Annotated in this window: 42 protein-coding genes and 1 pseudogene; 14 read left to right on the top strand and 29 right to left on the bottom strand. The window is 70.0% G+C overall.

Features of this window, described 5'->3' with window-relative positions; translation table 11 throughout:
* The first annotated feature begins 208 nt into the window (after nucleotides 1-208).
* Together ACFULQ_RS32415 and ACFULQ_RS32410 are read left to right on the top strand one after the other, a co-directional pair.
* The gene (locus ACFULQ_RS32415) at nucleotides 209-667 is read left to right on the top strand and encodes a hypothetical protein (protein ID WP_383550828.1); all 459 of its coding nucleotides are present in this window, start codon (nucleotides 209-211) and stop codon (nucleotides 665-667) included.
* A gap of 25 nt (nucleotides 668-692) precedes the next feature.
* Entirely contained in the window at nucleotides 693-878 is a 186-nt protein-coding gene (locus ACFULQ_RS32410) for a hypothetical protein (RefSeq protein ID WP_383550826.1), read from the top strand.
* A gap of 54 nt (nucleotides 879-932) precedes the next feature.
* Here ACFULQ_RS32410 and ACFULQ_RS32405 read toward each other — a convergent pair whose 3' ends face one another.
* Together ACFULQ_RS32405 and ACFULQ_RS32400 are read right to left on the bottom strand one after the other, a co-directional pair.
* The gene (locus ACFULQ_RS32405) at nucleotides 933-1,628 is read right to left on the bottom strand and encodes a transposase family protein (RefSeq protein ID WP_383550824.1); all 696 of its coding nucleotides are present in this window, start codon (nucleotides 1,626-1,628) and stop codon (nucleotides 933-935) included.
* 350 nt (nucleotides 1,629-1,978) lie between these two features.
* Nucleotides 1,979-2,749 carry a transposase gene (locus tag ACFULQ_RS32400; RefSeq protein ID WP_383550822.1) on the bottom strand — a complete coding sequence of 257 codons (771 nt, stop codon included), beginning with the start codon at nucleotides 2,747-2,749 and terminating at the stop codon, nucleotides 1,979-1,981.
* 72 nt (nucleotides 2,750-2,821) lie between these two features.
* On the opposite strand from ACFULQ_RS32400, the gene ACFULQ_RS32395 reads away from it, so the two are divergent.
* Complete coding sequence (locus ACFULQ_RS32395) at nucleotides 2,822-3,205, top strand: hypothetical protein (RefSeq protein WP_383550820.1); 384 nt, start codon at nucleotides 2,822-2,824, stop codon at nucleotides 3,203-3,205.
* 112 nt (nucleotides 3,206-3,317) lie between these two features.
* Here the strand turns inward: ACFULQ_RS32395 and ACFULQ_RS32390 are convergent, their stop codons facing one another.
* The 15 genes and pseudogenes from ACFULQ_RS32390 to ACFULQ_RS32320 form a co-directional block, all read right to left on the bottom strand.
* Nucleotides 3,318-4,088, bottom strand: a complete 771-nt coding sequence (locus ACFULQ_RS32390; protein ID WP_383550818.1) for a transposase family protein — start codon at nucleotides 4,086-4,088, stop codon at nucleotides 3,318-3,320.
* Entirely contained in the window at nucleotides 4,028-4,423 is a 396-nt protein-coding gene (locus ACFULQ_RS32385) for a hypothetical protein (RefSeq protein ID WP_383550816.1), read from the bottom strand. Before ACFULQ_RS32385 ends, ACFULQ_RS32390 begins: the two co-directional genes overlap by 61 nt.
* Before the next feature lie 364 nt (nucleotides 4,424-4,787).
* Entirely contained in the window at nucleotides 4,788-5,486 is a 699-nt protein-coding gene (locus tag ACFULQ_RS32380) for an SMI1/KNR4 family protein (RefSeq protein ID WP_383550814.1), read from the bottom strand.
* A gap of 32 nt (nucleotides 5,487-5,518) precedes the next feature.
* A complete protein-coding gene (locus ACFULQ_RS32375) occupies nucleotides 5,519-6,451 on the bottom strand; it encodes a TIGR04222 domain-containing membrane protein (RefSeq protein ID WP_383550812.1) in 933 nt (310 codons plus the stop codon).
* A 173-nt stretch (nucleotides 6,452-6,624) separates the two neighbouring features.
* A complete protein-coding gene (locus ACFULQ_RS32370) occupies nucleotides 6,625-7,554 on the bottom strand; it encodes a hypothetical protein (RefSeq protein WP_383550810.1) in 930 nt (309 codons plus the stop codon).
* 236 nt (nucleotides 7,555-7,790) lie between these two features.
* Nucleotides 7,791-8,132, bottom strand: a complete 342-nt coding sequence (locus ACFULQ_RS32365) for a hypothetical protein (RefSeq protein ID WP_383550808.1) — start codon at nucleotides 8,130-8,132, stop codon at nucleotides 7,791-7,793.
* Between the two features lie 291 nt (nucleotides 8,133-8,423).
* A pseudogene (locus tag ACFULQ_RS32360) lies at nucleotides 8,424-8,888 on the bottom strand (transposase); the annotation flags it as partial.
* Between the two features lie 176 nt (nucleotides 8,889-9,064).
* Nucleotides 9,065-9,562 (bottom strand): hypothetical protein, encoded by a 498-nt coding sequence (locus ACFULQ_RS32355; protein WP_383550806.1) that lies wholly within the window; start codon nucleotides 9,560-9,562, stop codon nucleotides 9,065-9,067.
* A complete protein-coding gene (locus tag ACFULQ_RS32350; RefSeq protein ID WP_383550804.1) occupies nucleotides 9,559-10,074 on the bottom strand; it encodes a TIGR00725 family protein in 516 nt (171 codons plus the stop codon). The genes ACFULQ_RS32355 and ACFULQ_RS32350 overlap by 4 nt, the downstream gene beginning before the upstream one ends.
* 1,036 nt (nucleotides 10,075-11,110) lie before the next feature.
* The gene (locus ACFULQ_RS32345; RefSeq protein ID WP_383550802.1) at nucleotides 11,111-12,814 is read right to left on the bottom strand and encodes a SpoIIE family protein phosphatase; all 1,704 of its coding nucleotides are present in this window, start codon (nucleotides 12,812-12,814) and stop codon (nucleotides 11,111-11,113) included.
* Between the two features lie 5 nt (nucleotides 12,815-12,819).
* Nucleotides 12,820-13,362 (bottom strand): hypothetical protein, encoded by a 543-nt coding sequence (locus tag ACFULQ_RS32340; RefSeq protein ID WP_383550800.1) that lies wholly within the window; start codon nucleotides 13,360-13,362, stop codon nucleotides 12,820-12,822.
* Between the two features lie 102 nt (nucleotides 13,363-13,464).
* On the bottom strand, nucleotides 13,465-14,265 hold the full coding sequence (locus ACFULQ_RS32335) for an SGNH/GDSL hydrolase family protein (protein ID WP_383550798.1): 801 nt from the start codon (nucleotides 14,263-14,265) through the stop codon (nucleotides 13,465-13,467).
* Between the two features lie 425 nt (nucleotides 14,266-14,690).
* On the bottom strand, nucleotides 14,691-15,317 hold the full coding sequence (locus ACFULQ_RS32330) for a TetR/AcrR family transcriptional regulator (RefSeq protein WP_383550796.1): 627 nt from the start codon (nucleotides 15,315-15,317) through the stop codon (nucleotides 14,691-14,693).
* A gap of 55 nt (nucleotides 15,318-15,372) precedes the next feature.
* Nucleotides 15,373-17,808, bottom strand: a complete 2,436-nt coding sequence (locus ACFULQ_RS32325; RefSeq protein ID WP_383550794.1) for a beta-glucosidase — start codon at nucleotides 17,806-17,808, stop codon at nucleotides 15,373-15,375.
* Between the two features lie 91 nt (nucleotides 17,809-17,899).
* The gene (locus tag ACFULQ_RS32320; RefSeq protein ID WP_383550792.1) at nucleotides 17,900-19,315 is read right to left on the bottom strand and encodes an MFS transporter; all 1,416 of its coding nucleotides are present in this window, start codon (nucleotides 19,313-19,315) and stop codon (nucleotides 17,900-17,902) included.
* A gap of 617 nt (nucleotides 19,316-19,932) precedes the next feature.
* Here ACFULQ_RS32320 and ACFULQ_RS32315 point away from each other — a divergent pair.
* A complete protein-coding gene (locus tag ACFULQ_RS32315; protein WP_383550790.1) occupies nucleotides 19,933-22,752 on the top strand; it encodes a glycoside hydrolase family 78 protein in 2,820 nt (939 codons plus the stop codon).
* A 373-nt stretch (nucleotides 22,753-23,125) separates the two neighbouring features.
* Here ACFULQ_RS32315 and ACFULQ_RS32310 read toward each other — a convergent pair whose 3' ends face one another.
* The 3 genes from ACFULQ_RS32310 to ACFULQ_RS32300 all read right to left on the bottom strand — a co-directional run bounded on the left by ACFULQ_RS32310 (nucleotide 23,126) and on the right by ACFULQ_RS32300 (nucleotide 25,269).
* Nucleotides 23,126-23,305, bottom strand: coding sequence for a hypothetical protein (locus ACFULQ_RS32310; protein ID WP_383550788.1), 180 nt, complete (start codon nucleotides 23,303-23,305; stop codon nucleotides 23,126-23,128).
* A gap of 180 nt (nucleotides 23,306-23,485) precedes the next feature.
* Nucleotides 23,486-24,547 carry a sensor histidine kinase gene (locus ACFULQ_RS32305; protein ID WP_383550786.1) on the bottom strand — a complete coding sequence of 354 codons (1,062 nt, stop codon included), beginning with the start codon at nucleotides 24,545-24,547 and terminating at the stop codon, nucleotides 23,486-23,488.
* A complete protein-coding gene (locus tag ACFULQ_RS32300) occupies nucleotides 24,541-25,269 on the bottom strand; it encodes a response regulator transcription factor (protein WP_383550784.1) in 729 nt (242 codons plus the stop codon). The genes ACFULQ_RS32305 and ACFULQ_RS32300 overlap by 7 nt, the downstream gene beginning before the upstream one ends.
* Before the next feature lie 197 nt (nucleotides 25,270-25,466).
* Here ACFULQ_RS32300 and ACFULQ_RS32295 point away from each other — a divergent pair, with 197 nt between their 5' ends.
* The gene (locus tag ACFULQ_RS32295) at nucleotides 25,467-27,722 is read left to right on the top strand and encodes an MMPL family transporter (RefSeq protein ID WP_383550782.1); all 2,256 of its coding nucleotides are present in this window, start codon (nucleotides 25,467-25,469) and stop codon (nucleotides 27,720-27,722) included.
* A gap of 75 nt (nucleotides 27,723-27,797) precedes the next feature.
* Here the strand turns inward: ACFULQ_RS32295 and ACFULQ_RS32290 are convergent, their stop codons facing one another.
* The 6 genes from ACFULQ_RS32290 to rhaI form a co-directional block, all read right to left on the bottom strand.
* Nucleotides 27,798-28,433 carry a lactate utilization protein C gene (locus ACFULQ_RS32290; RefSeq protein WP_383550780.1) on the bottom strand — a complete coding sequence of 212 codons (636 nt, stop codon included), beginning with the start codon at nucleotides 28,431-28,433 and terminating at the stop codon, nucleotides 27,798-27,800.
* Nucleotides 28,430-29,854, bottom strand: a complete 1,425-nt coding sequence (locus ACFULQ_RS32285; protein WP_383550778.1) for a LutB/LldF family L-lactate oxidation iron-sulfur protein — start codon at nucleotides 29,852-29,854, stop codon at nucleotides 28,430-28,432. The genes ACFULQ_RS32290 and ACFULQ_RS32285 overlap by 4 nt, the downstream gene beginning before the upstream one ends.
* Nucleotides 29,851-30,606 (bottom strand): (Fe-S)-binding protein, encoded by a 756-nt coding sequence (locus ACFULQ_RS32280; RefSeq protein ID WP_383550776.1) that lies wholly within the window; start codon nucleotides 30,604-30,606, stop codon nucleotides 29,851-29,853. The genes ACFULQ_RS32285 and ACFULQ_RS32280 overlap by 4 nt, the downstream gene beginning before the upstream one ends.
* Nucleotides 30,606-32,096 (bottom strand): rhamnulokinase family protein, encoded by a 1,491-nt coding sequence (locus ACFULQ_RS32275; protein ID WP_383550834.1) that lies wholly within the window; start codon nucleotides 32,094-32,096, stop codon nucleotides 30,606-30,608. Before ACFULQ_RS32275 ends, ACFULQ_RS32280 begins: the two co-directional genes overlap by 1 nt.
* A gap of 201 nt (nucleotides 32,097-32,297) precedes the next feature.
* Nucleotides 32,298-34,337: a bifunctional aldolase/short-chain dehydrogenase gene (locus ACFULQ_RS32270; RefSeq protein ID WP_383550774.1), complete on the bottom strand. Its 2,040-nt coding sequence runs from the start codon at nucleotides 34,335-34,337 to the stop codon at nucleotides 32,298-32,300.
* Between the two features lie 53 nt (nucleotides 34,338-34,390).
* The gene (gene rhaI, locus ACFULQ_RS32265) at nucleotides 34,391-35,557 is read right to left on the bottom strand and encodes an L-rhamnose isomerase (RefSeq protein ID WP_383550772.1); all 1,167 of its coding nucleotides are present in this window, start codon (nucleotides 35,555-35,557) and stop codon (nucleotides 34,391-34,393) included.
* Nucleotides 35,558-35,923: 366 nt separating this feature from the next.
* Here rhaI and ACFULQ_RS32260 point away from each other — a divergent pair, with 366 nt between their 5' ends.
* The gene (locus ACFULQ_RS32260) at nucleotides 35,924-36,877 is read left to right on the top strand and encodes an alpha/beta hydrolase (RefSeq protein WP_383550770.1); all 954 of its coding nucleotides are present in this window, start codon (nucleotides 35,924-35,926) and stop codon (nucleotides 36,875-36,877) included.
* Nucleotides 36,878-37,740: 863 nt separating this feature from the next.
* On the opposite strand, the gene ACFULQ_RS32255 is transcribed toward ACFULQ_RS32260, so the two are convergent.
* Nucleotides 37,741-38,574, bottom strand: coding sequence for an alpha/beta fold hydrolase (locus ACFULQ_RS32255; RefSeq protein WP_383550768.1), 834 nt, complete (start codon nucleotides 38,572-38,574; stop codon nucleotides 37,741-37,743).
* A 440-nt stretch (nucleotides 38,575-39,014) separates the two neighbouring features.
* Between ACFULQ_RS32255 and ACFULQ_RS32250 the strand changes: the two genes are divergently transcribed.
* From ACFULQ_RS32250 to ACFULQ_RS32240, 3 genes are read left to right on the top strand one after another with little or no spacing between them, the layout of a single operon-like run.
* Nucleotides 39,015-40,361, top strand: coding sequence for a flavin-containing monooxygenase (locus ACFULQ_RS32250; protein WP_383550766.1), 1,347 nt, complete (start codon nucleotides 39,015-39,017; stop codon nucleotides 40,359-40,361).
* Entirely contained in the window at nucleotides 40,358-41,233 is an 876-nt protein-coding gene (locus ACFULQ_RS32245) for an SDR family NAD(P)-dependent oxidoreductase (protein WP_383550764.1), read from the top strand. The genes ACFULQ_RS32250 and ACFULQ_RS32245 overlap by 4 nt, the downstream gene beginning before the upstream one ends.
* Entirely contained in the window at nucleotides 41,209-42,645 is a 1,437-nt protein-coding gene (locus ACFULQ_RS32240) for an aldehyde dehydrogenase family protein (RefSeq protein WP_383550762.1), read from the top strand. Before ACFULQ_RS32245 ends, ACFULQ_RS32240 begins: the two co-directional genes overlap by 25 nt.
* A 139-nt stretch (nucleotides 42,646-42,784) precedes the next feature.
* Here ACFULQ_RS32240 and ACFULQ_RS32235 read toward each other — a convergent pair whose 3' ends face one another.
* Together ACFULQ_RS32235 and ACFULQ_RS32230 are read right to left on the bottom strand one after the other, a co-directional pair.
* On the bottom strand, nucleotides 42,785-44,680 hold the full coding sequence (locus ACFULQ_RS32235; protein ID WP_383550832.1) for an alpha-L-fucosidase: 1,896 nt from the start codon (nucleotides 44,678-44,680) through the stop codon (nucleotides 42,785-42,787).
* 301 nt (nucleotides 44,681-44,981) lie between these two features.
* The gene (locus ACFULQ_RS32230) at nucleotides 44,982-47,861 is read right to left on the bottom strand and encodes an RICIN domain-containing protein (protein WP_383550760.1); all 2,880 of its coding nucleotides are present in this window, start codon (nucleotides 47,859-47,861) and stop codon (nucleotides 44,982-44,984) included.
* A gap of 724 nt (nucleotides 47,862-48,585) precedes the next feature.
* On the opposite strand from ACFULQ_RS32230, the gene ACFULQ_RS32225 reads away from it, so the two are divergent.
* From ACFULQ_RS32225 to ACFULQ_RS32205, 5 genes are all read left to right on the top strand, one after another.
* A complete protein-coding gene (locus ACFULQ_RS32225) occupies nucleotides 48,586-48,855 on the top strand; it encodes a hypothetical protein (protein WP_383550758.1) in 270 nt (89 codons plus the stop codon).
* A complete protein-coding gene (locus ACFULQ_RS32220; protein ID WP_383550756.1) occupies nucleotides 48,744-49,259 on the top strand; it encodes a hypothetical protein in 516 nt (171 codons plus the stop codon). Before ACFULQ_RS32225 ends, ACFULQ_RS32220 begins: the two co-directional genes overlap by 112 nt.
* On the top strand, nucleotides 49,166-49,420 hold the full coding sequence (locus ACFULQ_RS32215) for a hypothetical protein (protein WP_383550830.1): 255 nt from the start codon (nucleotides 49,166-49,168) through the stop codon (nucleotides 49,418-49,420). The genes ACFULQ_RS32220 and ACFULQ_RS32215 overlap by 94 nt, the downstream gene beginning before the upstream one ends.
* Nucleotides 49,417-49,608 (top strand): hypothetical protein, encoded by a 192-nt coding sequence (locus ACFULQ_RS32210; protein WP_383550754.1) that lies wholly within the window; start codon nucleotides 49,417-49,419, stop codon nucleotides 49,606-49,608. The genes ACFULQ_RS32215 and ACFULQ_RS32210 overlap by 4 nt, the downstream gene beginning before the upstream one ends.
* A 172-nt stretch (nucleotides 49,609-49,780) precedes the next feature.
* Complete coding sequence (locus tag ACFULQ_RS32205) at nucleotides 49,781-50,152, top strand: RICIN domain-containing protein (RefSeq protein WP_383550752.1); 372 nt, start codon at nucleotides 49,781-49,783, stop codon at nucleotides 50,150-50,152.
* The last annotated feature ends 118 nt before the right edge of the window (nucleotides 50,153-50,270 follow it).

Below are 50,270 nucleotides of genomic sequence, written 5' to 3'. Positions count from 1 at the left end.
GGCTAACGCTACTAGCTGTTCCGCTGGTCCCCAAGGCCGGTCATCGACAACGTCGACCTCCCTGTCCATTGGACGCCCTGACCGACGATCTCACCGCGCGCCCAAGAGAGCCATAGCCCTCCCCAAATAACCGCACAGCCCTGGAAATTGCAACCACCCTGGTCCATCCCGATGGAGCTCGTGGGATGCTAACCCCCATGGAGCGCCCATGAGTTACTCGATGTTCATCTTCCGCGCCCACGCGGCGCACGCCCACGACATACAGCAGGACACCTTTATGGCGCTCGCCGCGATGTACGTCGAGGCCAACCCGGTCTACCGGGAGGTCGCGTGGCTGCGGGACTGGCAGGCTTTCTGGATCGAGGCAGCGGGAAACCAAGGGAACGGCTGCAGCGATCTCGATCCTCAGACGTATCTGACCGATGACGATCGCATTGGGCTGTTCCGGCAGTTCCTCAGCGACTACAGGTCCTGGGTGAGCGCCACCGCCGCACCCCTGAAGTTGATCGCCGGGTACGACGCGGACAAGCTCGTCGATTTCACCGAAACGATGGAAGCCGTGGTCATCGGCGACCGAACCAATCCCAGAGTCATTCCGAGCGACTCCGTGCCTTTCCAGGACTGGATGAACGAACCCTTCGCGGGCCCGTCGCAGACTCTCCCCTGACACGAGGGGCTCACTCGGTGCCAGTGTGGTCCAGGAATTCGGCGACGGCCGGTATGCCGCGGCGGCGGGCGAGCTTCTTGCGCAGGTCTTCAAACGTGTTCGTGCCGCGTGCGGAATTGACGCCTCCCATCCGGTCGACGGCATCGTGTGCGGTGGCCACGGCGGCGTCGACGTCGCCGAGACTGAGGTGGGCTTCGGCGAGCCGGGCTAACGACCTCGTGCACGGTTGGCCGTGGCACGTCGAGCGGTGTGGCGTGGTCGGCGTTCACGCTCGAAGCCGGTGGCCGAGGGCGGCGCTCTGCTGGTGTGAGAGGAGTCCGGCGACGGCTTGGACGATGTCACTCATGTACTCGCGGCGGCCAAGGTGTCGGGCGAGAGCCCGCCAGTTTTTGAGGTGCGCGATGCCGTGCTCGATGCGGATGCGTCGTGAGGAGTGTGCCTTGCGCTGCTGCTCGTGCCTTTCCTCGTAGCAGGCTGGAGCGTTCTTCTTGAACTTGCGATGTGGTGGCGTCAGCACGCGTCCACCGGTCTGCGCTCCCATGCCCTGGTAGCCGGCATCCGCGAGGATCTCCATAAACGGGCCATCGGCCAGGAGCTGGACCAGACCCAGCTGGCGGGCCTGGGTGATGTCGGCGCAACTGCCCGGCCGGACCGGGCTGCAGAACAACACGCGCCCCTCGGTGTCCGTGACGACCGTGGACTTCACGGCGTTCTGCTTGGTCTTTCCGGAGACGAACTTGTCACGGTCCTTGCGGCCTGCGGCCGGGCGTCGCACGCGGATCTCCGTGCCGTCGATGATCCCGGTCTGACCGTCGAGGCCCAGGTACTCGATGACCTCGGCGAGGGTGCGCAGCCGGACGTCGGGCGCGACGGTGCAGCCCCGCTGCGCGAGCAGGGGCCGCACCTCGCCGAAGGCGCGGGTGATGGTGGAGCGGTCCACGCCGAACCAGCAGGCCAGCACGTCGTGCGTGGTGCCTGGCGCAGACTCACCAGCGTGGCCAGCAGCCGGTCGATGAAGACGAACTTGTGCTTCGCCCCCGCTCCTACCGCCCGCTGCCGCGGCCGTGCCGCCAGGCGAGCCTGATGCCGTTCGTGCCACAACGAGCCTATCTCGGCGATGAGTTCAGCGATCACAACTGGCGACAGCCCGGTGATCCGGTACTCCGCGATGATCAACTCACGCACCCCAGCCACCTTCATGCCCCGTTCAACGAGCCACCTGAGCACCGAGCCACGGCCAACCGTGCACGAGGTCGTAAGCGCTGTCCCGCAAATGATCGACGAGGTGTTCGATGACCAGCCTGTTCGCTGTCAGCCGGCCAGGGTGAGGTTGTGAAGGCGGGCGATGCCGAGCATGGCGTGATGGACGCCGTAACCCTTGAGACGGCAGTCGCGGAGGATCTTCCAGGTCTTCATCCGGGCGAAGGTGTGCTCGACGCGGGCGCGGACCTTGCGATGGGAGGTGTTGTGTTCCTCCTTCCAAGCGAGGAGTTCGATCTGGTCCTTCTCGCGGCGGTGCGGGATGACCAGGCCGGTGCCCCGGTAGCCGCCGTCCGCGATGACCGTGGTCTTCCCGACGGCCTCCTTTGCGCCGGACAACTCCCATGCCTTGCAGTCGTTGCGGTTGCCCGGCAGCGGCCGGCCGACAGCGACAACGAGTCGTGTGTCGGCGTCGATGACGACTTGGTGGTTGGTGGAGTACCGGAAATTCTTCGACTGTTCGGCGACGGTGTGGTCGCGGGTGGGCACCAGGATGCCGTCCACGATCAGCACGGTGTCCCGGCGGAACCGCTTGCGCGGCTGGAGTGCAAGCGCCGGTCCGAGGTCGTCGACCATGCGATCGGCCGCGGACTTTGACACCCCGAACAGCGGCGCCAGTTGGCGCAGTGTGAGGTTGGTGCGCCAGTACGCGGCGACCAGAAGAACCCGGTCCTCCAGCGGCAGGCTCCACGGCCTGCCCTTGCGCACCGGATCCGCCCCCTCACGCCGCAACACGCTGATCAGCTTGCTGAACTGACGCGGGCTCAACCCGGTGAACGGGCTTTTCCAGGACGGCACCGACGCCGTGATCACACCAGCCACAGCGAGATCATTTCAGTTGCCGTCGCCCTTCCCTCAGGCCGATCCTGTGGGCTCGGTCAACGAGGAGGACACGTGGGGCTCGTTCTGTTCCCAGGAGACGACGACACCAGCAGCCCGGACGTGTCGTGGTCCTACACCGGCTTCGGAGTGTTCCGGCGGTGGCTGGCGCAGGCCGAGGGGTTCGAACTAAACGAGATGGACGGTTTCGGTGGACGGCGCCCCTGGAACGACGTCTCCACCAGCCTGGCGCCACTCCTCAATCATCCCGACGACGACGGCCCCGAACTGACACCGATCCAGTGCGCCGCGATCCTGCCCCGCCTGCAAGAGATCGGCGACCAGCCGCAAGAGGGAAGCATCGACCCGCTCCTCCAACGGCACCTCGACGACGCCCGCCAGTTCGTGGTCGTCCTGCAACTCTGCATCGAGAAGGACGTCGACCTCCTCTTCGGCTGACGTCGGCGGGCGCCACAGGCTGACTGTGACCAGCAGTTACGGGACAACTCTTAAAGGGTGTTGCACAAGGCCGTGTTCGGGCAGGTCAGGGCCTGTGGTCGCGGTCTTCTGGTCATGATGCGAGGGCGAGGTTGTGCATGTGGGCGACGGCCTGGACCGCGTGGTGGAGCCCGTTGCCGCGCTGTCGGCAGTCGCGGAGGATCTTGTAGTTCTTCATCCGGCCGATCACATGCTCCACGCGCGCACGTACCTTGCGGTGGGCGGCGTTGTCGTCCTCCTCGCCCGGCAGCAGGGGCCGGTGGGGGCGTTTGCGATGCGGCACGACCATCCCGCAGTTGAGGTAAGCACCATCGCCCAGGACGGTCACGCCCTGGCAGTGCTCGGCCAAGCCGGAGGCCCGCCAGGCATGCGCGTCCGCGGTGGTGCCCGGCACCGGGCGGGCGGCGGCGATCACAAGGCGGGTGTCGGCATCGACGATGACCTGCACGTTCGCCGAGAACCGGTAATTGCGTGACGAGGAACCGACCTTGCGGTCGCGAACCGGCACCAGGGTGCCGTCCACGATCCACAACCTCTCCGTAGCATCGGCCGTGCGAGAGACGGGCTCCAGCGCCAGCAGCGGACCGAGCCGCTGGATGACCCGGCACACGGTGGAGGAAGAGACGCCGAACATCGGGCCCAGCTGCCGCATCGTCAGGTTCGTCCGGTAGTACACGGCAACGATCAGCACCCGCTCGGCCAACGGCAACGACCACGGTCGGCCCCGCTGCGTGCCGTTGCCGCCCCGCTCCCGCACCACCTTCAACAGCCCCGAGAACCGCGTCATCCGCAGTCCCGTGAACGTCTCCACCCACACCCGCTCAGCACGTAAAACCCCAGCCATACCAAGGAGATGCCCAGCTCAGAGCCTTGTGCAACACCCTTTAGGTAGATGGCGTGGCCGCGGGGGAAGGCGTCGCCGTTGTACACTTGCTGGCTGGTGTGGGCGGCGGATGCGTCCAGGAAGTGGGAGACGGCCCGTTTGGGGTGCCCGAGGTTGAGGGCGGAGCTGCCGATTAGCTGGTGGGCCTCGCCGAGGTGGCACCAGTAGACGCACGGGAGGTCGTCCTCGATGGGACCGGCGTATTCGTAGGCGTCCAGGGCGGCGTTGGCGGACCGGTCGGCGGCCCGGAAGCCGCCGGCGTGTGCGTGGGTGCAGCAGGCGCGGGCGTGCAGCATGGAGATCAGGCGGGGTGATCCGTCCTCGGTGCCTGGGACAGGGCGGCCTTCATGAGCGCGGCGATCCTTCTGTGAACCCCAGCGGAGCCCCCAGCCAGTGTGCTAGCCGACCATGATCGATCTCAGCGCCAACCGCTGTACCGATGTTCCCGAGGCCGGATCCCGGTTACCGTCCTGCCTGCCCGGACCGGCAGCGCGAGGGGCACCGGAGCGCCTGCCTTTCCCCCGATGTCCCTCCGGCCGGTCGGGCCCGGCACCAGGCGGCTCAGGCGGCGCGTAGAGTGCCGAGGGCGGCGGGGTCCGGGAGAGGTTGAACCAACCCGAAGCGCACACGAGTCGATCAGTGCTCCCCAGCACGCTTCGCCTATCGCGGACGACGGCGCGGAAGACGCGCGGCGGCCTCGGCACCCTCCAGCCAGTGGAGGTACCAGCGTGCGAATCCGACCGGCGTCTGAGGCTCGCCGAGGGGGCGGAACTCACCGTCCCCCGGGCGGTCGTCCGCCCACATACGGCCACTCTCCGGGCCGGTCAGGACGAGCCAGTCGCAGTAACCGCAGCCCTCATGACTGAGCTTCAACGCACCACGCGTCACCCGGTCGAAGAGTTCGTCACCCGCGGTCATCCAGGCGCTGTATGCCGCGAAGTACGCCTCGTCGTCGAAGCCGGACAGCAGTGGCTGTCTGTCCTCGTGCTCCGCCAGAACCTGCCACCGTTCGTCCCCCGTCAGAAACGGAAGCCGCAGGTAGTCGTGGCGCAGGGGGCGGTCCACGTTGCTCCACAGCCATCCCGCGTCCGTCCGGCGCAGGATGCTGAGCCCGTAGCCCGGCCCCGCACCGCCGGCACCGACCTCGAGAAGGAAGCTCCGGTATTCCTCAGGCAGCGAGACACCCCACCGGGCCTCCGCCTCGGCGATCTCCAGCTCCGACAGCGCATCCGCGAACCGGAAGTGATGACCCGATCCCCCGGCCAGGTCCCAGGCTCCGAAGACCTGCCGTGCCTCGTCCACCCGGGCCAGCGCCTCCACCCGCTCGCGGACCCCACTCCACATGGTCTTCTCCCCCATGAACCGAACTGTAGGCCAGGGCAACGGCGCGTTCACCCGGTGAAGTTGCCTCGAGTGCGCTGCAGTTCCTCGGCGGCCACGTTCCGTGCGCGTTCGCCGGTGCCTTGGTCGACCGCGGCGGAGAAACCGGGCGTATGGGCGGCGAAGTGGTTGTACGCCTCCAGCCCGAAGACGGCGTGGGCGGCCGCGGCCTCGTCGGGAGCGTACGGCTCGGTCCGGTTCGCCGGGTCCAGATGCGCGTGACGGGCCCGTGCCTGACGGACCACCTGATCGCCCCGCTCCGTCAGCACGGGCAGCAGCAGCGCCTCGGGCTTCTCGCGCGGCATGGTGAGGACCCAGGCGACCACGACCATCGCCATCGCCGTCCACATCGCCACGATTCCGTAGCGCCAGTGCAGGAACAGGTACACCACCAGCGCGGCGAGCGGCAGGGTCAGTACGGCAACCGTCCAGCACCACACGGCGCGAGGTGCCCTGAAGTCGATGTACACGCCTCTGCCCCGTAAGTACCCTTCTTGGTACAGACGTTGGGCGATCGGGTGCGTGACGCTCTGCGGGGCCGCAGAAGCGGGGTTCCGGTAGGACGCGAGGGACCAGATCTGCTGCTCCAAGTCCGACGCGTCGGGCGCGGCTCTTTTGCGGTAGCCGGCCGATCTCCGCAGGGTCGGCTCCCCGTCTGACGTCGTGCCCGGCACCAGGACCCCGCGTGCCACCATGCCGACGAGCACCGTCCAGAACGCGCTGCCGGCTTTGCCGTCCCCCTGGACGAGGGCGGCGACCCCGGCGATCCCCAGCCTGAGGTCTTCGTCCGGTACCGCGTCGGCGGGATCCGGTTTCGCCGCCTCGTAGCGTGCCACGGCATCAGCGACGGCCCGCTCGTGGACCCTGTCGTCGAGCGCCACCGCACCCGCCACGAGGGCCGCATAACCCAGTACGCAACCGGCCCACACGAACCAAGTGATCATCTGGACAGTGTCAAGGGCATGATCCGGCAATGGCAAGAGACAGGCACCCGCCTCGTGCAGCTCTTTGGACCTGGACAACCTGGACGAGCACTGGACGCTGTTGAAGGACGAGCAGCCACTCGTGTCCGGCAAGCGCGGTGCGACGCTACTGGGCTTCGCGGTGCGCTGAAGTCCTACACGCAGTACCGCCGGTTTACCCGGGGCCGGTTCGACCTGCCGGGTGAGGCGGTGGAGTTCGTCACCCGGCAGATAGAGGCGCCTGTGTGAGAGCTGGACGGTATGAGCGGAGCGGTCGGACGGTCGAGTACCACCGTGTACTTCTTCCGCAGGCCGAGCACCCCCTGGGCGGCGCGGAGCCGGTAGAGGGCGTTGATCTCCAGGAGCTGGTCGATGACCTCCCGGCAGGCGTCCCCGACCTGGGATGCCTGGCCGCGGCACCAGATCGGCGTCTTCATCTGGAAAGCGATCTTCTCGGGCGGGTAGTCGCCTCTGTCAGTGCGTTTGCCCTGTTCCAGGGCGGCATGGGTCTTGACCAGTTCGCCCTCGTGGAAGATCTGCACCGTGACAGCGGTGGAGCGGACATCGACGCGGCGTCCGATCAGTTTCCAGGGCACTGAGTAGAGGGTGCGGCCGACCTTGATGTGGATGTCCGGCCCGACCGTCGCCTTCGACCACCGGGCCAGCACGAACGGCTCGGCCGGCAGCGGCAGCAGGGCCTCAGCTTCCGCTGCCTCGAACACCGACAGCGGCTTCGCACCGTCCAACGGCCGGCACTGCTGACCGGCTACGTTTCTCGCCCAGAGCAGGGCCTCGGCCTGCATGTGCTCCAGCGAGGTGAACGTCCGCCCGCTCCAGAACGAGTCGCGGACATAGGGCATGGGCCGCTCCACTCTGGGCTTGTCCTTCGGCTTCGCAGCCCGGGCCGGGTCCACCAACGTGCCGTAGTAGGAGGCGAGTTCGGCGTACGACTTGTTGATCTTCGGGTCGTAGAGGTCCGGCTTGTCCACCCCGGTTTTAAGGTTGTCCGGCACCAGGCGCCGCGGGATGCCGCCGAAGAAGCGGAAGGCTTCCGCGTGCGCTTCGGTCCAGGCGTGCTGGTCCATGTGGGCCACCGGCCGGACAACATGTGCCGCGAGGCGGGCAGCACCATCACGAACGCCCAGATCCGGTGCCGTTTCCCGGTCGCCGGGTTGATCCACTGCCCCAGGAAGCCGTAGTCGATCTGGGCCTCCGAGCCCGGCTCGGCGTTCTCCCGCAGCACCGTGACCTTCGAGCGGGCCGCCTCCTCGGGCAGGTTCTCGTGCACGCAGCGGCGCAACGTCGACAGCGACACCTTCAACTATCCCTCGCCCCGCAGCCGTTGGTGGATCGTGGTGACCGTCGTGGTCTCCAGCAGGCTCTTGACGTAGTCCCGGTGCGGCTCGATCTCTGCCCACGGCACCTGGTTCAGCCTCCGGCTGGCCACCCCTGGGAACCAGCTCTTGAGCAGTTTGGCCCAGTCCACCTCGCTCATCGGCGGCCCACCCGGAGTGATCCCGGCCGCCTCCGCCGACGCCAGGTACTTCCTGATCGTCTTGCGGTCCACCCCAAGCGAGGCGGACACCTGACTCTTGGACCGCCCCGCGTACCAGTGCACGTAGATCTCGACGATGTCGACCACGGTGAATGTTCTCTTTGCCATCCGGTGCGTCCGTCGGCCTCTCAGCTCGCAGGTCAAGGGACCTCGACGGCTCCGAGAGGCCAGGACCCTCAACCCGGGCACCGGCATGCCCATGGGGAACCCGACCGATTCGCAAGGAAGATCTAGAAGCTTCGAAAACCACCCGAAACAGGGAACATCAGGCTAGTTTGAGCGTGTTCAGCGGCACCATCGACGGTCAGCGTCCCCATGGAGAGTCGTGACCACAGGGGTGGGGAATTGACTGACGCCGATCATGCAGATCGTGGGGAATTGTTTGACCGTCGACACCGGATAGACGCGGTCCAATGGGCGGCTCTGCCAGGCGGCCATACCCTCCATGACCTGGTCGGTGATGGTGGAGATGGTCTGCTTGGACACCTCGGCCCCGTACACCTCGGCCAGGTGGGCGGAGATCTCGCCGTGTGTGAGGCCCTTAGCGGACAGCGACAGCACCATCTCGTCGACCCCGGTCAGGCGCCGCTGCCGCTTCTTGACGATCTGCGGCTCGAACGTGCCCGAGGTGTCCCGCGGGACCTTGACCTCGACCGGCCCGACGTCGGTCAGCACGGTCTTGGCCCGGCCCCTGTTGCGGGAGTTGCCGCTGCCCCGGCCCGCCGCATCGTGTTTCTCATAGCCGAGGTGATCGGTAATCTCACCTTCGAGCGCAGATTCCAAGACCCGCTTGGTCAGCTGCTGCAGCAGCCCGCCCTGCCCGGTCAGCTGCAGCCCCTCCGACCGGGCCCGTGCCACCAGCATCGCGACGAGTTGCTCGTCGGACACAGGCGCAGGCTGCCCCAACTGGGCACTCTCGTCAGGCTCCACGGTCTCCAACTCCACGGCGGTATCAGGCACTTGACGTCTCTCCCATGATCGTCGGATCCGCCGTTAGATTTACACTCCCGAGCTCGCCGACGTGTGTGAGGCACACGGGTTCAGGCGGTGCAGCTGAGGTAGATCCAGCCGCCCAGGAACAGGGCCGGGAGGCAGCAGGTGATCAGGGTAGGGCGAACGTGCCAGGAGAACCATTCGAGACAGCGTGAGAAGACTCCCGTCGGTGCGACGGCGTTGTGGCGGTGGGTGTGCTCGAACAGCAGGCTCGAAGGGTCCACGCCGCTGGTGTCTTTGATCTGTTGCCCGAGGCTGGACATGTGGGTGCGCCATGTCTTGATCCACTGGTAGGAACTGACGGCCACCAACAGCCAGCCTGTGCACAGGGTCATGCCGAAGAAGGCCAGCCAGTGCCGGTCGACGGCGCTGTGCTGGCCCGCGACGAAGGCGACCAGAGCGCTTTGGACGACCAGGAAGAGGTTCATGCGGCTGGAGTGCAGTTCCAGGTCCGCGTCATAGTGCTGCTGCGCGAGTTCGTAGGCCTTCCACAACTCGGAAAGCGCGGGGCTGGTAGGTGGGTTGACCGGTTCGGGCGCTGTCATCCGGCACCGCCCTGCCCGACGGACGGCAGGACGACTTGGACGGCTTCCGCGGCCGTGGACACCCGGGTGAACAGCCGGGCTTCGGGCAGTGTGACGGACTGCGCGGGAAGATCCCAGCCGTGCAGGGAAGCGACGGGCTTTCCTGCGTGCAGGGCCAGGGCGATCTCACTGAGGGTGCCCCAGCTGCCGCCCACGGCGATGAGGGCGTCGCAGCTGTTGACCAGGACCCCGTTGCGCAGTTCACCCAGCCCGGTGGCCAGGACATGTGTGAGGTGTCGGTTGCCCATGGTGCGGTCACAGCCGGGCAGGACGCCCACGATGGTCCCGCCGGCGGCGCTGGAGCCCTCGGCACAGGCCTCCATCACGCCGCCGAGGCCTCCGCATACGACGACCGCATCGTGCTGTGCCAGCAGGGCCCCTACCTGCCGGGCCAAGGATGCCTCACGATCGCTGGCGGTGCCGGGTCCGACTACCGCAACGTACAGGGGGCTGGGGCGTGTGGGATCGGCCATGCACCTCTCCAGTGCCGCGCGGAGCGCCGGGCACGCTTCGGGAGTGCCGAAGCCGTGATGGGTCCGGTCAGACGTACCCAGGCCTCGCTCGCGCCACGCATGCGGCTTCGGCTGACGGTGGTCGGGCCTGCCGGTCCTCGCCTACGACGACCAGTACTTCGACACCGCCTGTAGGTTCGACGTCGGCCACCTGGTCCCGCTTCGCCGAGGCGTGGGACAGCGGAGCGTCAGCCTGGACGGCGAAGGAGCGCAAGGCGTACGCCAACGACCTTGACGACCCGCGCGCCCTGAGCGTGGTCTCCGCACCTGGATGGCGCCTTCGGCCAGCTACGCCTGCCGGTACGCCACCGACTGGGTGGCCGCCAAAACCCGCTACCGGCGCTCTATTGCTCTCGGTGGAACTGTTGGTGCACCGTCCGGCAGACATAGCCAAGGACGGCGCAGCCCATCTGGAGCGAGGGCAGGAAGCGGATGACGCTACTACCGCCGACGGGCCTGGTGATCTCCTGTTGGGGAAGGCTCGCACGCTTGACGCCCGCCAATGGGAAGAGCATCGGCGCCCCGCTTCGGCGGAAACGATCCGCAAGGAGCTACACATCGGCGCTGCCCGGGCAAGACACCTTGCTGCTCTCGTCAGGAACGTTTCCGAGGCCTCTGCGAGGTCTGCCGAACTAGGAGAGGCGGAGGGGCGACGTCGTTTTGAATGAGCGACGCAGATACCAACATCTTCTTCTGCTGCTGATGGTACAGCGCTGCGAGGCATTTGACCTGCGGAAATGGGCTTGGAGGAGATGGGGGTGGCTGCCTGGCCCGCGAATGATCCGGGTCTTGGTTCCTTGGCCGCGGTCGAAACGGAGCTTCCTACGGGGGGAGTAGTTGTCCAGCCGGTCGAAGTCGGCCCTGGAAAGTTGGTCGGGCCGGTGGGCCTGCTCCGAGGATGCCAAGGTCAGTAGCCAGGAGTCATCCGCGGGGGCTTCTGCGTGACCGAGACCCCCGGTGGGTCTCGGCGTCGTACGGCCGGCGCAGGGCGGACGGTTCAGCGGGGGTTGTCGATGGGCTGTTCAGCCCAGATCGTCTTCCCGTTCCGGCCGTATCGACAGCCCCAGCGCGAGGTGAGCTGAGCGACGAGGAACAGGCCGCGTCCTCCCTCGTCGGTAGTGTGGGCACGCCGCAGCCGAGGTTGGGTGTTGCTGGGGTCGGTCACCTCGCAGACCAGCACGTCGTGGCGGAGCAGTCGCAGGCCCACCGGTCCGCCGGCGTAGCGGACCGCGTTGGTCACCAGTTCGCTGACGATGAGCTCGGTGGCGAAAACAAGATCCTGCAACCCCCACGCGGTGAGTTGGCGGGCTGTCTGCTTGCGGGCTTCGGCGACCACGGCGGGATCAGCCCGGAACTCCCACAGAGCGGTTGCCTCCTTCGGAATCGACCGTGTGCGCGCCAGCAGAAGGGCCATGTCGTCGCGCCGCGGCTGGACCGCGAGGTCGGCGAGCAGCGCCTGGCCGACATCCACCAGGTCGGCTTCCGGACCGGATGACACCGCGAGACGGGTGGTCAGCCTTCGCAGGGCGTCGTCGAGGTCCAGGCTCTCCCGTTCCATGAGGCCGTCTGTGTAGAGGGCGAGGACGCTACCGGGCTCGATGTCGATGGTGGTCGTCTCGTACGGCATGCCGCCGACGGTGAGCGGAGCCCCGGGGGAGATTGCGACGATGTGCACGGTCCCGTCGGGCCGGATGACGACGGGGGGAGGGTGACCGGCGCTGGCCATGGTGCAGCGCCCGGTGACCGGGTCGTAGACCGCGTACAGGCACGTGGCCCCGATGCCGTCCTGCTCCGCGGGCGGCGCCTCCGCAGCGAGGCGATTGACGAGGTCCGCGATGCGTGTGAGCACTTCTTCGGGTTCCAGTTCGAGGTCGGCCAGAGTCTGGATGGCGGCACGCAGCCGCCCCATGCCGGCGCTCGCATGCATGCCGTGGCCGACCACGTCGCCGATGACGAGGGCGACCCTGAGCGAGGGCAGCGCCAGAGCGTCGAACCAGTCCCCACCGATGTCAACTCCGTCACCTGCGGGGAGATAGGCGCCTGCGGTCTCGGCCGCGGGGGTGTCGGTGGTGGCCGGCGGAAGCATACGTTCCTGCAGCGCGACCGCCGCACGGTGCTCACGCGTGTACCGTCGGGCGTTGTCGAGGGCGAGCGCGGCGCGCGAGGCGACCTCGGTCAACAGGTCCGCGTCCTCCTGGGTGAAGGGATCGGACCGGTCGATGCGCCAGACGGTCACGTCGCCCAGCAGGAAGCCGCGCGCCCAGAGAGGGGCCAGCATCACCCAGCTGAAGGACTTGGGCAGGAGAAGCTCGACCAGCTCGGGGTCTCCGAGCATGGCGGTGAGCTCGTCCCGTCCGAGGGTGACTGTGATGCCCTGCTGGAGGCCGCGCAGCAGAGGGCTGTCGGGGACCGGCGGAAGCTCGTCACCGAGGTCGATGCCGGTCAGCGGGCCGACCGTGGCGGGCGCCAGCGCGGCATGGCGCAGATGAAGATCTCCCCCGCCCAGCCCACGCGGGGGGTCGGTGCCGTCGAACACGGCCTGCGCCAGTTCGACCCCCGCGAGGTCACCGAGGGTCGGAACGAGCACGTCGGCCAGATCCTGTGCGGTGCGCCGAACGTCCAGAGAGCCCCCGACGCGTAGGGCCGCCTCGTGGGACAGTTCCAGCCGCCGACGGGCGAGCATTTGCTCGGTTGTTTCCATGAACATCACCGCCACCCAGTGGGGTTGACCTGGGAGTTCTGCAGCCGGAAGACGTAGCGCGAGAGGCCTCGCCAGGGTGCCGGGCCGTGCCGTAGTCGTACCCGACGCTCGCCGTCGACCGCTGGGGTGCCGGTTTCCGGAACCGGGCGAAGCATCAGCTCGACGCCCTTGGCGTCATCCCAGGACACCACATCGTCTGCCTGGTTGGCGATCGGGACGCCGGGGCCGCCCGTGACCCCGGACGACGCGCTGGTCTGCACGATTGCCACGTCGGTGTCGTGCAGAGCGATCCCGGTGCTGTGCTGGGAAGCAAGCACGTCGAGGGGTGCGACGCTCCGCTCGCGGTCGATCACAACCTGTGTGGGGGTGGCCGCAGGGCTTGCAGGTGGTGACTCCGTCGGCGCCGCCGCCGAGTCGGGCCGGCACACAATCACGCCGGTGACGTCGGCTGCGGCGGCAGGCAAGCCGTCGAAGGCGAACGGCTGGTCTTGTGCTTGGGGAAAGGGCATGACCCTATGTCCGCTCTGAAACAGGTTGAGCTCTATCACGGTAGTCATTTTTCATGTCGGTCGCGGGCCATGGGCCCTGGCCTGTCGGCGGCGGAGCCTGCAGCGGCGGTCCTCGTCGATGCGGGTCTCCCGGGGCTGCGTTCAGTTCTTCAGGTGCTCGACGACGGCGTCGGCGACAGCGCGCATGCCCTCCGCGGTCGGGTGGAACGGTGTCACTTTCCCGAGATGACGGAGCCGGTCCGGCAGGCCGCACACCCAAGGATCCGCCGACCCCAGCTCATGCCCACAGCTGCGTTCCCCCATCCGCACGAGCTCCGCGTCCGACCGGGATGCGGCGGCCTCGAAGACCTGGGCGACCGTCTCTCCCAGCCGCCTCAGGGCGTCGATGTCGGCCTCGGCGAACGGTGCCGCACGGCTGGGACGGGTCCCGGGCCCGATGACGGTCAGGTAGTCGACGAGGAGGATTCGGGCGCCGGGTGCCCGTCGGCGCACCCCTTCGACCACCCTGCAGAGGCCGGCGGTCGCCCGCTCGACGGTCTCGGCCGTCGGGTGCGGCACCTGGGGCCGGTGCAGCACAGCCCGCAGCTGACGGGCCCAGGGGGAGGACAACAACCGACCCGCGATGGCGACAGTGAACATGCTGCCGATGTAGTTCAGGTCGTTGCCGCCCACCGTGATCGTCACCAGATCCGCGTGGGAGGGCACGCCCTCGAGTTGCGGCGGGAATTCCTTCCGCATGCGGCGCTGCGGACTGTCCAGGACGGTGGAGGCCGTCGCTCCCGACACCGTCAGGTCAGTCAGCTCGACGCCGAGCCGCCGGGCGACTAGGTGGGGGTAGTTCAGTGCCGAGCGCCCGGCCGCCCGGTTCGCGATCGGCGCGATCCCGGGGCCCGAGGCGAACGAGCTCCCGAGAGCTGCGAGGTGGCGGAAGTGCGGACTCATGGTTCCCCTCCGTGATGTGCGGGCTCATGGTGTGTGGATCGCCGGACGTCGTCAGCGGCTGCCTCGGATCGGCGCAGTGGCGGGCCGACGACCGCCACCTCGGCCGAGGTGGGCAAGAGCAGGTCGGTGTCGGACAGGCGATCGCGGCGGAGGGGCTGTTCGTCGCTTTTGTCGGATGCTCAGGCGGGGAAGGGACCGCCACGGTGGGCAGGCGTGCGATGCCGTCGGCTGACCGGCGGACACGCACGTGGCAGGACCACGCCCGCGGGATTCGAGGGCGCTGCCCGGAAGATCACGCTGAGGTGAGCGTTGCACTGCGAACCCTTCGGGGCAGCACGAGGTATGGGCCTCATGCGTTGCCGGGTCATCGAGTCGCCGATCGTCCGTCGGCACGGCTGTCCGCCGCGCACGGGTACCCGTGTGTGTCAGTCGTTCTCGCCGATGGGCGTGCCGTCCGTGCTCTCGCCCACGTGGGGGCCGCACATCCGGTTGAACGCTTCGACCAGCACGGTCATGTCGACGCTCGGGTCCAGGAGCCACTGCAGCTGGATGCCGTCGGACACCGCGAGCAGCAGTCGTGCCATGAGCTCGGAGTCGACGTCCTCGCGGATGCGCTGCTCCTGTTTCCCGTGGTCCAGGCCGTTCTGGATCTGGGCGCTCAGCTCGGTGTACCGCCGCTTGAAGAATGCGTGGGCGGGATGCTCCGGGTCCGATGCGGCGGCGGACAGGGTCACGAACAGGTCGACCAGACCCGGTTGCCGGGCGTTGTGACCGACGGTCCGGGCCACTGCCTCGCCCGGCGACATCACATCGACGACCGCTTCGGTGTCCAGGGCGTCCCGCTCGGCCAGTACGGCCAGCAGCAGGTCCTCCCGGGAATCGAAGTAGTGCAGCACACCCGCCTGGGACATGCCCACGCGGTCGGCGATCTCCTTGAGTGACGAGCCGCGCTCGCCCTGCTCGCTGTAGACCTCCAGAGCCGCCCGCAGAATCTGCTTGCGGCGCTCCAGTCCCTTGCGGTACGGGCCTCTCGGTTTGCGTGGTGTGCTCACGGTCAGACCGTACTTCACTCATGGGCGTGCGGGTTGGCCGGGGCGCCGACAGTGATCATGACGCGCGGGGTACGGCGGCGGTCAGCCGCAGGTCGGCCGCGGAGCGCCCCACCCGTATGCGGTGCGGACCGGTGCGCGGAACCCACCCGGCCGCACTCCAGACGGTGAGGGTCTCGGCCGGCACGGTGATCGTGGCGATCACGGCCTCACTCGCCCCCGCCTCGACCGCGGCGAAACCGATGAGGCGCTGCGGCTCGTCGCCCGCCGGGTCCAGGTACGCCTGGACGACCTCGCGGCCCGCGCGGCCGCCCGTGTTGCGGAGCGTGACCCGGATCGAGAGCCCGCGTTCGATGTCACCGGTCACGACGAAGTCCTCGTAGTCCCACGTCGTGTACGACAGCCCGTGCCCGAAGGGGAACAGGGGTGTGGTGCCGTGTGCGGCGTAGCCGCGGTGGCCGATGAGGTCGCCTTCCGAGTAGTCCAGCGTGCCGTCCACCGGCTGCGTGGACAGGACCGGTACGTCGGCTTCGGCGGTGGGGAAGGTGGTGGGCAGACGGCCACCGGGCTCGGCGCCGGTGAGGACGTCGGCGATGGCGTCTGCGCCCTCCTGGCCGGGGAACCAGGACCAGAGCAGGGCGGCGGGCCGCTCGGCCCAGGGGAGGAGGAAGGGGGAGCCGGCGTTGACGACGACGGCGGTGCGCGGGTTGGCGGCGCAGACCCGCTCGACGAGTTCGTCCTGCCGGCCCCGCAGGGTGAGCGTCGTACGGTCGACGTTCTCGGCCTCGGTGTCGGAGTCGCTGCCGACCATCAGCACGACGGCGTCCGCTTCCGCAGCGGCGGCGACGGCCGCCTCCAGCTCGTCCTCGTCGGTGCCGCGGGGGACGTCGTAGCCGAGGCCGAGCAGGGTGACGGGGTAGGGGAGGTTGCGCTGTGGACGGACGCTCAGCATGATGTCCGTCTCGCCGCGGACGGCGGGGAAGGCGAACGTGTGTGAGGGCGGGTTGAGCAGCAGGGCGGCGATGTCGTCGCCCTCCTGGAGTTGCTCGTGGGTCAGTGGTTCGTGCCCGGGGACGCGCAGGGTGAAGTGACCGGTGCCGATGACGGAAAGCCGGTGGGTGCCGGAGTCCCGCAGTCCGAGACGCGTGCGGACGGTCAGTTCCTCCACTCCGGCACCGAGGATGATCGGGAACCACCAGTTCGCCGGATCCTTGTGCTCGTCGGAGACGAGGTTGCCGTCGGCGTCCAGGTAGTCCAGCCGGACACCGGGCTCCCCGGTGACGGGGTCGGTGGCCGTCCCGCCGTCGAGCGGCAGGAGCTTGGTGTGCGGGAAGACGCCCGGGTGGACGGTGATCTCGATGTCTTCGCCCAGCGCCCGGCGCAGTCCGTCGAGTGGGGTGACCACGTGTTCCGGTGTGACCTGGGCGCTGCCACCGCCCTGGGTGGCGAAGCGCACCGCGTTGGGGCCGATGAGGGCCACCTTGCGCAGGGTGCCGGGCCGCATCGGCAGCAGTCCGTCGTTGCGAAGCAGGACGGACCCTTGGACCGCCAGTTGCCGCATGCGGGAGCGGACGTCCGGGGGAACCGGGATGTGTCCGGGACCGGCCACTTCGTCGAGGGCGCCGACCCTGGCCGCCAGCCGCAGGATGCGCCGTACCTTGTCGTCGATCACGGCCGGCGGCACGGCGCCCTGCTCCACAGCTGCGATCAGCGCGTCGCCCCACGGCCCGTCCGGGCCAGGCATCACCAGGTCGAGTCCCGCGAGGGCGGACGCCTCGGTCGTCCTGGCGGCCTGCCAGTCGGACACCACCACGCCGTCGAAGCCCCACTCCTGTTTGAGCACCTCCATCAGCAGCCGGCCGTTCTCGGTCATGGTCGTGCCGTTGACGGAGTTGTAGGCGGCCATCACTGCCCACACGCCGGCCTCGCGCACGGCCGCCTCGAAGGGCGGCAGATAGACCTCCCGCAGGGTCTTCTCGTCGATCCGGGCGTCGTACGTCATGCGTTCGGTCTCGGAGTCGTTGCCCACGAAGTGCTTGACGGTGGCGGCGACCCCCGCCGACTGCACGCCCCTGATGAAACCGACCGTGACACGGGCGGTCAGGTGCGGGTCCTCGGAGTAGCACTCGAAGTGCCGGCCGCCCAACGGGGAGCGGTGGAGGTTGACGGTGGGGGCGAGGAGGACATGGACACCGATCTCCCTCGCCTTCAGGCCCATCAGCCGGCCCGTCTCGTACGCGGTGTCCTCGTCCCAGGCCGCGGCCAGCGAACTCGGGCTGGGAAAGAGCAGCGCGGGCGGGGTGTCGCCGCCGAAGGAGGGGCCGCGGGGGCCCACGGGCCCGTCGGACAGGGTGAGGGAAGCGAGGCCGGCGGCGGCGACCGGTGTCAGGGTCCAGGCGTCGCCGCCGGTGAGCAGGGTCACCTTCTCCTTGAGGGACATGGCGTCGAGGCGCCGGGTGAGGTCCGCTTCGTCCACCGTCTGCCGACGGGTCATGGGCCGTTCCTGCCTTCCTGGCGGGTGTGGGGGAGCCGGGGCCGCCGCGACGGGGCAATGGTCTGGCGGCGGCCCCGGGGCGGGAGAGGGGTCAGGCGGCCACGGCGTCGCCCGCCTCGACGTCCTCGGCGCGCTTGAGCCGCGGGATGAGGGCGACGGACAGCAGTCCGACCACCGCCATGGCGGCGCCGAACAGCATGGCGTTCTTGTAGCCGGCGTCGTGGTAGAAGCGGGTGCCCTGGGCCACCGTGCTGTCCTTGGCGAGGATCACGTAGACGATCTGGGTGACGATGGTCGTCAGCACGCCCTGGGCCAGGCTCTGCAGACCGTTGGCGGTCGCCTGCTCCTCGGGGGTGACCGCCTCGATGATCAGGACCGGGATGGAGGACACCATCAGGCCCATGGCGATCGCGGAGAAGACGCCCAGCAGCATCAGCTGGGTGCTGTTGTAGTGCCAGCTCCGCTGGAGCACGAACCCGACGGCGGCGAACGCGGCACCGAGCGCCAGCGGCAGTCGGGCGTCGACCTTGCGCAGTGCCACACCGGTGCCGAAGCCGACGACGAGGATCAGGATGCTGGCCGGGATGCCGATGACCGCGTAGTGCGTGGCGGTCATGCCGAGACCGTCGGAGACCGTGGGGATCTTCGGGTAGAGCACGAGCAGCTGGCCGATGATGCCGGTTCCGAAGATGGTCGCGCCGACCAGGGCGGTGGCCAGGAAGACGGACCAGACGCCACGGCGGGAGGCCATCGTCAGGTCGAACAGCGGGTGGGCGACCTTGAGGTCGGTGACGATGTAGAGCAGGACCGCCGCGACACCGCCGAACATGTAGGCCAGGGTGCCCGCGTCGGTCCAGCCCCACTCGCCGCCCTTGCCGATGCCGTAGGTGAGGGCCGCCGCGCCGCCGCCGAGGAGGAGGCCGCCCAGCCAGTTCACCTTGGTCCGCTCCACGCGGTGCGGGGTCTCCGGAACCAGCGTGAGCAGGAGCAGCAGGCCGATGGCCGTGGCGATGGCCAGCGACCACATGACGCCCCGCCACCCGAAGCTGTCGATGACCCAGCCGGTGAGGAAGGGCCCGCCGATGGCGACGAAGGCGATGCCGCTGCCGATGATGCCGCTGGCCGCACCCACGTGCTTGGGCGGGAAGAGCTCACGGACGGACGCGTAGGCCAGGGCCGCGATGGGGGCGTAGAAGCCGGCGATGCCGCGCCCGATCAGCAGCGTGGCGTAGTTGTTGGCCAAAGCCGCGATGATGTCGCCCGCGAGGCCGATGACGGTGATGACGATCATGACGTTGCGCTTGCCGTAGAAGTCGGAGAGCTTCACGGCGAACGGCGCGACCACGGTGCCGACCAGCGCGTTGACCAGGATGAACCAGCCGATTTCGGTGGTGCGGAAGTGGATCGCCACGGAGGCCTGGGCGTTGCCGCCGAGCAGGCCGGCCAGCGACAGCAGCTGGGTGGGCCACATCAGGGCGAGGGCGATGAGGGCGAAACGGGCGCCCATGCCGGCTCGGGGAGCCTTGGCCGCCGGTGCCGGTGTGGTCGCGGGTGATGGCGAGGGCGTGGTGGAGGAAGACACGGCGATGTGGCCTCTCTTCGGAGGGAGGGTGGTGAGCGGAGGTGGGGCTTTGAGGGACCTCGTCGGGTCGGTGGGGAGGTTCGTACGGGACGAACGACGCGTCCGAGGGTGTGGGCGGATACAGAACGGCGCCCGCCGGTTGGAACCTTTCAACTCCGTGGCGGTCATGGTGGGAGTCGTGCTCCGGTCTGTCAACCCGTCTGGTTCCGGCCGTTCGGCCGTGACGAGCGGGCGGGCGTGACGTGGGCCGGAGTGCGGCTCCCGCAGGCCTCTGAACCGGTTGGATCCAGAGTCAACGAGAAGTTCACATGGCGGAAACCTAGCTACGTTCGGGATTCGTGGCTAGGGTTTCGCTCATAACTTTTTTGAGTCGCCGTCTGGATCTTCACGGCCACCGTCTCGGGTGGCTCGGGCTCCGGCCCGCGGTGTTTGAATCGATTCAGACCATCGTGGCGACTCATGATGTACACAGGCACACGGTCGTGCCGGCGCGAAAGTGAGGACCACAGGTGAGTCAGGAAACCCTTGACCGGACGGGTGTCGTGAGCGATGTCCGGTTCGAGCACGTGCGCGATGCGCTCGGTCTCGGAACCGCCCGTCCGCGGCTGTCGTGGACCACGCTCACCGAGGCCCGGGACTGGACCCAGACGGCGTACGAGGTCGAGCTGACCGTGCCGGGCGGCGACGGTCCCGCCGTCACGGTGCGGGTCGAGTCGGCCGACTCCGTTCTCGTGCCCTGGCCGTTCGACGCGCTCCCGGCGCGTGGCAGGGCCGACATCCGGGTCCGGGTCACCGGCTCCGACGGCGCCGTCTCCCCCTGGAGCACCCCGGCACCGCTGGAGGCCGGGCTGCTCGCTCCGGACGACTGGTCGGCCGTCTTCGTCACCCCGGACTGGGACGAGGACCCGCAGACGGACCAGCCTTCGCCGTTCCTGCGCCGCGAGTTCGAGCTGCGCGGCCCGGTGCGCAGGGCACGCCTGTACGCCACCGCGCTCGGCGTGTTCGAGGCGGAGATCAACGGCGTCCGCGTCGGCGACGAGGTCCTCGCCCCGGGCTGGACGGCGTACGACAAGCGCCTGCGCTACCGCACCCACGACGTCACCGACCTGCTCCGGCCTGGCCGCAACGCGATCGGCGCGGTCCTCGGGGAGGGATGGTTCCGCGGGCGCATCGGTTTCGACGGCAAGACGCGCGCGGTCTACGGCGACCGGCTCGCCCTGCTGGCCCAGCTGGAGGTGGAGTACACCGACGGCACGACCGAGCGGATCACGACCGACGGCTCGTGGCGTGCGGCGACCGGTCCGGTCCTCTCCTCGGGCATCTACGACGGCGAGGCGTACGACGCCCGGCTGGAGCGGTCCGGCTGGTCGCTGCCCGACCACGACGAGTCGGGCTGGCGCGGGGTGCGCGTCCTGGAACGTGACCTCGGCACCCTCGTGGCGCCCGACGGCCCTCCGGTACGCCGGATCGAGGAGATCGCCCCCGTCTCCGTGACGGCCACCCCCTCCGGCAAGACGCTCCTCGACTTCGGCCAGAACCTGGTGGGCCGGCTGCGGCTGACCGTGACCGGAGCGAGCGGCACCCAGGTCACCCTGCGGCACGCCGAGATACTGGAGGACGGCGAACTGTGCACCAGGCCCCTGCGCACGGCCGCCGCGACCGACACCTACACCCTGCGCGGAGAGGGTGAGGAGGTCTTCGAACCCCGTTTCACCTTCCACGGCTTCCGGTACGCCGAGATCACGGGAGCGCCGGACGACTTCGACCCGACCACGGTGCGTGCCGTGGTCCTGCACTCCGACCTGGAGCGCACGGGATCGTTCGAGTGCTCCGACGAACTCGTCGACCGCCTGCACGAGAACGTCGTGTGGGGCATGCGAGGCAACTTCCTCGACGTTCCGACCGACTGTCCGCAGCGTGACGAGCGGCTCGGCTGGACCGGTGACATCCAGGTCTTCTCACCGACCGCCTCCTACCTCTACGACAGCGCCGGCTTCCTCGGCTCCTGGCTCGCCGACCTCGCCGTCGAGCAGAGCGCGGACGGTGTGGTGCCGTTCGTGGTGCCCCGGGTGGGCGTGGCCGGGGCCGACACCCCGACCGCGGCCTGGGGCGACGCGGCCGTGTTCGTGCCCTGGGTGCTCCACGAGCGTTACGGCGACACCGGGGTCCTGGCGGCCCAGTACGGCTCGATGCGGGCCTGGGTGGAGCACGTGGCCTCGCTCGCGGGTGACAGCCGGCTGTGGGACAGCGGCTTCCAGTTCGGTGACTGGCTCGACCCGACGGCCCCCGCCGGGCGGCCCGACGGCGCCGCGACCCCGGGCGAACTGGTCGCCACGGCCTACTTCGCCCGCTCCAGCGAACTCCTCGCCCGCACCGCCGCGATCCTGGGCCACACCGAGGACGCCGAACGCTACGGAGCCCTGGCCGGCGAGGTGAGGACGGCGTTCCAGCGGGAGTACGTCACCGACGCGGGCCGGATGATGTCCGACGCGCCGACCGCGTACGCCCTGGCGATCTGCTTCGAACTGCTGGACTCCGACGCCCAGCGCGACCGCGCCGGCGAGCGGCTGGCGAGGCTGGTCCGGGGCAACGGGCACAAGATCGCCACGGGCTTCGTCGGCACCCCGCTGGTCTGCGACGCCCTGACCCGCACCGGGCACGAGGACACCGCGTACCGGCTGCTCCTCCAGACGGAGTGCCCGTCCTGGCTCTACCCCGTGACCATGGGCGCCACCACGATCTGGGAGCGCTGGGACAGCCTGCTGCCCGACGGCACCGTCAACCCCAGCGGGATGACCTCCTTCAACCACTACGCCCTGGGCGCCGTCGCCGACTGGCTGCACCGCACCGTCGCCGGTCTGGCCCCCGCAGCCCCCGGCTACCGGCGCCTGCGCATCCAGCCCCGCCCCGGCGGCGGCCTCACCCACGCCGGCGCGAAGCTGCGTACCCCGTACGGCGAGGCGGCGGTCTCCTGGACCCGGACCGGGGCGGAGGTGACGGTCGAGGCGCTGGTGCCGCCCAACACCACCGCCGAGGTCCTCCTGCCGGACGGGGACGAGATCGTCGGGGTCGGCTCGGGCCGTCACAGCTGGACGGTGACGCTCGCTTCCGAGGAGGCCGAACTGCCCCCGCTGTCGGTGGACATGGACATCGACGCCCTGCTGGACCGCGAGGAGGCCGCCCGCGCCTTCAAGGACCTGCTGATCTCCTACATCCCGGAGGCGGCCGAGTTCATCGAGAGCGGGTCGGGGGCCGCCCCCGCCGGGACCACGGTCCGCACGATCGCGGGGATGATCCCGAACGCCGAGAAGTTCCTCGCCGACCTGGAGGCGAAGTTCGCCGAACTGGAGGGCCGCGCCTGACGGCGCCGCCCTCCTGACCGGAGGCAAGCCTCCTGAGCAGGAGGTCGGAGACCGGCGTGGGCAGGGCCCGCAGCGTGCGCACCGACGCCGCCGCGGGCCAGGGGAAGTACGCCCGCGCCGGTTCCCTCTCCAGGGCCCGTACGACATGTCGCGCCGCGCGGTCCTGGCGGATCTGGAAGGGCTTCGGCAGGACCGTCCTCGCTGATCCGGTCGGTGGCGACGAAGCCGGGGTGGATCGAGGCGTACCGGCTGCCCCGGGGCGCCAGTTCGCCCCGTGCCTCGTCGAGAAGAGTGCGCGCGGCGGCCTTCGCCGTGGAGGAGGGGTCCCGGCGGGGAAGGCCCATCAGGCCGGCCGGCTGGTTGCCGTGCGCGATCAGGCCCCCGGCCCACTGGCCTCCATCTGCGCGACCAACGGGACAAGGCAGTTCACCACCGTGCCGTGGTCGAGGGCCATGATCCGTGAGACGTCGGCCACGGACACCTGGTCCATGGACATGTCCGGTCCCTGGCCGACGTTGAGCAGCGCCACGTCCACACCGCCGAACTCCGCCACGGCGGCCCGCCGCGCCGTGAGGACAAGCCGGTTGCCGCCGGGAGCGAGCAGGCGCGCGACCTCCGTACCGGTCCCGACGAGGCGCCGACGATCAGGACCGTCCTGCCCGCGATCCCCGCCATGCTGTTCCGCCGGTCGCAGGGACGACGTTCATGGCGAAGTGCCGGTCATCAGCGCCGTTCACAGGGCCTCTCGGGCCGGCCGGTGCGGAAGGGGCAGGATCACGTCCACCCGGGTGCCGCGGCCCGGGGCGCTGTCGAGGCGGATCCGGCCGCCGTGCAGCTCTGACACGGCGGCGACGATGGCGAGCCCCAGTCCGCTGCCCCCGCGGGCGCGGCTGCGCCCCTTGTCGGCCCGGTAGAAGCGGTCGAAGACGTGGGCGACGGCGTCCCCCGGGATGCCCGGCCCCTCGTCCTCGACCCGGAGCAGTGCCTCGTCTCCCGCGGTACGCACCTCGACGTGGCAGGGGGCGCCCGAGGGCGTGTGCATACGGACGTTGCCGAGGAGGTTGGCCAGCAGGCTCCGCAGCTGGGCCTCGTCGCCCAGGACGACCACTCCGGCCTCGATGTCCGGCAGGAACAGTCGCTCCGGTTCGACCGCGGCGGCGTCACGACAGGAGTCGCGGGCGATCCGGCTGAGGTCGACCGGCTCCAGGTCCGCCTCGTCCTCCTCGTCGAACCGGGCCAGCGTCAGCAGGGACTCGACCAGCCGCGTCATCCGGCGGATCTCGGACAGCATGCGGTCCACGGCCTCGTCCACCGCGGCCGTGTCCGGCAGCGCGCCCCGCTGGTAGAGCTCGGCGTAGCCGCGCAGGGACTGCAGCGGGGTACGCAGCTCGTGCGAGGCGTCGGCCACGAACTGGCGCATTCGCTCCTCCGACCGCTCGCGTGCGCTGAGGGCGCTCTGGATCTGTTCGAGCATGCCGTTCAGCGCCTCGGCGAGCCGGCCGACCTCGGTGGCCGGGCCGGTGGCGGCCACGGTGAGCCGCTGACCGAACTCGCCGGCCGCGATCGCGTCGGCGGTGTCCGCGGCCCGCTCCAGGGGACGCAGTTCGCGGCGCACCACGGCGGTGCTGACCACCGCCACGCCGGTCAGTCCGGCCAGTTCGACGGTCACGATGACGGCCGCGTCCCCGCTGACGACCCAGGCGAACGCGGTGGCGGCCATGGCGCACGCGCACAGGGCGGTGACGAGCGTGCCGAGCCGGGTCCGCAGCGGCCACCGGCGGATCCGGTTCAGCACCCCGGCTCCCGGACGCTGTAACCGACGCCGCGCTGCGTGTGGATCAGCGGGGGACCCAGCGGGTCGAGCTTGCGCCGGAGATAGCTGACGTAGGTGGCGACCACGGTGTCGTCTCCGTTGAAGTCGTACGACCAGACATGGTCGAGGAGCTGGGCGCGGGGGACCACCCGTCCACTGTGCAGCATCAGGTAGCGCAGCAGCCTGAACTCCGTGGGGGACAGGTCGACGGCGGTCCCGGCACGGCGCACCGTGTACGTGGCCTGGTCCAGTTCCAGGTCGGCCACCCGCAGGACCGTATCGTCCCGGTCGGTGCGCCGGGTACGGCGCAGCACGGCACCGATCCGGGCGGCCACCTCGTCCAGGCCGAAGGGCTTGGTGATGTAGTCGTCGCCGCCCGCGGTGAGCCCCCTGACCAGGTCCTGCCGGGTGTCGCGGGCGGTGAGGAAGACAACGGCGTGCGGCAGACCGTCGGCGCGCAGGCGCCGCATCACCTCGAAGCCGTCGCCGTCCGGCAGCATCACGTCGAGCAGGATCAGTTCGGGCAGGAAGTCCCGCGCCGCCGTCAGGGCCTCCTTCGCCGTGGCGGCGGTACGGACGTCGTATCCGATGAACCGCAGGAACCGGTCCACGGTGTCCAGGATCGCCGGCTCGTCGTCGACCACCAGAAGCCGTCCGAGCCGCGGCGGCCCCGAGGCGCCGTGCGCGGAGTTCTGGTCACTCATATCGCGTGCTTCTCCCGTCGTGCATGCCGCGCCCCCGTGGTGTCGTTCGATCATGTCGGATCGCCGGGCCCCCGCTCCATGGGAGTTGTGTGTGAAGTCCGGCTCCAGGAGGCCGTTCCGGCGGGGAGACGGGCGCCGGGTTCCTAGCGTGGATCACACAGATCCCTTCCCCTTCTCCGGCATCCGGGAGTACTCGCGTGTCCACGCTTCTGTACCGCCTGGGCCGTTTCGCCTACCGGCGTAAATGGTCCGTCATCGGCGCCTGGTCCGTCCTGCTGCTCGTGGCGGTGGTGGCCGCGCTCGGTCTGATGAGGCCGTTCGCCTCCGCCACCACCATTCCCGGCACCGAGGCCCAGCGCACGCTCGACGTGGTGCGGGCGAAGTTCCCCACGGACGACACGCACACCACCGGGAAGATCGTCTTCCGGGCGCCGGACGGCGCGACCGTCAGCGCCGGTGACAGCGCGAGGACCGTGCGCCTCACCGTCGACGAGGTGGCCCGTGTCCCCGGTGTGACCGCGGCCATTGCCCCGGACGTGAAGGCCGCAACGGTGTCGGCCGACGGCATGACGGGCATCGCCCAGCTGACCTTCTCCGCCGAGAAGGGCGACACCCTCCCCGAGGCCACCAGGACAGGCGTCGAGGAGGCCGCCGCCGGGGCCCGTCGGGCCGGACTGACCGTGGAGCTCGGCGGTGACGCGTTCTCCCAGGCCAAGGTCGAGGTGATGGGGCCCGGGGAAGCGGTGGGCGTGCTGATCGCCCTGGGCGTCCTGGTCCTCGTCTTCCGTTCCCTGCGCGCCGCGATCGTCCCGGTGGCCACCGCGCTCGTCGGAGTGGCCGTCGGCGTCCTGGGCCTGCTGTCCCTGACCAGCGTCGTCACGATGGACAGCACCTCGGTCATCCTCGCCGTGATGCTCGGCCTCGCCGTCGGCATCGACTACGCCCTCTTCATCGTCTCCCGCCACCAGACCCAGGTCAGGGACGGCATGGACCCCGAGAAGTCGGCCGGGCTCGCGACCGGCACGGCGGGCGGCGCGGTCGTGTTCGCGGGCGCCACGGTCGTGATCGCGCTGGCCGCGCTGTCCGTGGTGAACATCCCCTTCCTCACGGTGATGGGCCTCGGCGCCGCAGTGACCGTGGTGGTCTCCGTACTGATCGCCGTCACCCTGCTCCCCGCCGTGCTGGGCCTGATGGGCAGGCGGATCGCCACCAGCACGGTGCCGGTGCTGCGCCGCTCCACCGAGCGCGCCGCCCGCCGGACGGATCGCCCGGCCACGGGCGTGCGCTGGGCCACCCTGGTGGCGCGGCGCCGCTGGACCGTGCTCGTGGTGTCCCTGCTCGGCCTGGGGATCCTCGCCCTCCCGGCGGCCGACCTGCGGCTCGGACTGGGCGGCACACAGGACCCCGACACCTCCGCGGCCCGTGCCCAGAAACTCGTCGACGACGGCTTCGGGCCCGGCTACAGCGGCACGCTCGTCGTCCTCGTCCAGGGCGGGAAGAAGGCGGTGGCGTCCGCGGCCGGGGAACTCACCTCGACCGTGCAACGGCTGCCGGGCGTGGCCGCCGTGTCCCCCGCGGTGGCCTCGAAGTCCGGCGACGCCGCCCTGATCAGCGTCACCCCGACCAGCGGCCCCGAGACGGAGGCCACCAAGCGGGTCCTGGCGGAGATCCGGCACGCCCGCGACGCCGTCGAGGACCGCACCGGCACGGCCGTCGACGTCACCGGCACCACCGCGGTCAACATCGACGTGGCGGACAAGCTCTCCGCCGCCCTGCCCGCGTACTGCCTGCTGGTGATGGGCCTGGCACTCGTCCTGCTGATCGTGGTCTTCCGCGCGGTCGCCGTACCGCTGAAGGCGGCCCTGGGCTTCCTGTTGTCGCTGGGTGCCTCCCTGGGAGCCATGGTGGCGGTGTTCCAGTGGGGCTGGCTCTCCGGCCTGCTCGGGATCAAGGAGACCGGACCGGTGCTGAGCTTCCTGCCGATGCTGCTCGTCGGCATCCTCTTCGGCCTGGCGATGGACTACGAGGTGTTCCTCGTCTCGCGGATGCGTGAGGAGTACGCCCACGGACGGACGGCCGCCGACGCCATGATCCGGGGCTTCGGGCACGGCTCCAAGGTCGTCACCGCCGCCGCCCTGATCATGATCGCCGTCTTCGGGTCCTTCGTCTTCGCGGACATGCAGGTCATCAAGGGGATGGGATTCGCCCTCGGTGTCGGTGTGCTGCTGGACGCGTTCGTCGTCCGTATGGCGCTGGTACCCGCGGTGATGGCCGTCCTCGGCGACCGGGCGTGGTGGCTGCCGCGGTTCCTGCGGCGGGTCCTGCCGGACGTGGACATCGAGGGGGAGCGGCTGACCCGCGGGATGGCCGGCGCCCCCTCGGCCGCGGTCGCGCCGCCGGGGCGGTCGGACAAGGAGCGGACCGCGGTCCGCTCCGGTGGCGGCGGCGTGTAGCCGACGTCCTCCGATGGCCGTGAGCACCGGTCGTGCTCCCTTCGCGGAGCCGACCGGGTCGGCTTGAGCCGACGCTCAGCCGACCACGACGACCACGTGCAGGCTCCGTGGGCCGTGTACGCCTTCGACCCGGTCGAGTTCGATGTCGCTGGTCGCCGACGGGCCGGAGATCCACGTCAGCGGGCGGACCGGATCGAGCCGGGGCAGGGCCTGGGGCACGGAGGCCACGATCTGATCGGCCGCGCGGACGACGCAGACATGCAGGTCGGGGACGAGGGTCAGGGCACGGCGGCCCTGCCTGGGGCCGCCGTCCAGGACGATGGTGCCGGTCTCGGCGATCGCCAGGGCGCAGCCGGTGATCACGGCGTCGACGGTGTCGAGTTCGTACGGCGACAACGGACCGTCGTCGGGAAGCCGTTCGGCGTCGGTGGTGGCCAGCCACGCGGAGGGCAGTCCCGGCGGGACGGCTACCCGGTCGGCACCGTGTTCCGCGAGGAGGCGACCGATCAGGGCCGGGAGTTCGGCGTCCGTGGCACGGTGGACGACGGCCCGGTAGTCGGCGAGGTTCTCGTGCAGGAGGTCGAGGACCGTGTCCGGCGCGTCGGGTGTATGGCTGACGAGGTAGTCGCGGGAGACCTCGGGGACGTCGGGCGCGTCGGCCAGCGCGCGTCGTACCCGGGCCAGAACCCGGTCACGGGAGGTGGCGGTCATCGGCGGTTCTTCCTCCACCAGTCGCGGAACGGTTCGGCGGGCATCTTCGGCAGGTCGCGGCTCTCGGTCCACTGCCGGGCACCGGGACCCGGAAGGCGGTTGGGATGCAGCGCGCGGGTCCTCGCCGCGAGCCGTTCACCCGCCGCGAGCGCGGCCGGCCGGTCCAGTACCCAGCCGGCCGCCTTGATCGCGGCCTTCTCCAGCCTGTGCCCGGCCCCGCCCTGGTCGGCGACGCGCTCGCGCAGGTGCACGAGGACCTCGGGGATGTCGATGGCGACGGGGCAGACCTCGTAGCAGGCCCCGCAGAGCGAGGAGGCGTATGGCAGCGAGGCGTCGATCTCGCTTTGGGTGCCGCGGAGTTGGGGGCTGAGGATGGCGCCGATCGGGCCGGGGTAGACCGAGCCGTAGGCGTGTCCGCCGGCCCGTTCGTAGACCGGGCAGACGTTGAGGCAGGCCGAGCAGCGGATGCAGCGCAGGGCCTGGCGGCCGACCTCGTCGGCGAGGGTGTCGGTGCGGCCGTTGTCGAGGAGGACGAGGTGGAAGGTCTGAGGGCCGTCCTGGTCGGTGGTGCCGGTCCAGGTGGAGGTGTAGGGGTTCATGCGCTCGGCGGTCGAGGAGCGGGGGAGGGTCTGGAGGAAGACCTCCAGGTCCTGCCAGGTCGGCACGATCTTCTCGATGCCGACGACCGAGATCAGCGTCTCGGGCAGGGTCAGGCACATCCGTCCGTTGCCCTCGGACTCCACGACCACCAGGGTGCCGGTGTCGGCGACCATGAAGTTGGCGCCGGAGATGCCGACCTTGGCCCGCAGGAACTTCTCCCGCAGGTGCAGCCGTGCCGCCTCGGCCAGTTCGGCGGGCGTGTCGGTGAGGCCTTCGGGTGCCGGGCGGCCCCACTCGCTCATCTCGCGCTCGAAGATGTCCCGGATCTCGCCCCGGTTGCGGTGGATGGCCGGGACCAGGATGTGGGAAGGGCGGTCCTTGCCCAACTGCACGATCAGCTCGGCGAGATCGGTCTCGTAGGCCCGGATGCCCGCGGCCTCCAGGGCTTCGTTGAGCCCGATCTCCTGCGTGGCCATCGACTTGACCTTCACGACCTCCGACTCGCCGGTCATCTTGACGAGTTGGGTCACGATGTCGTTGGCCTCGTCGGCGTCGGCGGCCCAGTGGACGGTGCCGCCCGCCGCCACGACCGACTCCTCCAACTGCACGAGGTAGCGGTCGAGATGACGCAGGGTGTGGTCCTTGATCCGCTTGCCCGCCTCGCGCAGCTCCGCCCAGTCGGAGACCTCGGCGACGGCCTGCGCCCGCTTGGCACGGATCGTGTGCGTGGCGTGCCGCAGATTGCCCCGCAGCGTCTGGTTGCCCACGGCCTCGTGCGCCGCCTTCGGGAAGGCCGGCATGCCTACGAACGTCCCGCTCACTTCAGGGGCTCCTCTTCCGTGCTCGCCAGGATCTCCGCGAGGTGCAGCGGGCGCTGCGGGGCGTTCTGGCGGCGCAGCATGCCGCCGATATGCATCAGACACGAGTTGTCGGCGCCGCACAGCACCTCCGCGCCCGTCGACAGCGCGTTGCGCACCTTGTCGGCGCCCATCGCCGTCGAGACGTCCGCGTTCTTCACGGCGAACGTCCCGCCGAAGCCGCAGCACTCCTCCGCGCCCGGCAACTCGACCAGCTCCAGGCCCTTGACCGCCTGGAGGAGCCGGCGGGGCCTGTCGCCCAGGCCCAGCATGCGCAGGCCGTGGCAGGAGGGGTGGTACGTCACCGTGTGCGGGAAGTACGCCCCGACATCCGTCACCCCCAACACGTCCACCAGGAACTCGGTCAGTTCGTAGGTCCTCGGTACGAGCGACGCGGCGGCGTCCGCCAGTTCGGCGCCGCGTCCCTCCGCGGCGGCCCTGGCGCCGATACGCGGGTAGTTGTCCCGCACCATCGCGGCACACGACCCCGACGGGGTGACGACATGGTCGTAACCCTCGAACGCGCGGGCCGTGCGGCGGACCAGCGGTTCGGTCTCCCGGCGGTAGCCGGTGTTGAACTGCGGCTGACCGCAGCAGGTCTGGGAGGCGGGGAAGTCCACTTCCACGCCGAGGCGTTCGAGCAGCCTGACGGTGGCGATGGCGGTGGACGGATAGACGGCGTCGTTGACGCAGGTGGCGAAGAGCGCGACGCGCATCACGCGTCCTTTCCGGTCGGCGAGATCCTGGCCTCGGCGGCGTCCCAGGCGGCCGTGTCGCCGCGAGGGGCGTACCGTCGCAGGTGCTGGGTGTCGGCGACGAGCCGGCGCATCGCGGGCAGGTCGCCGACCAGGCCGGCGGTCCTGGCCTGCACGAGGATGTTGCCCATGGCGGTGGCCTCGGTCGGGCCGGCGATCACGGGCAGGCCGATGGCGTCGGCGGTGAGCTGGCAGAGCAGGTCGTTGCGGGACGCACCGCCCACGAGGTGGACGTGGGTGATGTCGCGGTCGGCGAGTTCGGCGGCTTGACGGAGCGTGCGGCGATGGGCCAGGGCCAGGCTCTCCAGGATGCAGCGGACCACGGCACCTCGACTGCCGGGGACGCGTTGGCCCGTGCGACGGCAGTACTCCCGGATGCGTTCAGGCATGTCGCCGGGAGGGAGGAACCCATGGAAGTCGGGATCGATGACCGCCGCGAACGGCTCGGCGCGGGCCGCGTCGGCGAGCAGACTCGGGATGTGCGCGGGCAGGCCCTTGGCGGCCCAGGTGCGGCGGCACTCCTCCAGCAGCCACATCCCCATGATGTTGCGCAGGTAGCGGATGGTCCCGTCCACTCCGCGCTCATTGGTGAAGTTCGCGGCCCGGGACGCCTCGGTCAGGACCGGACGGTCCAGTTCGAGGCCCGCCAACGACCAAGTGCCGCACGAGATGTAGGCGAAGTGGGGCTCCGTGGCCGGCACGGCGACGACCGCGGACGCGGTGTCGTGCGAGGCGACGGTGGTGACGGGCGTGCCCGCGGCGAGCCCGGTGTAGGAGGCGACGTGCGGCAGGACGACTCCGGCCGGGTCGCCCGGGGCCCGCAGCGGAGGCAGCAGACCGGGGTCGACGGAGAGACGTTCCAGCAGGTCCTTCGACCAGGTTCCGGCCCTGGCGTCGAAGAGGCCGGTGGTGGAGGCGTTGGTCTCCTCGGCACCGATGGATCCCGTCAGCCAGTGGATCAACAGATCCGGTATGAGCAACAGGGAGCGGGCCGAGGCGAGCCGTGCGCCGCCCGCTTCCGCGGCGAGCTGGAAGACGGTATTGAACGGCAGATGCTGCACGCCGGTGATCTCGTACAGTTCTGCGGGTCCGACCTGGGACCAGACGTGTTCGGCGACTCCGTCGGTGCGGCTGTCGCGGTAGTGGAAGGGGTGGCCGACCGGCGAACCGAAGGCGTCGAGGAGCCCGTAGTCCACGGCCCAGGTGTCCACCCCGATGGAGCTGACGCCGCCGGCACGGGCGGCCTCGCGCAGCCCGTCGAGCATGCCCTGGAAGAGGGCGAGGACGTCCCAGCGCAGCCCGTCGGGCAGCTTGACGGGGGTGTTGGCGAACCGGTGGGCCTCGGTGAGGTCGAGGTTGTCCGGTCCGACCCGGCCGAGGATGACGCGGCCGCTGGTCGCGCCGAGATCCACGGCCGCGAACGTGGAGGGGAAGGCGGAGGACGGCGGGATGGTGCTCACGTGGGGTACCTCCGCGGTGTGCACGGTCGGTTGAAGCAGGACAGGGAGTGGAGCGAGCAGCTCGGGGAGAGGCCGCGGGAACAGGGCCGGAGCGCGGGGCGGGGTGGAAGTGTCGGCGGAGGACTCCCGCCGGGGCCGCGCCCGGGTCCGCCGTATCGACACGGTGGACCCGGGCGCGCTCGCGGAGCGGTGTCAGCGGAGGAAGGCGGCTGCGACACCGGCGTCGACGGGGATGTGCAGGCCGGTGGTGTGGGTCAGTTCCCCGCCGGTGAGGGCGAAGACGGCGTTGGCCACGTGCTCGGGCAGCACCTCGCGCTTGAGGATGGTCCGCTGCGCGTAGAACTCGCCGAGCTTCTCCTCCTCCACGCCGTAGGTCGCGGCCCGCTGGGCGCCCCAGCCGGCGGCGAAGATCCCGGACCCGCGCACCACGCCGTCGGGGTTGATGCCGTTGACCCGGATGCCGTGCTCGCCCAACTCGGCGGCGAGCAGTCGCACTTGGTGGGCCTGGTCGGCCTTGGTGGCGGAGTAGGCGATGTTGTTGGGGCCGGCGAACACGGCGTTCTTGGAGGCGATGTAGACGATGTCGCCGCCCAGCTTCTGCGCGATCATCACCCGGGCCGCCTCGCGCGAGACGAGGAAGGAACCGCGGGCCATGATGTCGTGCTGGAGGTCCCAGTCCTTGGCGGTGGTCTCCAGGAGCGGCTTGGAGATGGAGATCCCGGCGTTGTTGACGACCAGGTCCACCCCGCCGAAGGCCAGCGCGGCGGCCTTGAAGGCGCCGGCGATCTGCTCCTCGGAGGTCACGTCCACGGTCACGGCGACGGCCTTGTCCGCGCCACCGAGCTCCTCGGCGACAGCGGAGGCATTGTCACCGTTCAGGTCCGCGATCACGACACACGCGCCCTCGGCGACCAGCCGGTGCGCGATGGCCTTGCCGATCCCGCTGCCCGCACCCGTCACCAGCGCGACCCGGGTCGCGAGCGGCTTCGGCTTCGGCATCCGCTGGAGCTTGGCCTCCTCAAGGGCCCAGTACTCGATGCGGAACTTCTCGGACTCCTCGATCGGCGCGTACGTGGAGACGGCCTCGGCGCCCCGCATCACGTTGATGGCGTTGACGTAGAACTCACCGGCGACCCGGGCGGTCTGCTTGTCCTTGCCGAAGGAGAACATGCCCACGCCGGGGATCAGCACGATCGCCGGGTCGGCGCCGCGCATGGCGGGGGAGTCGGGCAGGGCGTGCCGCTGGTAGTAGGCGGCGTACTCCTCGCGGTAGGCGGCGTGCAGTTCGCCGAGCCGTGTGACGGCCTCCTCCAGCGGAGCGGTCGGCGGCAGGTCGAGGACGAGGGGGGCGACCTTGGTGCGCAGGAAGTGGTCGGGGCAGGAGGTGCCGAGCGCGGCGAGCCGGGGGTGCTCGGCGCGGGCCAGGAACTCCAGCACCGGCTCGGAGTCGTTGAAGTGCCCGACCTGCGGCTTGTCCTGGGAGGCGAGGGCGCGGACGTACGGCGCGAGTGCGGCGGCCCGCTCCCGGCGCTCGGCTTCGGGCAGGGCGTCGTACCCGTCGAGGACGGGCCCGAAGGGCTCGGCCTTGCCGCGCTCCTGAAGGAACTTCTCGGCGGTGCGGATGATGTGCAGCGAGTTCTTCTCGCACTCCTCGGCACTGTCGCCCCAGGCGGTGATGCCGTGCCCGCCCAGGATCACCCCGATGGCCTGCGGGTTGGCGGCTTTGATGGCGGCGATGTCCAGCCCCAGCTGGAACCCGGGCCGCCGCCACGGCACCCAGGCGACGGTGTCCCCGAAGCACTCGGCGGTCAGCTTCTCCCCGTCGGCCGCGCAGGCGAGCGCGATCCCGGAATCGGGGTGCAGGTGGTCGACGTGGGCGGCGTCGACCAGCCCGTGCATGGCGGTGTCGATGGAGGGAGCGGCACCGCCCTTGCCGTGCAGGCAGTAGTCGAACGCGGCGACCATCTCGTCCTCGCGCTCCACGCCCGGGTACACCTCGGCGAGCGCCCGCATCCGGTCCAGCCTGAGCACGGCCAGTCCCGCCTCGGTGAGGGTTCCGAGGTCACCACCGGACCCCTTGACCCACATCAACTCGACATCACCCCCGGTCACGGGATCGACATCAGTGCCCTTGGCGGACGCGTTGCCACCGGCGTAGTTGGTGTTACGGGGGTCGGAGCCCAGCCGACGGGACCGCGCGAGAAGGGCGGCGGCTTCGGGGTGCAGTGCCATGAGTGGATCTCTTCCTTGCTTGGTCGGGACCTTGCGGGTTGCGAGAGGTGGGATCAGGCGCCCCAGCCGGCCTGGGTGCCACCGACACGTTCGGTGGTGATCCGCTGCTGCCATCCCGAGGCCCGGTAGGCGGCGAGCGGGTCGGGACCGAGGCCCATCTCCTCGCGGACCTCGCGCAGCAGCGGTCGTACGTCGGTGTTGTACGCGTCCATCAGCACCGCGTTCGCCTCCAGCACGTCGCCCGCGCGCTGGGCGGCCGTCAGCGCCTCGCGGTCGACCAGCAGTGCCTTTGCGGTGGCTTCCTGGACGTTCATGACCGACCGGATGACCGCGGGGATCTTCGCCTCGATGTTGTGGCACTGGTCGAGCATGAACGCCACGTTCGTCGCCGCCTCGAAACCGCCGTTCCGGGAGACCTCGTACAGGATGCGGAACAGCTGGAACGGGTCGGCGGACCCGACCATGAGGTCGTCGTCGGCGTAGAAGCGGGAGTTGAAGTCGAACCCGCCGAGCTTGCCTTCGCGCAGCAGGGTCGCGACGATGAACTCGATGTTGGTGCCGGGCGCGTGGTGGCCCGTGTCGACGACGACCTGCGCCTTGGGCCCGAGCTTCAGGCAGTGCGCGTACGCCGTCCCCCAGTCCGGCACGTCGGTGGTGTAGAAGGCCGGCTCGAAGAACTTGTACTCCAGCAACATCCGCTGACCGTCGCCCAGCCGGTCGTACACCGCCGAGAGCGCCTCGGCCAGCCGGTCCTGGCGCCCGCGGATGTCGTCCTGGCCCGGGTAGTTGGTGCCGTCGGCGAACCACAGCTTCAGGTCCGTGGACCCCGTCGCGTCCATGATGTCGACGCACTCCAGCAGATGGTCCACGGCCTTCCGGCGCACCTCGGCGTCGGGGTGGCACACGCTGCCGAGCCGGTAGTCGTCGTCCTGGAAGGTGTTGGAGTTGATCGCGCCCAGTTCCAGGCCGCGCTCGGCGGCGTACTTGGCCAGGGCGCCGTAGTCGTCCACCTTGTCCCAGGGGATGTGCAGCGACACCTTGGGCGCCACGCCCGTGAACGCGTGCACCTGCGCCGCGTCGTCCAGCTTCTCGTGGGGCGTGCGCGGTACGCCGTCCTGGGCGAAGACCTTGAAGCGGGTGCCGGAGTTGCCGTAGCCCCAGGACGGCGTCTCGATCCGCTGGCCGGCGAGTGCGGCCTTCACCGCGGCGATGTCAGGCATGTCCACCTCAGGTCACGAAGGAGTCCCACGGGGGGACCGGGATTGACAGGCTATGAAACGATTCATTTTCGCGCTGGAAGGTAGCTTCTGCGGCGACCCCCGTCAAGCGACTCCCGGCGGCCCGACCGGGCCTCGTCGCGTAGCAGAGTGGCGGTGATCGGTCCGCGAGATTGCGAGGTAGTAGCTCTTCAACGACGTTGTCGGCGGGTTGAAACATTTCAATTCCCCGCATCGCTATCGCTGTCCTCCAGGCAATGGAAACCTACTAGCATTCGGGATTCAAGGCTATGATCCCTCGTGAACGACGTGACAGCCACGTGACGACAGAGATCCCCTCTCCGGAGTGCCGACAAGGAGCCGCCCGCCATGCCCAGTGCCACGTATGCCCTGATGGAGGGGTGGTTCCAGGACGCCGCCGCGCAGCGCGGGCCCATGAACCTCGCGGCGGACCGTGAACAGGCGGCCGGCCTGGCGGACATGTACCGCCCCCTGCCCGGTGTCGTCGACGAGCCCGCCGAGGCGCTCAGACCGGGCTCGTACCTGATGACCCCGGATGGGGCCCGCGACGACCTGGTCATCCTGTTCATCCATGGCGGAGGATTCCGTTCCGGGCTGGCCAGGGGGTCACGGGGGCTGGGTGCTCACCTCGCCCTGGCGACCAGGGCCCGGGTGCTGCTGCCGGAGTACCGGCTGGCTCCCGAGGACCCCTTCCCGGCGGGACTCGACGACTGCCTGGCCGCGTTCGACCATGCCGCCTCGCTCGCACCCAGGATCGTGGTGGCCGGGGAGTCGGCGGGCGCCAACCTCGCGCTCGCGGTGCTCCTGAGCCGTCTGTCGGAGAAGCACCCCGCCATCCTCGCGGGGGTGCTCTACGCGGGTGTGTTCGACCTGCGCAAGGAACGGTTCTCCGAGGGGAGCTGGACCGGCAACGCGGACACCGACCCGCTGCTGCCGCACGGACTCGGGCAGGCCATGCATGACGACTACCTCGCCGGCCACCCCGCTGACGACCCTCTGGTGAGTCCCGTCGTCGCCGACCTGACCGGTCTACCGCCCCTGTTCCTCCAGGTGTCCGGCGCCGAGCGCCTCCTGGACGACTCGCTGACGGTGGCCGACCGGGCGGCCCGGGCGGGCGTCGAGGTCGACCTGGAGGTGTGGCCGAAGATGTTCCACGTGTGGCAGACGGCGGTCGGGTTCCTGCCCGAGGCGACCGAGGCGGTGGCCCGTACCGCCGCGTTCGTGCGGCGGGTCGCCGACGGCCGGTTCGTCCACGGGCCGTCGTTGCTGGGCGGCCCGGCGAGCCTCGAAGAAGTCCTGTGAGGGTGGCACGCCGTACGTGACGGGGCGTGGGCCCCTGGTGCGCCGACGGCCGACCGCTCGGGGCGGGCTGTCAGGTCGTTCCGGACGGGCCCGGGGTTCGTCCCCGCCCGCGACGACCCGGTGCTCTCCACGGCCTCGTGTCGCGTCCCGTGAGGTGGTGCAGGCGGTCGGGCATTGCGCGTTCTGTCACCAAGTCGCCGCGACTCCCGCAGCCGCGGTGGTCCACGAGGCGTCCTGCCGAGGCCGGTCGATCACCTGAACGCGACGGCGCCACCGTCCTGCACCTGTGGATTCCGCTGCTCTGACCGGCTGCACCCTGCGGCGGCGGGTGCCCGGCGGGACGCCGTCCGGGGCGCCCAGCCGCTCGCTGGATGTCACCGTCGCCCGTGGACAACGGCCTGGCTGCGTGGCCGCCCCGACCCTCTCGTCGACGAACGGCGTCAGCAGAGTGTCATCGGGGAGCGAGTGCCTGAGAACCGACGCGGGAGGGCAGTGACTCGGTCGGGCCGGGCCCCGCGACGTGGTGTAGGGGGTCAAGCGCTCCGCGTTCCGGTTCGAGGCCCGTGGCGAAGTCCGTCGAGGCGGAGGTCCGCGAAGCGCCCCGCGGAACCGGGACGAACGCCCGAGTAGGCGGAGCCACCGTCTCCGACCTGCCGATTCCGGCCCGTTGATCCCTTACACCACTCGGCGGGACGCCGCCCTCGGTCGCAGCTCGGGCACGCCCGTTCGCGGCCGACTCATCCGCACCGACATGTTCTGGTGCGCGCACCTCACCGCCGGCCGAGCACCCGCGCCACGCGCCCCATCCGTGGTTGCGCACAGACGCCGCGGGCGACGGCCGACGGGGGTGCGCCCGCGCCCTGTCAGCCGTGTGACCGCAGGTGTTCGAGGAGGAGGCCGTTGAGCGCCTCGGGTGCTTCCTCGGGGACCCAGTGGCTTACGCCCTCAAGGGTTTCGAAGCGGTACGGCCCGCTGACCCACTGCCCGGTGTCGCGTGCGGCCACCGGTCCGAACACGGCGTCGTCCGTGCTCCAGACGTACAGGGTGGGGAGGTCGATGACGCCGACCGCGCCGTCGGGCCGGCCGGCTCGGTACCAGTTCAGCGCCGCGGTGAGAGCGCCGGGCTCGGACAGGTGGCGGGCGTGGGCGTCGGCGCAGGCCTGCGGGATCCTGCCCGCGTAGGCGGCCCGCAGTTCCTCGGCGTCGTTCGCGAGCATACGGTTCTCGGTCGCCGGCGTCTCCCGCCAGTCGATCATGTACTGGGAACGCTTGCGCTGGTCCTCGTCGGTGCCGAGGGCCGCGGCGAGAGCGGCGGGGTGCGGGGTCGAGACGACCGTCAGGGTGCGCACCCGACCGGGGTGGGCACCGGCGACCCACCACGCCACCGCGCCTCCCCAGTCATGGCCGACGAGGTCGAACGTCGCCCAGCCCAACTCCTGCGTGATCGCGACCACGTCGTCGGCCAGGATGTCGATGCGGTAGTCCTCGGGCCGCTCGGGGCGGACACCGGGGGAGTAGCCGCGCTGGTCCGGTGCCACGACACGGTGGCCCTGCGCGGCCAGCGCCTCGATCTGCCGTTCCCACGCACGTCCCGTCTGCGGGAAACCGTGCAGCAGCAGAACCGGGCGGCCCTCGGGCGGGCCTGCCACGAGGGCGTCGAACACGCCGGCGGCGGTGGAGATGCTCAGCTCGGTCACGAGCCACTCCTTCACATGGATCAGTCGGTCGGTCTTCGATGACGGAAACGGAACGCACAGGTCGAGGAGGGCGGCCGGCGGACAGCCGCTCGCCGGTGCCGTCGCAGGACGCGCCCAGGGGCAGCGCGTTGCCTCGCTTCTTGTGACGGGCGCCGCCGAGCCCGGTGCTCTGCCTCGGCCGTCCTCGTTCTCCCTGTGCCCGGTGTCGATCGGAGCCTAGATCACCGATCTCCGCCCTCCGCGCCGGGCCACGAGAACAGGGCCGGGATCCCTGAGTCCGCACTCCCCATATCCCGTTTCGCCAGGGGGTGCGAGGCAGAAGCGGCAGGCCGACTGGCCGCTGAGGTCCCCTTCGTGGCCGCGCGGGTCAGTTCCCGCCGGTCCGCCGGTCCGTAGGTTCACTGCAACACCTGGGACATCGCTGCAAGGGAGGCGGACTGGTGAAGCGGATCCAGTACGACACGTGTGTGATCGGCGCGGGCCCCGCGGGCCTCGCGGTGGCCAGGGCGCTGGCGGAGCGGGAAATGCCGTACACCCATATCGAACGGCACACGGGACCCGGCGGTCTCTGGGACATCGACAACCCCGGCAGTCCGATGTACGAGTCGGCCCACTTCATCTCCAGCAGGACGCTCTCCGGCTTCGGCGGATATCCCATGCCGGAGCACTTCGCGGACTATCCGCCGCACCGGCAGATCCTGTCCTACCTGACCTCCTTCGCCGAGGCGTACGGGCTGAGGGACCGGATCGAGTTCGGCATCGGGGTCCGTGACGTGACGAAGAACGGGGACGGTACCTGGACGGTCACCCGGGCCGACGGCCGGCAGAGCGTGCACGGGCAGGTGGTGGTGTGTACGGGAGCCCAGTGGCATCCCAACATCCCCGACCTGCCGGGCCACTTCACGGGCGAGGTCCGCCACACCGTCACCTACCGCAGCGCCGACGAACTGCGCGGCAAGCGGGTACTGGTGGTGGGCGCCGGGAACTCGGGCCTGGACATCGCCTGCGACGCGGCGCGGGCCGCGGACCACGCGGTGATCAGTATGCGCCGGGGGTACTGGTTCATCCCCAAGCACCTGTTCGGCCGTCCCGTGGACACCATCGCCGCGGGCGGCCCCCATCTGCCGATGTGGCTGGAGCAGCGGCTCTTCGGCGCGCTGCTTCGGCTCGTCAACGGCGACCCGCGCAGGCTCGGTCTCCAGAAACCCGACCACCGGCTGTTCGAGACCCACCCCGCCCTCAACTCCATGCTGATCCACCACCTCCAGCACGGCGACATCACGGCACGGCCCGCGATCGCCCGTACCGAGGGCCGCACGGTGCACTTCACCGACGGCACGAGCGACGACATCGACCTGATCCTGCTGGCCACCGGGTACGTCCACAAGGTCCCCGTCGCGCAGCGGTACTTCGGTGCCGAGCAGCACCCCGACCTGTACCTGTGCTCCTTCTCCCGGGAACACGAGGGCCTGTTCGGGGTCGGGTTCGTCGAGACCAACTCCGGCGCCTACCAGCTCTTCGACCAGCAGGCCCAGCTGATCGCCTCGTTCATCCAGGACGGACGGCGCGGGCTGCCGACCGCCGAGCGGTTCGCCCAGATGGTCCGCAGCGACCGGCCGGACCTGTCCGGCGGGCTGAAGTTCGTCGACTCCCCGCGCCACACCGGTTACGTGCACAGCGACGCGTTCGTGAAGTACCTCGGCAAGGTCGCGTCCGGGATGGGTTGGCGTGCGGAGGGACGGCCGCCCCGGGCGACGGCCGTGCAACAGGAGGCGGTCGCGTCATGACGTACGACTTCCGTGACAAGGTCATCGTGGTGACCGGCGGCGCCGGTGGCATCGGCAGCGCCCTGTGCGACCGGTTCGCCTCCGGCGGTGCCCGCCTCGTCGTGGTCGACATCGACGAGGCGCGGGCCCGGCGGACCGCCGACGGCCTGCCCGGCGGTGGACATACCGGACTGGGTTGTGACCTGCTGGACCGGGCCGCCGTGGAACGGATGGTCGACCGGGTCGCCGTCACCCACGGCCGGATCGACGTCCTGGTCAACAACGTGGGCATGACCAGCGCGGAACGCTTCGACGTGCGCAGCGTCGAGAGCATCGAGCGGGAGATCGACCTCAACCTGCTCTCGCCGCTCGTCACCACCCGGCTCGCCGTCCCGTTGCTGAAGGCGTCGGACGACCCGCGGGTCGTCACCACGGTCTCCCTGGGCGGGATCTTCCCGCTGGGCGAGACGCCCATCTACACCGCGTCGAAGTTCGGGCTGCGCGGTGCGATGCTCGCCATCGGCCTCGACCTGCGGAGCAAGGGCATCAGGGCGGGTTCCGTACTGCCCTCGGCGACCGACACGAGGATGCTGCGGCAGGAGGCCGTGGACGGGGGCAACTCCCTCCAGTTCCAGGACCGGCCGCAGCAGCCCGCGGACGTCGTCAGGGCGGCCGTGAGCCTCCTGGACCGACCCCGTCTGGAGGCCTACGCCAAACCCGGAGAGGCCCGTCTCGTGCGGCTGGCGATGCTGGTGCCGAACCTCCTGCCCCGGCTCTTCCCCCTGTTCCGCAAGCGAGGCGAGCGTGGCATGGCCCGCTATCTGGAGGACCTGCGCCGCAGGGGACTGGCCCGCCGGACCGGCGACCGATGGGAACTGGTGGAGGAAGCATGACCACGAGCACGTCCACGCTCAGGGTCGTCAATCCGGCGACCGGCGAGCTGATCACCACCGTTCCCGCCGCCGGCGCGGCGGAGGTCGCGGCGGCGGCCGAGCGGGCGCATCGCGTCTTCGCGAGCGGTGTGTGGTCCGGGCGGGCCCCCAGGGAGCGAGCCGCGGTGCTGCTGCGCCTGGCCGACCTCATGGAACGCGACGCCGAGTCGCTGGCCCGGCTGGACAGCGAGGACGCGGGCAAACCGATCACGGAGTGCCGTACCGGTGACGTGCCCGGGGCCGTCGAGTCGGTCCGCTGGTTCGCGGAGGCGGCGGACAAGGTCTTCGGCCGGGTCGCCCCCACCGGCCGGGGCAGCCTCGGACTGATGAGCCGGGAACCGGTCGGGGTGGCCGCGGCGATCCTGCCGTGGAACTACCCGCTGGCCATGGCCGCCTGGAAGGTGGGACCCGCCCTCGCCGCGGGCAACAGCCTGCTGCTCAAACCCGCCGAGGCCACTCCGCGCTCCACTCTGCGGCTGGCCGAACTGGCCACGGAGGCGGGCCTGCCGGACGGCGTACTGACCGTACTGACCGGCCACGGCGCGGTCACCGGCACCGCACTGGCCCGCGATCCGCTGGTGCGCGCGCTGTCGTTCACCGGGTCCACGGCCACCGGTCGCCGGATCCTGGCGGACGTGGCGGAGACCAACTTCAAGCGGGTCTCGCTGGAGATGGGCGGCAAGAGCCCGCAGATCCTCATGGCCGACGCACTCGACTACGGCGACGAACTCATCGACGACATGATCGAGGCCGCGTACCTGACGATGGGTCAGAACTGCACGGCGGGCTCCCGCATCCTCGTCCACCGGCACATCGCCGAGGAGGTGCTGCACCGTTTCGCGACCGCCGCGAAGGGCCTCGTCATCGGCGATCCCGCCGACCCGCGCACCCAGGTCGGACCGCTCATCGGCCGGCCCGCCTTCGACCGGGTCGCGACCGCGGTGGACGCGGCCCGCTCCGCCGGGGCCCAGATCCACACCGGCGGTCTGCCGCACGGTCTTCCGGCCCGCGGCGCCTACTACCCGCCCACCGTGATCAGCCGTGCGCCGGAGGGGAGCGACGTGCTCACGAAGGAACTCTTCGGACCGGTCGTCACCGTCCAGACCTTCACCTCCGAGGACGAGGCGGTACGGATGGCGAACGCCTCCGAGTACGGACTCGCCGCCTCGGTCTGGACCCGTGACCTCGACAGCGCGCTCCGGCTGGCACGGGGTGTCGAGGCGGGCGTGATCTCCGTCAACGCCTACAGCGAGGGCGACATCACCACCCCCTTCGGCGGCTGGAAGCAGTCCGGGTTCGGCGGCGCGGAGAAGTCCACCGACGCCTTCGCGCAGTGGACCAGGGAGAAGACGGTCTGGATCCGCACCCGGTGACCTTCTGCGGGCGCCCCGAGGGGGACCGACGCGCCCCTCCCGCGCGCCGCCTCCTCGCAGCGCGGCGCCGCCGCGCCGGCACCGGCGTCGGGCCTCGGCCCAACGGCCAGGTCGGTGACGCGTGCACGGCCCGGCCGGGTCAGACCTTGGTGATCTGCCATTGCTGTTGTGGGGCGCCCTGGTAGGTCCACTGGTTGATGGTGGCGTTGTCGCCGGTGGAGGCCGCGTCCACGTTGAGGGCGAGTCCGCTGAAGCGGTTGACGAGCAGGTAGTGGCCGTCGCCGGTGGGGGTGATGGCCCAGTGCTGCTGGGGTGCGTCGGCGTCGGTCCAGATGTCGGTGGGGCCGCCGTCGGCACGAGACAGGGCGGCGGTTTCGAGGAGGGTGCCGGTGGCGGCGTTGCGGATCTTGTAGTAACCGTCCCCGGTGGGGACGAGGGTCCACGTCTGGGCGGTCTTCTTGCTCCACGTGGACTGGGCGAGAGCGGTGCCATTGGTGGTGCCGGTAGTGGTGAGGGCCTTTTCGCTGTGGCGGGCGGTGAGGCGGTAGGTGGTGTTCTTCCCCTGGAAAGTTGTCCGTTGGAGCGTGGGCTTGCGGGTGCGTCCGCCGATGCGGAGGTTGCCGATGTTGGCGTAGCCGCCGGTGGCCGCGTCGGCCTCGATACGGACGAAGCCGACGTCGCGGGCGGCCCACTCGGCGGTCTTGAGGGTGCGGTCTCCGGCCCAGGTGCCGGCGGCGACCTGGGTGAAGGTGGTGCCGTCGGTGCTGGTGGAGATGGTGTACGAGGTGATGTCACCGTCGGTGGCGTTGGTGCGGTTCCACTGCTTGGGCAGGTACTCGAAGGTGGTGATGTCGCTCCAGACGCCGCCGAGGTCGATGGTGATCGACTGAGGGAGGGCCAGGCTCCAGGTGGACCAGCAGCTTTCGACGTTCTTGTCGCTGAGTCCGTCGATGGCGTTGAGAGGGCCTTCGCCGGTGTGGAAGGCGGTGGCGTAGGCGTTGACGGGGGTGATGGGGTGTTCGGCGCGCAGGGGCTGGGTCGGCAGGGGTGCTCTGGAGGTGTCGGGGTTCCAGGCGGCGCCGACCTCGGCGAGGCGGGTGACGATGTTGGTGTCGAGGCGGCCGTCGCGGTTGGGCGGGCAGTTGAGGATGAACGAGGTGTACTTGGGTTCGAGGTCGGCGAGGTGGGAGAGGATCGACGCCTTGCTCATCGGGTCCTTGGTCGGTGTGGAGGGGTGCCAGAACCAGCCGTCGCTGATCGTCTGCCCCTGCAGGCCGGCGTAGGTGTTCCCGGCCGGGGCCGTGATGCCCAGCGGCTCCTCGAAGAAGATCGCGTCACTGAGGAACGGCACGGACAGACCGCCGATGTCGACCATGACGCAGTCCGGCTGCAGGGACTGAACCAGTGATCGGATGCGCTGGTAGGAGACGGCCTGCTGGCCCATCTGCCAGGCGTAGCCGTCGGTGACGAAGATGTCTATCTTGCCGTAGCCGGTGAGGAGTTCGGTGATCTGGCCGAGGACGTACGTCATGTCGGCGGGCTGGATGGCCTCCTTGGTGCCGACGCCGTGGCGGGTGTCGTAGGCCTCGACGGTGTGGGTCCGGTCCCAGACGGAGAAGTACAGGCCGACCTTGAGGCCCTTGGCGCGGAAGGCCTTGACGTACTGGTCGACGATGTCGTGACGGTACATGCTGTGGGCGACGTTCTGTTCGCCGTAGGCGGTGGGCCACAGGGCGAAGCCGTCGTGGTGCTTGGTGGTCAGGACGCCGTAGCTCATCTTGGCGGCTGCCGCGGCGGCGGCCCACTGGGCGCAGTCGACGGTGGTGGGGGCGAACAGTGCGGGGTCCTGGTGTGCGGCGGCCCACTCCTCGTCGGTGAAGGTGCCCAGGTTGAAGTGGTTGAACATGCCGAACCGCAGGTCGACCAGCTTGCTCAGCTTGTCCTGCGGGGTGGCGGTGGCCGCCTGGGCGACGGCGCCCAGGCTGGGTACGACGGGCAGCGCGGAGGCGGCCACGGCGGCACCCGCGACACCCATGAGCCGACGGCGGGACAGACTTCCGGACACGATTCACTCCCGGTGCAACGGAGGGCGAAGGGGCTGATGTGACCTATGAATCTCATTCGTGTGTCTGGCCGGTCAACCCCAATGCAGGGATGAATGTTGTTGAGAGCCAACTGAGTTTGGGGTCAGAGTGGGCTATTTCGGCTCTACTGACTCACATACATCGCATGTATGCAGCCCATCCCCTCGCATGAGTGGAAGCTGACCGGAACATTGACGCGGCGGAGGGCCACGCCCCCTCCCCGGAGGCGCGGCCCTGTCGTCACCGTCGTTCCTACTGCGCAGGCCTCAGCTGCCACTGCTGCCCGTTGCCGCCGGTCGAGGTCCTCGCGATGACGGAGGACCCCTGGGAGGCGGTGTCGCTGACGTCGGCCAGGTACCCGGTGGCCCGGTTGGCCAGGCTGAAGTAGCCGCCGGAGTTGTACACGAACCGCCACTGCTGCGTGTTGGCGCCGGTGTACGTGGACTGGTCGAGCTGGGTGCCGCTGTTGCCGTCCGGGGACCGGAGGACCTTGCCGCTGTTGATGTTGACCAGCTTGACGTAGCCCGAGTCGACCGACTGCACGCGCCACTGCTGGTTGGTCGCGGCGGTGCAGACCCAGGTGCAGGTCCTGCCCTTGTACGGCCACTGGATGACCTTCGCCCCGTCGGCCGTGGAGCCGCCGTTGACGTCGATGGCCATACCGCTGGTGCGGTTGGTCAGCGCGTAGGTAGCGCCTTCCACCGGGACCGGAACCAGGGTCCATGCCTGGTTGTCGCCGCCGTTGGCGCTCCACTGGATGACGGATGCCCCGTCGGCGGTGGAGCCGCCGGACACGTCGGCGACCAGCCCCGCCTTGCGGCCGAGGATCTGGTAGGTGCCGTCACCGTCGGCCCGCAGCTGCCACTGCTGGTGGGTGCCGCCGTTGGCGCTCCACTGCTCCAGCTGGACACCGCGGCCGGTGGAGGCGTTGGGCACGTCGAGCACCTTGCCGGAGCCGATGGCCGTGAGGGTCAGCCAGCCGGTCTGGTTCCCGGTGAGCTGCCACTGTTGGGCGCTGGAGGAGGTGTAGGCGGACTGGGTGATGTTCCCGGAGGAGTCGACCGTGAGCGCCTTCCCGCTCTTCTTGTTCAGGACGGCGTATCCGCCTGACGGAGCCGGGGTGCCGATCGCGGTGACCGACAGGTTGTCGAACGCCTGGGTCTGGTATCCGGCCGTGCCCAGTCCGGCCTCACCCGCGGTGAAGGAGCTGTCGGTGACGCTGCCGACGGTGCTGCCGTCGATCTTCGCGGTGATGGTCGATCCCTCGAAGGAGATGGCCAGCTTGTGCCAGCTGCCGGTGCCCAGGGCGCCGGCGGTGCCCGACCTGAGGGTGGTCAGGGTGCCGTCGGTGTCGTTCTTGACGATGGACCAGGCCCCGGTGTCGTCCGCCTGCAGGTAGTACTTGGCCATCTTCGCCGACTCGCCGGATGGCTCGGGGCCCGCCCGGCCGATCACCTGCACCGCGCCGGACTGCGCCAGGTAGGCGTCGACGCTCACGGTGTAGTCGGTCCAGTTCGGGTTGCCCACGATGGTGTAGGGCGTACCCGTGTGGTTCCAGGTGATCGGGGTGGTGGGTGCCATCTGGCGTACGCACTGCCCGGACCGGCCGCCGGGGCAGGCGACGGTCTCGAAGGCGCCCTGTTGCTGGGCCAGGTACTGCGGTTCGTGGCCCGGGGTGTCGGACTCGAAGCCGTTGTCGTAGGGCAGCGCGAGGGGTGCCTGCGGCGGACTGGCCGCGGTGCCCCTGCCGGTGGTGGACAGGGTGGTGAACGAGTACGCGTAGCCGGGCTTGAGGGTGGCGGTGAACGAGCCGCCACTGGGGGAGATGTCGGACTGCTTGACCCAGTAGTCGGAGATGTTCCCGGAGCCGAAGTCGCTCGCCCACACGTGCACCTGCGCCGAGGCGGGCAGGCCGCCGGTCACGTCGAAGGTCACGTCACGGGAGGCGGTCGCGTCCAGGGTCTCGGCGACGACGCTGTAGTCGCCGTGGTCGGGTGCCTGGTAGGTGATGTACGAGCCGTTGGCGCGGTTGCCGCCGAAGTACCCGGAGGCAGAGTCGATGTACTTCCAGCCCGGCGAGGTGACCTGGGTGGTGTGCGCGATCGCCCACAGGGTCCTGCCCTGGTCGTACCAGCCGGACCACGGCTGGTTGGCGTAGATCAGGCCGGCGGTGGGCCAGGGCACGTTGTCGTAGATCGACCCGACGATCGGCCAGTTGATGTAGCCGCTCATCTTGCCGTCGAGGTACCCCCGGTTGATCGCCCGGACCGTCGGGGCGCCCCCCGCGTTGTAGTCCTGTGAGCCGTTCTCACTGGCCCAGAGGGTCTTGCCGGTGGCCACCGCGTTCGACGAACTCGGGCAGCTGCTCATGGCGTTGAGGTAGCCGCAGGGGTAGTGGGCTCCGACGATGTCCACGCTGGACGCGAACGTCGGGTCCTTGAGCATGTCGTCGGCGATGGACCAACCGACCTGGTCGTTGCCGACGATCTGCGTCGAGTAGCCCGCCGTGCGGATGGCGGCGTGCAGGTTCTCGTAGAACGTCTTGTCGTAGGCCTTCTCGTTCTGACTGCCCCCCAGGTAGTCGATGGTCAGATGGTGCTGCGACGCGCAACCCAGCCAGTCCGTCAGGTAGTTGACGGTGGCGGTGGAGGTGAAGGTGCCCAGGTGGCCCGGGGCACCCCAGGCCAGCGCGGCGAGCTTGATCTTCGGGTTGCGGGCCTTGGCCTGCTCCATCAGCCACCACTCGTAACCGCGGTCGCAGGCGAGGTCACCGGCGGCGTGCTCGTGGCTGGACTCGGAGCCTGAGGTGGAGTTGGTGTCGCCGCCGATCTCGACCTTGAGGATCTGCAGGGAGGCGCCGTATCCGGGCTTGAACAGGTAGTCGAGGATCTGGCTCCGGTACGGCTCGGGATAGTCGATCAGCAGTCGGCTGTTGCCGCCGCCGCCACTGATCGCGCCGACTCCGTCGAAGGTACGGCCGGTTCCGGTGCCGTCGATCGTGACGGTGTCCGACGCGGCGTGCGCGGGGAGCTGACCGACGGTCACGGCACCCAGCGTCGAGGCCACGGTCAGGGTCAGGGCGCTGAGCAGGGACCGCCAGGATCTGCGCGGGCGGGTTCTGGGTTGGGACACTTTCCCGTCCTTCACTCGGTGCAAGGGGGTGGGGGCGAGGACGCCGGGGGATGTCGGGCGCGCGGTCGGACGCGGGCCGTGGGAAGGGGAGCGACGATGCCGGCGGCGGTCATGGTCACGGCGCCGGCGAGCGCACTTCAGTGCCTGGTGGATTCTGTCAAGTTTCTCTCCTGGCCGCTCGCGGACAGCGCGGGGCGCGGGTGCGGGTCGAGTCCTGCACACGGGGAGCAGGACGGAACGCCGCCGCGGAGCAACGCGATTGGGGCCGCACACGATGCGTCGTACGCGGCGACGGCATGGGATGGATTAAGCGGCATTGATCGGGCTTCTGTCCAGAGGCTGAACCAACTTCTGGAGTCAAAACTCCTGTTGGGTGGAGATTGCTCGGATCCGGCTGTGGTTTAGATGGGATGAATGACGGGAGCGGTCACCGGGGGGTGAAGTCGACCCGGACACCTCGGGTTCCGGTGCCGGCCGTTCCTGGCGTCACCATTGACGCGACCGTGGGAAGTGCCTAGCTTCACTACCGGGTCGCACATATTCCAACAATTGTCGAACCGTGTCATCGAAGGGACCTCGATGCTCCGACACGCCCTTGCCTGTCTGCGGTCGGCTCGCCTGGCCATGCTCGCACCGGTGGTCTCCGGACCTTGCGCCCCAGCGTCTCTGCCACCGTGACCAACGCGACCAGTTCGCGGACACCGGTCGAGCCGTCGGCACGCCCATGGCGGCGCAGAGATCGAAGTCGGCTCCGAATACTGCTGGTTCGGGCAGCGTGATCGACGTCGCGTTGCTCGAACGGCTCTACGATTCCGGCCGCTACCTCTTCGTCAGCTCCAGCGGCGTGCTGCCACCCCGCCTCACCGGCATCTGGACCGGCTCGTGGAACGGCGCCTGGGCCGACGACTTCACCACCGGCGCAACGTCAACTTCCAGGTGGCCGGCGGCACCATCCTCGATCTCGGCGTGGCCATGCAGGGCTACTTCGACCTGATGCTCGGCCAACTCACCGACTGGCGCACGAACGCCAGGAACATCTACGGCGCCCGCGGCTTCCTCGCCCCGCCCCGCACGGACGGTGAGCACGGACACCTGCTCCACTTCCAGACCTCCTGGCCGGACCAGTGCTGGACCGGCGCGGCCGACTGGCTGCTGTACCCGCTCCTGGAGCACTACCAGGTCACCGGCGACCAGGCGTTCCTGAAGGACGGGCTCGGGCAGGCCCTGATGGAACTGGCCCAGCAGGCTTCAACGAGTTCCGGATCAATGGCCAGGGCGCGCTCGCCGAAGGGTCCTGGCCCGGTCTGGACGACCAGTACAAGCCCAACCACTGCCAGCACAGGTACGGCGCCTGGCCGCTGCACGAGATCAACCCCGAGGACCGGCCCGACCTCGTAGGCCATGCCGCCACCGCCCTGGACCTGCGCCTCGACGGGACGTTCACGGCCCACGCCGACCGGCACCGCGCCCTGGCCCGCGCCCGGCTGAAGGACGGCGCCGGCGCCTATACCAACCTGCCGAAGATCCTGGGCAAGAAGGGGTGTTCAGGTCCTTCATGACCGCGCACAATCCCGACCTGGAGATCTACAACGCGGACGCCGCCCACGCTCTGCCCGGTGTCCTGGCCGAGATGCTCGTCTATTCCCGCCCGGGCGTGCTGGAGATCCTCCCCGCGCTGCCCGACCAGCTGCCGAAGGGCTCGATCAGCGGCGTCCTGGGCAGGAACCGCGTACGGACATCACCCTGATCAGCCGGCGCGGCATGACGACCGTGGTCACCTCCGCGACCGTCGCGGTCTCTCCCCTGGGCACTCACGCCAGGAAGGTCTCGCTGACGGCCGGCCTGCGGACGGACACCACGGTGTCGCTGCTCAGCGGCTGGTCCGGCTGGTCAACCGGCGCAGCGGCAAGGTACTGGACGTGTCCGACGCCGCCACCACCAACGGTGCCGGGATCATCCAGTCGACCCCGACGGGTGGCACCAACCAGCAGTGGCGGTTCCTGCCCGAGCCCGACGGATCCTTCCGGATCGCGGCCCGCCACAGCGGCGACCTCCTCGACAGTCCCGGAGGATCCCGGCAGGGGGCGCAACTCGACCAGTGGTCCGACTCGGGCGGGGACAACCAGCACTGGCGTCTGGTCGACGCGGGCGGCGGCCACCACCGGCTCGTCAACCTCCGCAACGGCCTGTGCGCGGACGTCGAGAGCGGCTCCCCGGACAACGGCGCCCGTGTCATCCAGTGGCCCGTCGGCGGCGGCACGAACCAACAGTGGCAGGTGGTCGCCGTGTGAACGGCCCTGGTCCCGCGTGCTCTGCCGCGCCCCGGACAGCGCCTCCTGAAGGACTGCCGTCGCGGGGGGGCCGGGGTGGGGGGGGGGGCCCGGCGGCCGCGGGGGGGGGGGGGGGGCA

Source organism: Streptomyces sp. NPDC057253, from assembly GCF_042669125.1.
Lineage (GTDB): Bacteria > Actinomycetota > Actinomycetes > Streptomycetales > Streptomycetaceae > Streptomyces.
This window is presented reverse-complemented; position numbering and strand designations above follow the sequence as displayed.

Bases quoted from the DNA above. Each gene is read 5' to 3' on its own strand.
- ACFULQ_RS32370 (WP_383550810.1), bottom strand. From the start codon at position 7,554: ATGGACCAGCACGCCTGGACCGAAGCGCACGCGGAAGCCTTCCGCTTC.
- ACFULQ_RS32320 (WP_383550792.1), bottom strand. From the start codon at position 19,315: ATGGGCGCCCGTTTCGCCCTCATCGCCCTCGCCCTGATGTGGCCCACC.
- ACFULQ_RS32380 (WP_383550814.1), bottom strand. From the start codon at position 5,486: ATGGGGGAGAAGACCATGTGGAGTGGGGTCCGCGAGCGGGTGGAGGCG.
- ACFULQ_RS32235 (WP_383550832.1), bottom strand. From the start codon at position 44,680: ATGGGTGTCGCGGGTGCCGCCGTGGCCGCCTCCGCGCTGCCCGTCGTA.
- ACFULQ_RS32335 (WP_383550798.1), bottom strand. From the start codon at position 14,265: ATGAGTCCGCACTTCCGCCACCTCGCAGCTCTCGGGAGCTCGTTCGCC.
- ACFULQ_RS32225 (WP_383550758.1), top strand. From the start codon at position 48,586: ATGGCGGCGCAGAGATCGAAGTCGGCTCCGAATACTGCTGGTTCGGGC.
- ACFULQ_RS32290 (WP_383550780.1), bottom strand. From the start codon at position 28,433: ATGACCGCCACCTCCCGTGACCGGGTTCTGGCCCGGGTACGACGCGCG.
- ACFULQ_RS32300 (WP_383550784.1), bottom strand. From the start codon at position 25,269: ATGAGTGACCAGAACTCCGCGCACGGCGCCTCGGGGCCGCCGCGGCTC.
- ACFULQ_RS32280 (WP_383550776.1), bottom strand. From the start codon at position 30,606: ATGCGCGTCGCGCTCTTCGCCACCTGCGTCAACGACGCCGTCTATCCG.
- ACFULQ_RS32270 (WP_383550774.1), bottom strand. From the start codon at position 34,337: ATGGCACTGCACCCCGAAGCCGCCGCCCTTCTCGCGCGGTCCCGTCGG.
- ACFULQ_RS32390 (WP_383550818.1), bottom strand. From the start codon at position 4,088: ATGGCTGGGGTTTTACGTGCTGAGCGGGTGTGGGTGGAGACGTTCACG.
- ACFULQ_RS32375 (WP_383550812.1), bottom strand. From the start codon at position 6,451: ATGATCACTTGGTTCGTGTGGGCCGGTTGCGTACTGGGTTATGCGGCC.
- ACFULQ_RS32325 (WP_383550794.1), bottom strand. From the start codon at position 17,808: ATGACCCGTCGGCAGACGGTGGACGAAGCGGACCTCACCCGGCGCCTC.
- ACFULQ_RS32350 (WP_383550804.1), bottom strand. From the start codon at position 10,074: ATGGCCGATCCCACACGCCCCAGCCCCCTGTACGTTGCGGTAGTCGGA.
- ACFULQ_RS32385 (WP_383550816.1), bottom strand. From the start codon at position 4,423: ATGCTGCACGCCCGCGCCTGCTGCACCCACGCACACGCCGGCGGCTTC.
- ACFULQ_RS32240 (WP_383550762.1), top strand. From the start codon at position 41,209: ATGGGAACTGGTGGAGGAAGCATGACCACGAGCACGTCCACGCTCAGG.
- rhaI (WP_383550772.1), bottom strand. From the start codon at position 35,557: ATGCCTGACATCGCCGCGGTGAAGGCCGCACTCGCCGGCCAGCGGATC.
- ACFULQ_RS32245 (WP_383550764.1), top strand. From the start codon at position 40,358: ATGACGTACGACTTCCGTGACAAGGTCATCGTGGTGACCGGCGGCGCC.
- ACFULQ_RS32365 (WP_383550808.1), bottom strand. From the start codon at position 8,132: ATGGCAAAGAGAACATTCACCGTGGTCGACATCGTCGAGATCTACGTG.
- ACFULQ_RS32345 (WP_383550802.1), bottom strand. From the start codon at position 12,814: ATGGAAACAACCGAGCAAATGCTCGCCCGTCGGCGGCTGGAACTGTCC.
- ACFULQ_RS32415 (WP_383550828.1), top strand. From the start codon at position 209: ATGAGTTACTCGATGTTCATCTTCCGCGCCCACGCGGCGCACGCCCAC.
- ACFULQ_RS32355 (WP_383550806.1), bottom strand. From the start codon at position 9,562: ATGACAGCGCCCGAACCGGTCAACCCACCTACCAGCCCCGCGCTTTCC.
- ACFULQ_RS32210 (WP_383550754.1), top strand. From the start codon at position 49,417: ATGACCGCGCACAATCCCGACCTGGAGATCTACAACGCGGACGCCGCC.
- ACFULQ_RS32260 (WP_383550770.1), top strand. From the start codon at position 35,924: ATGCCCAGTGCCACGTATGCCCTGATGGAGGGGTGGTTCCAGGACGCC.